We start from the raw sequence: 56,359 nt of genomic DNA on the forward strand, positions 1-56,359 counted from the left end.
GGGTTCGAGCACGAACACGGCTTCCTACGATCCGTCGGGTGGCATCAGCCCGGTCAATCCGACGGCAGGTTGCACTGTGAACTGTGCATCGACACCAGCAACGCCGGTCACTCCCAGCACGCAGGTGCCGGTGGCTCCGACGCTGACGGTTTCGCCGACCACGGTGGGAGGCTATCCGCAGATTTCCGGCACCGGCACGCCGGGCTACACGATCACGGTGAAGGATGGCTCGACGACGCTGTGTACGGCAATCGTCGCGGCCGATCAGACGTGGAGCTGCACGCCAGGCGGCGGCTTGCCGACGCCGGGTCTGCACACGATCAGCGCGACCCAGACCAATCCTGGCAATGGCAATACCGGACCTGCCACAACGACTTCGCTCAACGTGCTCGGAACGACCTTCACGGGTCCGACAGCCACCGGGGCAGGCAACGCCACGGCGACCTTGAGCGGTGGTGGCGCGGGCTGCGGGTTCGATGTGTCGCAGTCGTCCTTCGTCGCGGCTGCGGCGGGTGCGCCGGGCCAGTTGAGCTTCCCGTACGGCAATGTGCACTTCGTGGCCCGGGGCTGTACGGCCAGCAGCTCGATCACGGTCAGCGTCACCTGGCCGGGTCCGGTGACCGGCATGGCGTACTGGAAGTTCGGTCCAGCGTCCGCAGGGGCGGCGGACTCCTGGTATCAGCCTCCGGGTGCGGTGGTGTCGGGCAATACGACCTCGGTGGTGGTCACCGATGGCGGCCAGGGTGATGATGATCGCGCAGCCAATGGCGTGATCGTGGATCCCAGCGGTCCGGCGCGTGTGGGTGCGGCACCGGATGCCACGCCGATTCCTGCGCTCGAACCGCGCATGCTCGCCATGGCCATGCTGCTGATGCTGGCTGCAGGCCTGTGGAATCTGCGCCGCAGACGCGGTTGACACACGGTTGAAGAGGAGCTGAACCATCGCCTGCCGAACCAGTTTCGGCAGGCGATTTCCATTGGGCGCAGGCGTTGCATCCCGGCGGCTCAAGCCTGCCCGTAACCCCAGGCCGCCTTGCGGGCCTATCGCGCGTGCAACACGCCGTAAATGAGAACAATTTAGAATTTCTCGCTGATTGGCGCCTTCCGTCGACAAGTCCCGGCCAACGCCGCCCGGGGCCGATGCACAGGTGCCGCGCACTTTCATCTCTGCCCGCCTGCCTTCCATGCACCGTTCTGTCCTGATGTTCCGTTGCGCACCGCAATGGATTTCCGACCGACGTCGCCTGCTCGCCTGCTCCCCATGACTTTCAAGAAAATCTGGTTCCAGTTGCACTGGTTCGTCGGCATTACGGCCGGTACGGTGCTCATCGTCATCGGGCTGTCGGGCGCGGTGTTCTCGTTCCACGAGGAAATCCTGGGATGGATGAATCCCGGCACTGCCTCCGTGCCCGCGCGCGATGCCGCGCCGCTGGCGCCGCCGCAGATTGCGCAGGCGCTGCGCGAGGCCGGCGAGCAGCGCGTGGTCCAGCGCATCACCGTCTTTGCCGAGCCCGGCCGCTCGGCCCAGGTGGCCTTCAAGCCGCCGGCCGGCCAGCGCCGGGGCCAGACGGTCTTTGTCGATCCCTACACGGGCGCGCAGCTGCCTGAGCAGCACGGCACGGAGTTTTTCGAATGGGTGGAGCGCCTGCACCGCTGGCTGCTGCTGTCGCGCGATGACGGCAAGCCCATCACGGGCACGCTGGCCGGCCTGCTGCTGATGCTGTCGCTGTCGGGGTTGTACCTGCGCTGGCCGCGCCGGCCGCTGTCATGGCGCACCTGGCTGACCTTCGATCCGGCGCTCAAGGGCCGCTCCTTCCTCTGGGGCCTGCACTCGGTGGCGGGCACCTGGGCCCTGGTGGCCTATGTGGTGTTCACCTGCACCGGCATGTACTGGGCCTTTGGCGTGGTGCGCAGCACGGTGGATGGCTGGGCCGGCGTGCCGCCGCGCGTGGCCGCTCCCGCGGCGCCGTCCTCGAAACCCGGTGGCGGCCGGCCTGAGCCGGCTGGCGCGCAGCAGCCCATCGACATCGCGCCCGGCTGGGCCGCCTTCGAGCGCATCGCCCATGGCTGGCAGTTCGCCCAGCTGCGCCTGCCCGAGCGCGCGGGCCAGCCCCTGCAGATCAGCTGGCTGGATGCCGAAGCCTCCCATGAGCGCGCGCGCAACCAGATGGCCCTGCTGCCCGACGGCGCCGTGCAGCGCGACGAGCGCTATGCCGACCTGCCCACGGGCCGCCGCGCCGTGGGTGCCATCTACCCGCTGCACATGGGCACCTATTTCGGCATGCCGGGGCGCATCTTCATGGCGCTGGCCTCGCTGATCATGCCCCTGTTCGCCATCACGGGCTGGATGCTCTACCTGGACCGCCGCCGCAAGGCGCGCGCACTGGCCAAGGAGCGCCAGGCGCTGATGAAGGAGCCGCCACCGTGCACGCCTGCGGGCCAGGACACCGTGCTGGTCGCCTTTGCCAGCCAGGCTGGCCGCGCCGAGCGCCTGGCCGTGGCCACCGTGGCCGCGCTGCGCGGCGCAGGCATGGCGGCCAGCCTGCAATCCGTGGCGGCGCTGGATGCCGAGCAACTGCGCCACCACCGGCGCGTGCTCTTCGTGGCCAGCACTTTCGGCGAAGGTGACCCGCCTGATGCCGCGCGCCGCTTTGCCCGCCTGCTGGGCGCGGCCTCGGGCTCGGCCCTTCCGCACCTGCAATATGGCCTGCTGGCGTTGGGTGACAGGCAGTACGCGGCCTTCTGCGGCTTTGGCCATGCGCTGGACCACCAGCTGCGCCGCCTGGGCGCGCAGCCCGTGTTTCCGCTGATCGAGATGGATGGCGAGCAACCCCAGGCCTGGAATGCCTGGCAGCAGGCGCTGGCTGGGCATTTCGGGGCCTTGCCGCCTGCATCGGATGCGCTGCCTGTGTCCGCTGCAGGCCCGCTGGCCGATGCCACGGCCTTTGCCGCATGGCCGCTGCAGGGGCGCAGCCTGTGCAATGCGGGCAGCCAGGGCGCCGGTCTCTACATGCTGGAACTGTCGCCGCCCGAAGGCGTGGCCCCGCTGTGGCGGGCTGGTGCGCTGGCCGAGGTGCTGCCACGCCATGGCGCAGCCACCGTGCAGGCTTGGTTGGCCGCCCAGGAATGCGACGGCTCGGCCCCCGTGCAATGGCGCCAGCAGAGCTGCACGCTGGGTGAGGCGCTGGCCGCCAGCGTGCTGCCGGCCCCGGGCGATATCGCCCCCGGCACCGCGCCCCAGGCCGTGGCCGATGCGCTGCGGCCCCTGCTGCCGCGCAGCTACTCGGTCGCCTCGCTGCCGCAGGACGGCCATGTGCGGCTGGTGGTGCGCCAGGCACGCCATGACGGCGGCCTGGGCGTGGCGTCGGGCTGGCTGACGGCGCATGCGGTCCAGGGCACATCCGTGGCCATGAGACTGGTGGAAAACCGCGCCTTCGAGCCGCGTGAAGAGGCAGATGCCGAGCCCGATGCGCCGGCCATCTTCATCGGCAACGGCTCCGGCTATGCCGGCCTGCGCGGCCACCTGCTGGCGCGCATGCACGCAGGCCGCCACCGCAACTGGCTGCTGTTCGGCGAACGCCAGCGGGCCCATGACGGGTACTGTGAGGCCGAGGTCTCCGGCTGGCTGGCCGCAGGCAAGCTGCAGCGCGCCGACTTCATCTACTCCCGCGACCAGGCCCGGCGCCGCTACGTGCAGGACGCCCTGCGCGAAGCCGCCGAACCCTTGCGCGACTGGATCGCCGACGGCGCCGTGCTCTACGTCTGCGGCAGCGCCGACGGCATGGCCGCAGGCGTTGATGCCGCGCTGGCCGACATCCTGGGCGCTACCGCCGTCGAAGACCTGATCGTCGAAGGCCGTTACCGCAGGGATGTGTACTGAGGTGAAGCGCCGCGTCTCAAGGCACAGCGCATAAAAACCGGCGCGGCCCAAGTCAGGGACACCGAGGAAGGGCCTACGCCGGCCGCGCCGCCCCGCACCGAGGGTGTCGTCCCCCTCCCCGCGAAGCGGGTAGAGAGGCGCCGTGCCACGGGGGGAAGGCGCGTAAGCGCCTCAGGGGGTGATGTACTTCTCTTTCCCGAGATTGAGCATCAACCGGTTCGCCCAGCCGAACAGCGCGGCCGAATGCAGCATGTCCAGGATTTCCTGGTCGGTGAGGCCGGCATCGCGCAGCGGCTGCAGCTGGGCTGCGCCAAAGCTGCCCGGTGCGCGCGTCAGGGCCAGCGAGGACTGGATGATGGCGCGTTCGCGCGCATTGGTGCCGGCCGTGTCCGGGTCATCGAACATCTGGGCCATGACATCGTTGCGCTTGGCCAGCTGCTCGAAGCGCTGGGCGTGGACCGATGCGCAGTACACGCAACCGTTGGAGCGCGAGACGGCCGTGGCCGCCACCTCGCGCTCGGCGCGCGACAGGCCGCCGGGTGCATACATGATGGCGTTGAAGGCCTGCGAGCGCTCCGACAGCACGCGCGGCTGGCGGGCCAGCAGCAGGTAGAAGTCCGACGTGCGCGCCTTGGGGTGGCTCAGGTCCAGCACGGCCTGCTGCTCGGCCGTGGCCGTGGCGGGGTCGAGCACGGGCAGCCAGGACGTCCAGTCCAGCGTTTCGCTGGTGTAGCCGTTGCGGCGCAGCGGCTCGCCCGGTGGCGGCAGGTTGGCGGGGTGCACGAAGGGTGCGGCGGCGGCTTCGGCAGCCGGTGCGCTGGCCTGGCCGCCCAGCGCGTCCATGGCCTGCACGCCCGCGAACAGGCGCAATTGGTAGGCGATGAAACCCACCAGCTGGGCCACCAGCACGGTGTCGTCGATGGACAGGCCGGACTCGGGCATGGCCAGCAGGGCGGCGCGGTCGCTTTCGGCGGGGTGCAGGGCCAGGGTGCGCACGAAGTGCAGGGCCGCATCCAGGCGCGCATTGCCGGTCTGGGCGCCGGGCTGGGCCAGCACGGTGCGCAGCGCGGGCGTCAGGGCATCGCCCAGGGACTCGGCACGCTGGCGGTATTCATCGGCCAGGGCCTGCACGCCGCTGACGCGGCATTGCTCGCTGGCCAGCACCAGGCGCTCGGCGCGGGACAGGCTGTCGGCCAGGCCGTCGCCCAGCAGCAGGTCCTCGCAGGCCTGGGTGGCAATGGCTACCTTGTCGCGCTGGCGGCGCGTGGCGAAAACGGGGGACAGGTCGGTCAGGCCGGCCAGGCGGTCGATGGTGTCGTTGGCGGTGGTCATGGGTATCTCAGGTCTTGTCTGCCAGGGCCCGCACGCGGGCTTCGGGGTCGGCGGGCGTCCATTCGCTGCCGTCGAGCTCGGGCTCGGAATAGGACTGCAGCTGGGCGTAGTGGTGTTCCAGGTCCTCGCGGTAGAACAGCGAGGCCAGGCCCTGGGCCAGCTTGCGCGCGCCGTCGCTGATGGCGGGGATATCACCCGACACCGTGCCGTGCGACAGCGCGGCCGGATAGCAAAAGCAGTGCACATGGTCCAGGCCGGGCAGGGCGCCGGGCGTCTTTTCCTGGAACTCGAACAGCGGGCCCAGGTCGGGCGAGTCCGACAGTTCCTGGTCCTCGGCACCCACCTCGGGCACGAAGCGGTCGCTCCAGATGCGCACATGGGGCGCCAGGTCGGCGAACTCGGGGCGCTGGCGCCAGTCGATGGCAAAGCCGGTGGAGACGATCAGGAAGTCCAGCACGAACACGCCGCGCGGCGTGTCCACGCGCAGCCGGTCTCCGTCCTGCTCCACCTTCTGCACGGCGCAGCCCAGGTTGAAGTGGGCATTGGCATGGCGCGAGACGCGCAGCGTGCTGCCGTGCGGAGGTGGCACCTGCTGGACGTTGATGTAGTGGCGTATGCGCCATTTCCAGGCGTCGGGCAGCAGGAACTGGCCGTGCGTGAGGCCGGGCGTGCCCGAGCCCTTGGATTTGTTGATGCGTGGCAGGTCGCTGCGGCGCACCAGCAGGTCCACGCTGGCGGCGCCGTTCTCCAGCGCGGTGGCGGCACTGTCCATCGCCGAGGAGCCCGCACCCACCACGCCCACGTGCAGGCCGGCCAGGCGGCTGTAGTTGAGCACGTCGGAGGAGTGCGCCCAGCGGCTGCGGTCCACGCCCTGCATGAAGGCGGGGATCTGCGGGCCGCCCAGGCCGTCGCGGCCCGTGGCCAGCACCACGCGGCGCGCCAGCCAGGTGCGCGAGGCGCCATCGGCCGTCACATCGACCTCGACCGTGCCGTCGGCCTGCGGGCGGATGGCGGTGACCTGGTGGCCGTTGCGCACGTCGCAGCGCATCACGCGGCGGTACCAGCGCAGGTAGTCCATCCACTGCAGGCGCGGGATCTTGTCCAGCGCGGCCCAGGCTTCGCGGCCCCATTGGGCGATGAACCAGGCGCGGAAGGTCAGCGAGGGCAGGCCCAGCGCGGGGCCGGTCAGCTCCTTGGGCGAGCGCAGGGTTTCCATGCGCGCCGTCGTGGCCCAGGGGCCTTCGAAGTCCAGCGGGGCCTTGTCCAGCAAAACGGCCGCGATGCCCAGCTGGGACAGCGCTGCCGACAGGGCCAGGCCGGCCTGGCCGGCGCCGATGACCAGGACATCGTGCACGGGCTGGCCGTCGCGGGTGGAGGGAGGAATCCAGGCCTTGGCAGGCCAGCCCAGGGCGACGAGGTCGTCGCGCAGGCGTTCTTCAAGGGCAGCCAGGCCCGCAGGGGCCGGGGCTGCCGGTTCGGTCAGGGACATAGACTCACCAGGAACTCACGAGGAAAGGCGCGCCAGCGGGGCAGGGCCTGCGGGCGCGCGCGGCATCAATCGATGCTGATTTTCGCGTCTTTGACCACCTGTGCCCACTTCAGGCGGTCGTTGTGCACGGTTTTCTTGAACTGCTCGGGCGTTTCGATGCGGATGGCATTGCCCTGGGACTCGAAGCGCGCACGCACCTCGGGCAGCTCCAGCACCTCGCGCACGGCCTGGCTGAGCTTGGCCACGATGGCCGGGTCCGTGCCCTTGGGTGCGAAGATGCCGAACCAGATCGAGCTGTCGAAGCCCTTGGTGCCCGTCAGGCCGCTGGAGGCGATGGTGGGCACTTCCTTGATGACTTCCACGGGCTTGGCCGTGGTCACGCCCAGCAGGCGCACCTTGCCGCTCTTGTAGTGGGGCAGCACGGTCTGGACCTGGTTCATGATGCAGCAGGTCTCGCCGCGCAGCACCGAGGTGATGGCCTCGGGGCCGCCCTTGTAGGGCACGTGGACCATGTTCAGGCCCAGGCGCGCATTGAACTCGGCAAAGGCCATGTGCGTGCCCGCGCCGTTGCCCGTGGAGGCGTAGTTGTACTTGCCGGGGTTGGCCTTGATCTCGTCCACGAACTCCTTGAGGTTCTTGACGTTGATCACGTTGGGATTGATGGTCAGCACGTTGGACACATCGATCAGCGGCGCCACCGGCACGAAGTCGGTTTCCACATCGAAGGGCAGCTTCTTGTACAGCGCGGCATTGCTGCCGTGCGTGGCGGCCGTGCCGAAGGCCAGCGTGTAGCCGTCCGGCTTGGCGCGCGCCACGATCTCGCTGGCGATGTTGCCGGCCGCTCCCGACTTGTAGTCAATGATCAGGGGCTGGCCCAGGCGCTGGGACAGCGGCTCCTGCACGCCGCGCGCGATCACGTCCACGCCCGAGCCTGCCGGGAAGCCCAGGATCATGGTCACGGGCTGGTGCGGCCACGAAGCCGCCGAATCGGCTGCCACCGCTGCGGTGGAGCCGAAGACGGCCAGGGCCGCGGCGGCGGCGGGAATCCAGGAGCGGAAAAACGAGGGGCGCATGGTGTGCAGGGAAATCCGGTGAATCAATTCCCATATTTTCCTGAGAACTTAATGAGCCACTTTTATATGCATATGTTGGTATGAAGCCAGTGTGGGCATGGCCGCAGCGCTCAGCAAAAAGCCCGCCGATGGGGCGGGCTTCATGCCGGGCGCAAGCGTCCATCAATGGCGGTAGGGGTTGTTGGGGCGGCGGTCATGGCGGTCCGGCACGCCGTCGCGGTCACGGTCCCAGCGGCCGGGTGCGTAGCCCCAGCGGCCACCCTGCTGCGACCACACGGGCTGGCGGTACACATAGCCGGGACGCGCCTTGACCCAGTGGCCGGCCACCCAGGCATGGCGGTGGCCCTGCGGGCGCCAGTAGCCGGGTGCCCAGACGTAGCCGCGGCGCGGTGCAGGAACCGCCTCGTAGCGCATGGGAGGCGGGGCGCCGAACTGGACCGAGATGGCGGCGCCCGGCGCCGCATAGGTCACGTTGGCCTGGGCCTGCGCGGTGCCTGCCCATCCGGCCATGGCCAGGGTGGCGGCGATCAGCGGTGTGCGAAGGGAAATCATGGCGGCTCCTTGTCCTTGGTTCATCGGGCTAGAGTCCTGGTGAAAGGAATCCATGACTGCATGTTGCAGGTCCATCGTCAATCCCGGGTTGCCGCGCCGCGAAGTCTTGCAATCTTGTGTATCGCCTTGGTGAAGCCTTGTTGCCAGGCGCTGCAGCGCAGGCTGCCGTCCTGCAGCCGCCGTCAGACAGTGCCTCTTCGGAGCGCCGTGAACGCCGTGAATTCCCAGCTGCGCATGGCCAGCACCAGGGTGTAGCCCTCGCGCTGGCCCGGCGGCAGGCGCTGGTCCTGCAGGTGCTGCTGGGAAAAGTCATGGGCCAGCCGCTGTATGCGTTCCACGAAGCTGGGCGCCAGATGCCGGCCGATGGAGCCGTGCACCATCAGCATGCCCTCACCGGGCTGGTCGAAGCCGCCGCCGAAATAGTCGAGCACGGCGTTCTCGCGGAAGTACTCCATCACCGGCCCGCGCGCGCGCCAGCGGAAGGTCTTGGCCAGGCGCAGCCGGTAGCGGTTGCCGGGGCGCAGCTCGATGATGCCGATGCGGTCCAGCTGGGCCAGGTAGCGGATGCCTTCGGCCTCGGTCATGCGGTAGGTGGCTACGATCTGCTCCAGCGTCCATTGGCTGAGCACGCAGATGGCCATCAGCAGCAGCTTGCGGTCGGCGACCACGGCGTTCTCCTGCTCGGGCGTCATCTCCTGCAGCAGCGGCTGGCTGTCGGCCACGCGGCGCGCCAGGTCGGCGAAGTCCAGGCTCAGCGCGCGGCAGATGGCATCGATGCGCGACAGCGGCATGTCGCCCTTGGCCAGCATGCGCTTGACGCTGGACTCGGCCATGCCCAGGGCGCGCGCCAGGTCGGCATAGGTCATCTGGGCGGCCTTGAGTTCCTTCTTGAGGGCGATGACGAGGTCGGCAGTGGTGCTCATGGGTAGCGATTATCGATACCCGAGGTGCTGGTTTGCGCGGTGGGTGCAGAAAAACGATGCTGAAAGGGCCGATGGCTCGCCACACTCCGCCTCACTTTTCACGAGGAGCAACACATGCCATCCGTATCGATTTCACCGGCCGCCGCCCTGCGCGCGCTGTACTGGGGCGCTGCCCTGCTGCTGCTGGCCGCCTGGCTTGGCCCCGCCGTGCCGCAGCCGCAGGACTTTCACGCGTTTGCCGACCAGCGCGCCTGGGGGGCGCTGCCCCATGCGCTGGATGTGCTCAGCAACCTGGGCTTTGCCTGGGCCGCCGTGGCGGGCGCGCGCCTGCTGCTGGACCGGCGCAGCCAGGCGCTGGCGCCGGCCCTGCGCTGGCTGGCCGCGCTGTTCTTCACGGGGCTGGCATGTTCGGCCATAGGTTCGTCCGTCTACCACTGGGCACCCCACGATGCCACCCTGGCTGGCGACCGGCTGGGCATGTCCATGGCCTTTGCCGGCATGCTGGGGCTGGCGCTGCAATCGCGCATTGCCGACCGCGTGGCCGTGCGCGCCGCGGTGGCCATGCTGGTCGCCGCCGTGGCCTCGGTGCTGGTCTGGCTGCACGGCGGCAACCTGCTGCCCTGGGCGCTGGTGCAGGGCGGCGGCATGCTGGCGGTGCTGGGCCTGGCCTGCGTGGCGCCGCGCCATGGCGCGCTGGCGCTGCGCCTGGGCGTGGTGATTGCCTGGTATGGCGCGGCCAAGCTGCTGGAGTGGGGCGATGCGGCCGTCTTCGAGGCCACGGCCGGGCTGGTGTCCGGCCACAGCCTCAAGCATGTGGTGGCGGCGGCCGCCGCCCTGCCCGTGATCGCCGCGCTGCGTGCGGCCGGCACGGCGCGCATGGCCAGTACGGGCACAATGTGCGCCGATGCGTGCGGCCACGGCGGCGCCACCAACCGTTGAGGGAAGACAAGATGTTCCAGCAAGAGACCGGCAGCCCGTCTGCCCCCACCGCAACGGCCGGCGCCGTGCCATCGGCCGCGCACGAGCACCCCAACCAGTTCGCCCTGCTGGGCCAGCGGCGCTTTGCGCCGTTCTTCTGGACGCAGTTCTCGGGGGCGGCCAACGACAACCTGTTCAAGTTCGCGCTCACCGTGATGGTGACCTACCAGCTCAGCGTCTCCTGGCTGCCTTCGGCCATGGCGGGGCTGGTGATCGGGGCGCTGTTCATCCTGCCGTTCCTGCTGTTCTCGGCCACCTCGGGCCAGCTGACGGACAAGTGGGACAAGACCCGCATGTTCCGCCTGGTCAAGAACCTGGAGATCGCCATCATGGCGCTGGCCGCCTGGGGCTTCATCCAGGCCAATGTGCCGCTGCTGCTGGGCTGCGTCTTCCTGATGGGCCTGCACTCCACGCTGTTCGGCCCCGTGAAATTCGCCTACCTGCCCCAGGTGCTCAGCGAGCGCGAGCTGACGGGCGGCAACGGCATGGTGGAGATGGGCACCTTCGTGGCCATCTTGCTGGGCAACGTGGCAGGCGGCCTGCTGGTGGCCGTGCCCGAGGTGGGCCATATGCAGGTGGCCGTGGCCTGCCTGGCGCTGGCGGTGATCGGGCGGATCTTTGCGCAGTTCATCCCCAATGCACCGGCCACCGACCCGCACCTGGTCATCAACTGGAACCCCTTCACCGAAACCTGGCGCAACCTGCAGCTGGCCCGCGAGCAGCCCGCCGTGTTCCGCTCGCTGCTGGGCATCAGCTGGATGTGGTTCTTCGGCGCCGTGTTCCTGGCCCAGTTCCCCAGCTTTGCCAAGGAGGTGCTGCATGGCGACGAGCATGTGGCCTCGCTGCTGCTGGTGGTGTTCTCTGTGGGTATCGGCACGGGCTCGCTGCTGTGCGAGGTGTTCAGCCGCCGCCATGTGGAGATCGGCCTGGTGCCGCTGGGCGCCATCGGCATGAGCGTGTTCGCCGTGGACCTGTTCTTTGCCTCGCGCGCGCTGCCGGCTTCCGAGCTGATGGGCGTGGGCGCCTTCTTTGCCCAGCCCGCGCACTGGCGTGTGATGGCCGACCTGGGCATGCTGGCCCTGTCGGCCGGCATCTACAGCGTGCCCATGTACGCGCTGATCCAGATGCGCAGCCAGCCCACGCACCGCGCGCGCATCATCGCTGCCAACAACATCCTCAACGCGCTGTTCATGATCGCCTCCAGCGTGCTGGCCGGCGCGCTGCTGGCGGCGGGCTTCAGCATTCCCCAGGTATTCCTGATCACGGGCATTGCCAATGCCGTGGTGGCGGCCTACATCTTCTTGCTGGTGCCCGAGTACCTGCTGCGCTTCGTGGCCTGGGTGGCCTCGCGCTTCGTGTACCGCTTCAAGGTGCAGGGCGACGAGCACATTCCGGCCACCGGCGCGGCCATCCTGGCCTGCAACCATGTGAGCTTTGTCGATGCCGTGCTGCTCATGGCCGCCAGCCCCCGGCCCATCTACTTTCTGATGGACCACCGCATCTTCCGCGTGCCCGTGCTGGGCTGGCTGTTCCGCCTGGCCAAGGCCATTCCGGTCGCGCCCCAGAAGGAAGATCCCGCCACCTACGAGGCTGCGTTCGAGCGCGCCGCCCAGGTGCTGCGCGAGGGTGATCTGCTGGCCATCTTCCCCGAGGGCGGCATCACGCGCGACGGGCAGTTGCAGGAGTTCCGGGGCGGCATCATGAAGATCATCGAGCGCGCCCAGGCCGATGGCCTGCAGGTGCCCGTGGTCCCCATGGCGCTGACCAATCTCTGGGGCTCGTACTTCAGCCGCATCGAGCAGGGCGGCGCCATGGTCCGGCCCTTCCGCCGTGGCCTGTTCAACCGCGTGGGCCTGAACGTGGGCCAGCCCATGGCCCAGGCCGAGGTGCAGCCCGCGCTGCTGCGCGAGCGCGTGCTGCGACTGCTGGCGGCTTAAGAGGGGTTCTGTTCCTCTACCGTGAAGCTCAGGCCGGCATTGGCCTTGAGCCTGGAGATGAGCGCGTTGCCCATGGCAGGCGCCGTGGTCCAGATGCCGCCGGGCGTGTCCGGGGCGTCCTGCAGCAGGCAGACGGCGGCCTCGGTGATCATCTTGGACGTGGAGCCGTAGCCCGGATCGCGGTCGCCCTTGACGCCCACGCGCAGGCTGTGGCCGGCCGTGTCGGTGCCGATGAACAGCACGTCGTAGAAGCCCGATTCACGCTCTTCGCGCGACGGCCCCTCGCCAGGCTTGGGGCCGTCGTCCGCGCCCAGCGACTTGTCGGCCGCCACGGCGTTGGCCAGGGCCTCGCCCTTTTCGCCCGCACCTGTGACCATCATCTCGTCGTAGACAAAGTCGGCGCCATAGGCATGGCCCAGCAGAAAGTTGGAGCGGTGCACGTTGCGCGTGTTGATGGCCGCCATCACGAAGGGCGCCACCCACAGGCCCAGCACCTCGTCCACCATGGGCTTGCTGCCGGACGGTTGGCGCGGGCCCTCGAAGCCCGGCGTGAGCGAGAACGGATTGCGCAGCAGCTCCAGCACGCCCGGCTGGGCGGCCGCCGCCGCCATGGTGGCCTTGAGGCTGGCCGCCGTGCCGCCCGAGAACGTGCCCTTCATCTTGCGCACCCGGCCCCGCACGCGCTGGGCGGGCTGGCCGAAGCGGGCCTGCATCTCTCGCTGCAGCATGAACACGCCCAGGTCGAAGGGAATGGAATCGAAGCCGCAGGAGAACACGATGCGCGCGCCGCTGGCCCGGGCTGCGGCCTCGTGTGCATCGATCATCTGGCGCATCCACGCTGGCTCGCCGCACAGGTCCACATAGTCCACGCCGGCGCTGGCGCAGGCGGCCACGAGTTCGTTTCCGTAGAGCTGGTAGGGGCCGACCGTGGTCAGCACCAGGCGGGTCTGCTCCATCAGCGCCTGCAGGCTTGCGGGATTGCCGGTGTCGGTCACCACCAGCGGGGTATCGGCGGGCGCGCCCAGCTCGTCGCGCACGGCCGCTAGCTTGGCGGCATTGCGCCCGCCCATGGCCCAGCGCAGGCCGCTGCCTGCGGGGTAGCGCCTGAGCAGGTACTCCACCACCAGCCGGCCCGTGAAGCCGGTGGCGCCGTGGACGACGAGGTCAAAGAGTTTGGTCATGGGAGATCTCCATCAATCAGCGTGGCGAACGTGCGATTGCCCGCTGCACTGCAGCCGGGGTGGGCGCATTGTCTGTGGCGCGCCGCAGGGTTCCTGTCGCCCAGGTGCCGTGCCCGATGGTCTGTGTGCTGGTGTCACATGCAGGAACTTTTTGGGGCGTAAACAACAGTCAAAAACTTGAAAAGTACCGTTTGAAGATACTCGATGGCCTGTGTCTGGCCACTGTTACGGTTGAATGCAGACACGCAAGTTACGTCTGGGCACCATGCGTCCCGTGTTCAACCAATGCCCTTGAGGGGCACCGCGGCAAATGTCCTCTTCTCCCATCGTCGTTCAGCGTGATACCCGGGCCTGGCAACTGCAGGTGTGGGTGTCGTTCGGCATTGCGGTCTCGCTGTGCGCCATCGGCCTGGCATGGCTGCCCGGCGAGCAGCTGGAGCAGGCCTTCATGGTGATGGGCTATGTGTTCTGCCTCTCGGCCGCCTTCGTGCTGGCCAAGTTCGTGCGGGACAACGAGGGCGGCCGCAGCGGCGCAGGCGACACGCCCATGTGGAAGCTGGTGGTCTGGGGCGGCTTTGCCGTGTCCATGGCGCTGACCGGCTGGGGGCTGGTGAGCATGGACATCAACGTGACCTACAAGGCCTTCCTGGGCGTGAGCTGGCTCTACCTCATCACCACCGCCTTCACGCTGGCCAAGATGCTGCGTGACCGCCACGAGGCCGACCTGGCGCAGGCCCGCATGCATGGCCGTCGCGAGGCCGCGCAACCGGCCGACGCCGAGTGATGTCCACCCCTTCCCCGCATTTCCAGGAGTCCAAGCAATGATGGTCAACCAATCCGTTTTCGCGCGCCTGCCGCGTGCCCTGCTGGCCGCTGGTGCGCTGTGCGCAGCCCTGGCCATGGCGCCTGCCCATGCGCAAAGCGAGGCCTCCGTGGCGCTGTCCATGCTGCCCGTGGCCTCCGTGGTGGGTACGGCTTCGGTGGCTTCGACGGCCGCTGGCGCCGTGGTGGCCTTGCCGGCCGCGCTGTCGGTGGGCGGCGCGGTGCTGACCGTGAAGGCGGTGCAGGCCTCGGCCACGGGCACGGTCTATCTGCTCGAGCGTGCCTCCGATGGCGCCCAGGCCAGCGTGGAAGTGGTGGGGCGGGGCGCCTCCGCCTCGGCCTATGCCGTGGGCACGGTGCTGACCTGCAGCGTGATCGGCGCAGGCGTTGTCATCTCGGCGGCCGGCAAGGTGCTGGCCTTCATTCCCAACGAGATGGGCAAGGCCCTGCTGCACAACGAACGCCTGTGATGTCTGCCATGAAACCGCCTCTTTTCCCTTCCGCTGTGGCCCGTTCCGCCTGCCTGGTGCTGCTGCTGGCCGCCGCGCTGGGCACGGCCCATGCAGGGCGCAGCTGCGAGGACAAGCCCCTCACCCCCCAGTCCCTGCAAAAGGGGCTGGACCTGGCCCAGCGCACATCCCAGGCGCTGGATGCCGAATATGCGAAGAACGGCACCCGCGTCGTGCTGCTGGCGCGCGTGGGCCAGGACCTGAGCAAGTACGACCTGCACTATTCCCACTATGGCTGGGCCTACAGGACCCCCGAGGGCCCCTGGCGCGTGGCGCACAAGCTCAACGAATGCGGCACGGCCGGCGGCCATGTCTACCGCCAGGGCCTGGGCGAGTTTTTCCTGGACGACCTGTGGCGCTACGAGGCCGGCGTTCAGGTGCCCACGCCCGCCGTGCAGCAGGCGCTGTGGACCTTTCTGACCCAGCCCCAGACCGTGCTGCGCCTGCAGCACGAGCCCTACAGCATGGTCAGCTATGCCTGGGGCCAGCGCTACCAGCAGTCCAACCAGTGGGCCACCGAAACCCTGGCCGCCGCCATGGAGCCGGCCACGGTGCAGCGGCGCGAGCAGGCCCAGGCCTGGCTGCAGTTCAAGGGCTACGAGCCCGGCGTGCTGGTGATTCGCGCGCTGTCGCGGCTGGGCGGGCGCGTGACGGCTGCCAACATCGCCTTCGACGACCATCCCAACGACAAGCGCTATGCCAGCCGCATAGAGACCGTGACCGTGGAATCGGTGACGCAGTGGCTGCAGCGCAGCCAGCTGGCGGGTCCGGTGCGCGTGCTGCCCTGAGCCGGACCGGCTCTTCCTTCGCCTGCGGTCTTCCCTCGGCCGCAGGCCACTGAAACAGGAGTTTCCCCATGAGCAAGGCACTGCGTCTGCCCGAGAAATGGTTCCGCCGAGGCCTGTGGCTGGTGGCGGTGGTGTTCGCGTCCTTCCTCATCGGCCTGGGCGGCCTGGTGGTGGGCGACCTGCCCCAGGTCGAGTCGCCGCGCACGGTGGAGGACTTCATCGCGCCCGCTGCGGCCGAGCCCGTCAAGGCCGAGATCAAGGCCGCCGATGCCGATCACGACAAGGCGGAGACGGCGCTGCAGAACGCGCGCCTCAAGTACCAGGCCACGCAGGCGCGCTACCGCTCGGCGCGCGAGACCTTCGACAACTGGGTGGCCACGCGCCGCGCCACGGCCCGGCCCGAGCAGGACAGCGAGCTGCTGTCGCGCACTCAGGCGCTGGATGCCATCAAGCAGGAAGAGAACACCGCACGCGCCTCCGTGGAGCGGCTGCAGGACGCCAGCCTGCAGGCACGCCAGCGCCTGGACGCGGCCAACCGCCAATGGGACGGTCTGCGCGACGGTGCCATGGAGGCCTGGCGCAAGGAGATGCGCGCCATCGAGCTGCGCGTCTTCCTCTACCGCCTGGCGCTGACCCTGCCCCTGCTGCTGGTGGCCGGCTGGCTGTTCGCCAAACAGCGCAAGAGCACCTGGTGGCCCTTTGTCTGGGGCTTCATCTTCTTTGCGCTGTTCGCCTTCTTCGTCGAACTCGTGCCCTACCTGCCCGACTACGGCGGCTACGTGCGCTATGTGGTCGGTATCGTGGTGACGGTGCTGCTGGGGCGCGCGGCCATTCTGGGCCTGAACCGCTACCTGGAGCGGCAAAAGCAGCAGGAGTCACTGCCCGAGACGCAGCGGCGCCAGGAACTGGGCTACGACGTGGCCCTGGCCCGCCTGGCCAAGGGCGTATGCCCGGGCTGCGAGCGCCCCGTGGACCTGAAGGACGGCGCCATCGATTTCTGCCCCCACTGCGGCATAGGCCTGTTCGACCGCTGCGGCAGCTGCAATACCCGCAAGAGCGCCTTTGTGCACTATTGCCACAGCTGCGGCACGCAGGCCGATGGCAACCGCAGGAAGCCGGGAGCCGTGCTGCCTTCCACGTCTGCTGCGCCTGCCGTGGCTCCCCTGCCTCCCGTGCAGGAGGCCGGGCCGGCACCGGGTTGAGTCTGGCTGGGCCCGCCTGACCCCCGCCTGAAGTGGCCCTGGCGACGGCTGTGGCGGTGTCGGCCGGGGCCGGCAAGACCCTTGAAGCTGCGCGGGGTTGTGGTACACCATGGCTTGCGCGCTCGGCCGGGGCGCAGATGTCTTCAGCGAGGATGCCATGTCACGCCAGCTGCCGTATCCCCCACAACACACGCCAGCGCAGCCCGCCCACCCACCGGCCGGCGCGTCCGCCCATCTTCTTCCCCTGGCGGCCTGGGCCGTGGGGGCTGCCCTGCTGGCCGGCCATGTGCTGGCCGGCCCTTCTTCATGGAAAGCCTGGGCGGCCTACGCCGCGCTCTCGGCCCTGGCCGGCATGGCCTGGGTCTGGCGCTGCCATGCTGCCGGCCTGCCGCTGACCCGGACGCTGCGCGGCCACGGCTGGATACAGGCCACGATGGCCTTGCTGCTGGCGGCCTGGCAGCCATCGCTGGCCTGGGCCTCTGCCCTGCTGTGGCTGGCCGCCATCGCCTGGCTGCCCTGGGATGGCGAGCGCGAGCAGGCGCTGCACTTGCCCGCAGGCCAGATCGTGCTGCTGTGCGCCATGCTGGCCATGCTCTGCGCCGTGGTGGTGGCCAGGCCCATGCCGCAGATGGCACCCGGCTCGGTCGCCGTGCGCATTCTGTGGCTGGCCAGCGTGCTGCTGCCGCTGGCCGTGCATGCGCTGGCCCTGTGGCAGGCACTGAGCCGCATGCAGCGCCAGTACACCGAGGAACTGGCGCAGCTGTCCAGCTACTGCGGCCAGCTGGCCGACGATGTGCAGCAGCTGCAGACCCGCGTGGGCTCGCTGCAATTGCCCACGGGGCGCGACACGCTGACCGGCGTGGCCAATTACTCGCGATTGATGGATGCCGTCGATGGCCTGCGCGAGCGCCATGCGCGCAAGCCTGAACCGTTTTGCGTGGTGCTGCTGGAGCTGGACCCCTGGGTGGAGCGTGCGGGCGTGCACCCGCCGCACAAGGGACCATCGCTGCAGGACCGGGTGCTGCTCATGCTCAGCGGCCTGCTTGTCACCCACCTGCGCACGGTGGACGGCATAGGCCGCTACCGCGATGACACCTTCATGCTGGTGATGCCGGATACCGCCTCCGTCCAGGCCGTCTGGGCGCTGCAGCGCGTGCGCGAGGGCGTGCGCCAGCAGCACTGGAGCGAAAAGCCCATCCCCGACCCCGACAAGGACCCGCTGACGCTGACCCTGGCCGTGGCGGAGTTCCAGGCGGGCGAAACCTCGGAGCGGCTGGTGCAGCGTGCCGAAGCGGCCCTCGCACATGGCCGCGCCTGCGGGCGCAACCAGATCGTGGTGGCCGAGGACGTGCGGCCGCCACGTACCTCCTAGGCGAGAAGGATGCAATCCCCGGGATTTCCCGGATGCGGTCACAATGGGCGCCCATGAGGGCCGCCGGCCCGCCGCGCTTCTTCGCATGCCCGTGCTTTCCTCCATTTCTCGGAATTTCCCGGACCGTCTCCTGTGGGGGCCGAAGCCGGCGTCGCCGTTGGTGGACGAGGCGCTGCACCTGGAGCGCTGGAAGCGCCGCACCTGGCAACTGCACATCTCCGTGCTGGTCAGCCATATCTATGCGCTGCTGCTGTTTCTGGGTCATGCCTGGGCCGGCTATGCGCCCTGGGCCGTGGTGCTGGGCTATGGCCTGTGGGTGGCGGCGGGCATGGGCTTCATCACCTGGGCCTATGCCAGCGACTGGTGTCACAGGCTGCGCGATCCCGGCATGTTCCTCACGCACCAGCTGGTGTCCATCATCGGCGTGCTGGGCATGGTCATGGCAGCCCCTGCGCTGGCGTTCCAGTCCATGGTGATGCTGATCGCCTTCAGCGCCGACGGTTTCCTGGCGCGCAGCCGCACGAGCTTCTGGCTGACCTGGATCGGCACGCTCATCGCCGTGGCGGCCATCATTCTCTGGCGGGGGCCGCTGATGCGCATGACCACGGACACGGCTGCAGGCCAGTTGCTGGCCTTCGGCGTGGTGCTCGGTGCCGTGGTGCGCTGCAGCGTGCAGGCCACCTTCTTTCGCAGCATGCAGTACCGGCTGGGCATCGCCAATGACAAGCTGGCCACGGCGCTGGCGCAGATCGAGGCCCTGCTGCGCCATGACGACCTGACCGGCGTCAGCAACCGCCGGGGCGTGATCGAGCGGCTGCACGAGGTGCGCACCGCCGCCCACGACCGTGGCACGGTGCTGTGCGTGGCGCTGCTGGACATAGACCACTTCAAGCGCATCAACGACAGCTTTGGCCATGAGGGCGGCGACCGCGTGCTGCGCGCCTTCGGAACGCTGCTGAAGTCGCAGCTGCGCGGTGCCGATGGCGTGGGCCGCTATGGCGGTGAGGAATTCCTGCTGGTGCTGCCCGACACCGACCTGGCCCAGGCCAGCGAGCTGCTGGAGCGCCTGCGCCTGCGCATTGCCGAAGCCCCGTGGACGCAGACCCTGGGCGAGGGCGCCCGCGTCACCTGCACGCTGGGCGCCGCGCAGTACCGCGCGGGCGAGTCGGTGGAGGCGACCATTGCACGTGCCGATGCGGCGCTTTACCGTGGCAAGGCCCAGGGCCGCAACTGCACCGTGCTGGAGCCGCAGCAGGCCCCGCAGGCCTTGAGCGGCGCCCCGGCCCCCCGGACTGATGCCGGAATGCCTGACCGCTTGTGAGTGCAGCTCACGACGGGTGACAGAAAACATCGTTATTCATGCGCACCGATCGTCCATAGCATCGGCATCCATGCTCGGAATGGACAAGGGTGCAAATATGAACCAATGGTTCGCTGAAATCGCCGGCAACGGGCCCGAGGGCGCTGGCATCGTGGTGTCTGCGCAAGGCTGGGATAGGCATCTGCAGTCCGGCCCCCGCCAGTTGCAGGCCGGCCCGCTCCGTGCCGAACTGGCCGACGGCGGCCTGCGCAATGTCCGCTATGGCGGCGTCGACATCCTGCGCTCCATGGCCTTTGTGGCGCGCGACGGACAAGGTGACCGCTGTGTGCATGGAGCGGGCGAACTGAGCCTGCGCGAGCGGGCCGGCCGCTTCGAGGCCTTCTACGAAACGGTGGTGGACTGCGAGGAGCTGAGCCTGGCCTGGCGCGTGCGCATCGTGGGTTCGGCGCGCGGACTGAGCTTCACGTGCTGGGCGCGTGCCCAGGGGGATGTCGACGGCGGCCTGCAGCGGGGCATGCGCGCCGGGCGGGCAGGCCTGGAACTGGTGTATCCGCTCAAGGTCCTGGCTGGCCGGCCCGTGCATGTCCAGCATGTCGATGGCAGTGCCGAAACCACCGTGCTGCCCGAGCCCGATGCGCTGCAGCGCCTGTCGCAGCTGTCTGGCATCGCCCATGAGCCCGCACCGGGCCTGCAGGTGGACTGCCGCCTGGAAGGCGCCGAGTTCGAGATGCTGGGCCAGCGCTGTGGCGGCAAGGCCTTTTTCCGGCTGCAGCCGCGCGCGTTGTCTCCTTCGCCCTCCTACCCGTTGACCCGGGGCCGGACCCTGGTGCAGATGGCCGACCTCTTGTTTGTCTCGCCCGGCGCCCTGCAGTAGCACCGCAAGCAGCGCCTGGCCGGGCCTGGCCGGGTCAGCCTGTGCCTTGCAGGCGGGCGGCCTGCACCGTGGCCTCCAGCAGCTTTCTCTCCCTCTCCAGGTGGGCAATGAACTGGGCTTGCTCCATGGCCATGGGCTTGAAGCCGGCCTCGGCGAGCTTGCGCACCAGATCCGGCTCGGCCAGCACGGCTGCGGTCTCGCGGGCCAGGCGCTCGGCAATGCGGGCATCGGTGCGGGCCGGCAGCAGCAGGCCCTGCCAGGCCTCGACATCAAAGGACTGCCAGACCGGCGTTTCCTGCAGACTGGGAGTCTGCGGCAAGGTGGCGGCGCGCAGGCGCGAGGTCACGCCCAGGCCGCGCAGCTTGCCTTCGCGTACAAAGGACTGGACCAGGGCCACGGGCAGCACGGCCAGGTCGATCTGCCCGCCCGCCAGCTCGGTCAGCGCCTGCGGGCCGGATTTGTAGGGCACATGCGTCCAAGACAGGCCGGCCTGCTGCTGGAGCATTTCTGCGGTCAGGTGCAGGCTGGTGCCCACGCCATCGGTGCCCACGGTCAGCCGGCCCGGCTGCTGGCGCGATAGCTGCACGAGCTCGGCCGCCGTGGTGGCTGGCAGGTCGGGGCGGCCTGCCAGCACGAAGGCCGAAGAGGCCACGGGCGCCACGGGCAGCAGTTCCCTGAGGCCGTCATACCGGAAGCGCTCTGGCGACACCAGCGGCGCAATGAGCACGCAGCTGGCCACGCCGAACAGCGCGGTATGACCGTCCGGCCTGGCCTTGATCACCCGCTGGGTGGCGATGGTGCCCGAGGCGCCCACGGTGTTTTCTATGACCACGGGCTGGCGCAGCCGCTCCGCCAGGCGCGGCATGACCAGGCGCGCGGCCACGTCCACGCTGCCGCCCGGCGAAAAGGGCACGACCACGGTCAGCGGCTGGCTGGGCCAGGCGTCGGCCCCAGCCGTGGACGCACGGGCTGCCGGTGACAGCCAGGGCGCGCCCAGCATCCAGGCCGCCAGTTGCCTGCGGTTGAGGCTCATGACAGCCTCCCGGCGGCACCCAGCCAGGGCAGCTGGTCCGCGTGGTAGCGCCAGGTCTGGAACACGCTGTTGAGCCGTCCGGGGCCGGTGCGGCGTGCTGCGGCATCGGGGTACTCGGCGAACCAGGGCAGGATGTATTCCCAGACCACCTCCCCCGCAGGCGTGACCTCGAAGAGCCGGCCCGTGGCCGATTCGGTGATGTGGGTGTTGCCGTTCCACAGGCGCTGGGCATTGCCCATGAAGGCGGTGTAGAAGGCGTTGACCATCTCGTCCTGGTAGCTCCAGACCACGCGGTGGTCGGCAGGATCGATCTCCACCACGCGCGAGAAGGCCACGTGGGCGCCTTCGCGGAAGTTGCCGTTGTCGAAGGCCAGGATGTGGCCGTTGTCCAGCGCCACGGGCGCATGCTGGTGCGAGACCACCGAGGGTGGAATGTGCAGCGTCACCGCGCCGCTGGCCTTGTCCACGGCGATGATGCCGGAGGTGGTGCGCAGGCTCATGAGCACGCTGCCGTCGGCCCTCACGCCCAGGCCGTTGACCAGCGGCCAGTGGTAGCGGCCAAAGCCCGGGTGGATGGGGAAGTCCTGGGGCGCCAGGTGCTCCCAGGCCTTCCATTCCCAGACCAGGCGGCCGCTGCGGTCCACTTCGCGGATCACGTCGCCGTACATCACCTCGCCGGGCCCGTGCGCGGTGCCGCCGGGCACGCGTTCGGCAAAGCCCGCAGGCACGGGCGCGCAGGCGGCGTAGAGCAGATGGCCGTTGGGCAGCCACTGCGCGTCATGGTGGTGGTCCGGGTCCTCGTGGCGCCAGACGATCTCGCCCTGCGGCGTGACCTCGTAGAAATCGCCGCCATGCCACATGGACCACGGCGCATAGCGGTCTGGCGAGCGGGGGTGGTTGCCGTTGTAGCCCAGGTTGCCGTTCGGCAGGACCACGGCGTGCCGGCCCGCGCGCACGGGCAGCTTCCATTCATGGGCCACGCGGCCTTCGATGTCCACCAGGTAGACATGGCCGTCGGCCGTCTGCGGCGCGATCAGGGTGTAGCCGCCGGCCGAGAGGGCGGGGTCGTGGGCGATGAGTCCGACGCCGCGGCGGCGCTGGGTGACTTGGTCTACGGTGCTTGCCATGGGCTGCTTTCAAAGGAGGCCGGGAATGAGCGCCACTCTAGGCAGTCGCAAGCGTCAGGAATAGCTGTTTGTTTTGGATGAGGTGTCAGATAAAAATTTACACTCTGCGCCATGCCCGCAATCTCCCAGGCCTTTCGCTGTTTTGACGAGGTGGCGCGCCGTGGCTCGGTGCGCAAGGCCGCCGTCACGCTGCACCTGACGGCTGCCGCCGTGAACCAGCAAATCCTCAATCTGGAGGCCCAGGTCGGCGTGCCGCTGTTCGACCGCCTGCCGCGCGGCATGCAGCTGACAACGGCCGGGGAGCTGATGCTGGCGGCCGTGCGGCGCAGCCAGCGTGACTTCGACAACGCACTGGCCCAGGTGGAGGACCTGCGCGCCCTGCGCCGGGGCCATGTGCGCGTGGGCGTGTCCCATGCCACGGCCGAGTACCTGCTGCCCCTGGTGATCGCCAGCCTGCACGGGCGCTATCCGGGCATCACCTTCAGCGTGCGTTCGGGCACGGGCGAGGAATTGCTGCGCGGCGTGGCGCAGGGAGAGATCGATGTGGCCTATTGCCTGCGCCGCCCGCCGCCGCCCGGCGTGCAGGAGGTGCGCGCCTGGCCCCAGCCGCTGGGCGCGGTGATGGCCCCCGGTCATCCGCTGGCCACCGAGCCGCGCCTGCTGCGCCTGCGCGATTGTGTGGACTATCCGCTGATCCTGATGGCGCCGGGCATGGAGTTGCGCAGCATGCTGGAGCAGATGGACAGCGCGGCCCTGCACCAGCAGCGGCCGCTGGTGGAGACCAGCTCCGTGCCCATGGTGCGGCGCCTGGTGGCCGGCAGCACGGCCCTGGGATTCCTGGTGCCCGACAACGTGGCCGAGGATGTGGCGGCCGGCCGCCTGCTCTGGCGGCCCCTGCATGACGCAGGTGCGCAGTTGCCCGGCTGCCTGTACCAGCGCATCGGCTACACCAAGGCAGCCGCCATGCGGCTGTTTCTGGACGAGCTGGAGCGCGTGGCCGACGAGATGCGCGCCGGCTTCGAGACCGGCGTGTCCTGGTCGCTCAAGGACCTGGCGACCTGAGCGATCTGAGCGACTCGAGTATTCGGCTGAGGGGCGTCAGACGCCCCGGGCGCGCTCGGCCTTGAAGCGTGCGCGCATTTCAGTGAAGTTGCCCGCCTCCAGCGCATTGCGCACTTCCTGCATCAGGTTCAGGTAGTAGTGCAGGTTGTGGATGGTGGTGAGCATGGGGCCCAGCATCTCGCCGCAGCGGTCCAGGTGGTGCAGGTAGGCGCGCGAGAAGCCGTCGCGTCCGCCTTGCTCCCAGCTCACGCCGCTGGTGCCTGCGCAGGCATGGCAGGTGCAGCTGGGGTCCAGCGGCTGGTGGTCGGTCTTGTGGCGTGCGTTGCGGATCTTCAGGTCGCCATAGCGCGTGAAGATGGTGCCGTTGCGCGCATTGCGCGTGGGCATGACGCAGTCGAACATGTCCACGCCGTCGGCCACGCCCTGCACCAGGTCCTCGGGCGTGCCCACGCCCATCAGGTAGCGCGGCTTGTGGGCCGGCAGCCGGTGGGGCGTGTGGGCCATGATGGCCAGCATCTCGTCCTTGGGCTCGCCCACCGAGACGCCGCCCACGGCGTAGCCGGGGAAGTCCATCTCGACCAGGGCCTGCAGCGATTCCTCGCGCAGGTTCTCGTACATGCCGCCCTGCACGATGCCGAACAGCGCATTGGGGTTGCCCAGGCGCTGGAACTCGTCGCTGGAGCGCTTGGCCCAGCGGCGGCTCATCTCCATGCTCTTGCGTGCCTCGGCCTCGGTGGTCTTGTGGCCGTTGGTCTCGTAGGGCGTGCATTCGTCCAGCTGCATGACGATGTCCGAGTTCAGCACGGTCTGGATCTGCATGCTGACTTCGGGCGACATGAACAGCTTGTCGCCGTTGACCGGGCTGGCGAAGTGCACGCCTTCCTCGGTGATCTTGCGCATGGCCCCCAGGCTCCAGACCTGGAATCCGCCCGAGTCGGTGAGGATGGGCTTGTCCCACTTCTCGAAGCCGTGCAGGCCGCCGAAGCTCTGCATGATGTCCAGCCCCGGGCGCATCCACAGGTGGAAGGTGTTGCCCAGGATGATCTGCGCGCCCATCTCCTGCAGGCTGCGCGGCATCACGCCCTTGACGGTGCCATAGGTGCCCACGGGCATGAAGATGGGTGTCTGCACCACGCCGTGGTTGAGCGTGAGCTGGCCGCGGCGCGCGTGGCTGGAGGGATCGGTCTTGAGCAGGTCGAATTGCAGCATAGCCCTCCATTGTCCCAGATGGCCGCATGTGCGTGTCGGACGCTCCGTGACTGTCCCCGGAGCCCGTCTGGCTTAGCCGGCCCGCGTCTACACTGGGGTGGTTGCGATTCGCCAGCTACAAAAAAGGAGGTCCGCATGCTGAAGATCATGATTGCCGTCGATGGGTCCGAGCCCTCGCTGGATGCCGTGCACCACGCCATCTCCCTGGTGCGCCAGGGCCTGCAGGCGCATTTCGTGCTGGCCCATGTGCAGCAGGAAGCCTCGCTGTTCGAGCTGGCCACGCAGGACTCGGACATGATTGCCGCCGCCAGCGTGGACGCCGGCATGCACCTGGTGGCGCCGGCCGTGGCCCTGGTGCGGGCGGCCGGCATTTCCTACGAGGTGGAGATCGGCCTGGGCGAGCCCGCCGCCGCGCTGGCCGACATTGCCGAGAGCACGGGCTGCGAGCAGATCATCATCGGCGCACTGGGCCAGGGCGGCCTGCGGCGCGTGCTGATCGGCTCGGTCTCGCGCGAGGTGGCACGCAACAGCCGGCTGCCCGTGACCATCGTCAAGCATGCCGAGCCGCACGATGAAGAAGGGGAAGAGGACCTGGGTCCCGAGTGAGGTGGTGCCGGGCGCGCGCGGGCTTTCAGGCGGCCCGCCGTTGCTGGCCCTGATGGGACTGGTGCCGGCCTGCATGGGCGCCGTAAGCCCCGTAGGCGCCGTGGGCACCATGAGCGTGCGCATGCGCGTGGGGTTGCAGCTTGCCGTGCGGCAGGCTGGCCAGGCGCTGGAACATGCGGCGGCAGTAGCCGCGTATGCCCAGGCATTTGTTGATCTCATCCACCGGCAGGGGCCCGGAGACCACGACGATGCTGTCGGCCTGGTCCCAGTCGCCGGCCGCGCGCAGCCGCCTGCGCGTGCACAGGGCCCAGGCATGGATGCGCGTGGGCGAGCCATGCTCATGGACCTGGCCCGTGACCAGGTCGAAGGCAATGGCCACCAGCTCGGTCCTGAGCCGGCAGCGGCGCTCGCCCGTGATGGCACTGGGCGTCTCGCGCATGTCGTACAGGCAGTAACTGCCGGCCTTGAGCTGGTATTGCAAATCCATGGCGGACCTCCGCGGTTCGTTCTGGGGCGGGTTCCGGGCCTGCCTGCAAAGGCCCGGGGCATCGGCACATTCTGACGCATGGCCCCGGCCGCTGGCAATGCAGCCAGCGGGACGGGGCTTCCCCGCGAAGGGCAAGCGGCAAAGCGTGCCCGGCGAGGGCCGGTCTTCTAGAAGTCCAGAAGACTGAAGCCCACGCTGAGCACGGTGCGCCTGTAGTTGTAATCGATCAGGCTGTCACCGTATCCGCTGAAAAGCTGGACATGCAGGCGCAAATTGCTCTTGCCACCGTTCCATCCTTCGCCTAGGGTGCGCAGCCATTCGACGCGGCCCGAGCCTCGGCCCTGGCCCAGCGAGCCGCGCGCAGTGAAGCCCAGATAGTTCTGCGCATTGACGTTCCAGCCCAGTTTCACCTCGCCCCGGCCTATGTAGTCCTGGATGCGCGGGTTGTCGTCGTGCTCGGCGCTTTCGCGGATGCGCTGCCAGGCCTTGGCGTGCAGCTGCCAGCGGTTGTCCAGCTCGAAGCCGGTCATCAGATACCAGCGGTTCCAGCTGCGCGACAGCGGATCGCTCTGGCCGTTGGACTGGTGCACCAGGCCCACGCCGCTGTAGCGCCAGCGCCAGCCGAAGGGCAGCCGGGCATCGGTGGGGTAGACGTAGAAGATCTCGGGCTCGTGGTCCGTGTTGCGGAAGGGCCGCGAGATGGCGGGGCTGAACAGCTGCCAGTACGACTGCTGGGTGTAGCCGACCCACAGCGAGTCCTTGCCCGCCGAGGTGCTGCTGGTCAGCAGGCCCTGGGCGACCTTGGTGCGCACGGACAGCTGCACGCGCATTTCCTCGGTCTTGTAGGGCTGCGACTGCGCAGGGTCCTTGCCGGGCGTGGTGGGCTGCCGGTTGACATGGTCGGCCGTCACCACGGACACGGACATGGGCCGGTAGCCGCGGAAGCTGAAGGTGCCGCAGTCGCTGCCCGGTTCCAGCTCGAAGTAGCGCGACAGCTCGCTGTAGCGCGGGTCGCGGCAGCCGCCGTTGGTGGGGGTGGTGGGCAGCGCCAGGCCCTGGCCGCTGTCGGCCGTCACCACGGGGGCGGGCGTGGGCAGGGCGCCAGGATCGGCTGCGGCGCTGGCGGCCGGGGCACTCCAGCCGGTGGCCGGCGGCGCGGTCAGCGGTTGCTGCTGCTGAGCCCAGGTGTCGAAGCAGGCCAGGCGAGACTGGTTGTCCGTGGTGGCGGCGCACTGGCGCCAGGCGTCCTCGGACAGGGGGCGGGGCGCGGTCTGCGCCTGGGCGCCGAGCCAGGGCGTGGCGCCCAGTCCCATGGCCAGGGCCCACTGCAGGGGTGTCGGCGTGCGGCTTGGGCGCTTGCGGCGATCCAGGTGTGTAGGAGTCGTCATGGCTTGGGTCCCGTGATGGAAGGAGCGAAGAGTAAGGGGTAATTGAGTGAAGAGGGAGCAGGGGGCTCGTGTGCAGGCTCGGGGGCCGGTCACGGCGCGAGCTTGCGCAGCACGAAGGGCCGGGGCGCCGCATCGTCGCCTTCGATGAAGTTGCCGCGGATCTCGCGGGCGCAGCTGCCTTCGACGACATCGCCCAGCCAGGTGGCGGTGATGCGCTTGCCGTCGGCGCTTTCTTCCAGCGTGATGTGGTCATCGGCCACGTCGCCGACCATGGGGCGGGTGTCTGTGCCGCGCGCGATCGTGCCCTTGACGTTGCCCTTCCACTGGGGGTGCGGTCCCAACTGCAGGCGCACGGGCTGGGACTGGCCTTCGACGGTTCCCGTCCATTCGCCCTGCAGCTGGCTGTCCTTCATCTCCTCGTCGCCGGGGCATGGGGCGTGTGGCAGGGCGGCGGCAGCGCGGGCGGCCTTGGGCGCGGCCTGGAGGGCGGGCCGGGTGGTGGTCTGCAGGTCCGTGCTGGAGCAGGCGGTGGTCACGGCCACCAGCGCCAGGCTGAGAACGGGGCGGTAAAAACGCATGCGGTGTCTTTCTGGAATCAGGAGTCGGCGGGCGTGGACTGCTGCGCCTTGAGGGCGAACTCGGCGCGCAGCTGGCGCAGCTTCTCGCGCGGGTCCTCGCGCGAGGTGGCGGCGTCCAGGCCCATTTCCTTGATGAAGCGGCTGGGCAGGGTGGAGACCATCTCGCGCCCTTTCTTGCGGCGCTTGGTCCAGCTCACGGCCAGCGAGCGCCGGGCGCGCGTGATGCCCACGTACATGAGGCGGCGCTCTTCCTGCAGGCGCTGGGCGGTTTCGTCGCTGACCTTCTGCTGGCGGCCGTTGTCGTCGTCGAGCTTGAAGGGCAGCATGCCCTCGGTCACGCCCACCAGCATCACATGCGGCCATTCCAGGCCCTTGGAGGCGTGCAGGGTGGACAGGATGACCATGTCCTGCTCCTTCTCGCGCTCGCTGATGGTGGACAGCAGGGCGATGTTGCGCGCCACTTCCAGCAGGCTCTTGACCTCGGTGTGCGTGGTCGTGCCCGCCGCGTCCTCGATCTGGCCGCCGGCGCGCTGGGACATCCAGTCGCAGAATTCCAGCACGTTGCTCCAGCGCGCGGCGGCGACCGATTCGCTGTCCTCGCTGTCGTAGAGGTACTGCTCGTAGCCGATCTCCTTGAGCCAGTCGAGCATGAAGCCGCGCGACTGCTCGGCGCCCAGCGTGTGGCGGGCGCGGTATTCGAGGTCGTTGATGTAGCGGCCGAACTCCAGCAGGCTGTCATGCGCCTTCTTGGGCAGGGCCGCTTCCAGCATGTGCGCGAACAGGGCGCCGAACATGCTGAGCTTGTGCTGCGAGGAAAACTCGCCCAGCTTGCCCAGCGTGGTGTGGCCTATGCCGCGCCTGGGCGTGCCGATGGCGCGCAGGAAGGCGGGGTCGTCGTCGTTGTTGATCCACAGCCGGAACCAGGCGCACAGGTCCTTGATCTCGGCGCGGTCGAAGAAGCTGGTGCCGCCCGAGACCTTGTAGGGAATGCTGGCCTTGCGCAAGGCCTTCTCGAAGGGCTTGGCCTGGTGGTTGGCTCGGTAGAGGATGGCGAAATCCTTCCAGTCCGGCGGCGGGTTGCTGGCCGCGCGCAGGCTCTGGATGCGGGCGACAGCGCGCTCGGCCTCGTGCTCCTCGGTGTCGCAGTCCACGATGCGCACGGGCTCGCCCTCGCCCAGCTCCGAGAACAGCGTCTTCGGATAGAGCTTGGGGTTGGGCTGGATGACGTTGTTGGCCGCGCGCAGGATGGCCGAGGTGGAGCGGTAGTTCTGCTCCAGCTTGATCACCTTGAGCTGCGGGAACTCCACCGGCAGCTTCTTGAGGTTGTCCAGCGTGGCGCCGCGCCAGCCGTAGATGCTCTGGTCGTCGTCGCCCACGGCGGTGAAGTGGGCGCGGCTGCCCACCAGCATCTTGAGCAGCTCGTACTGCGTGGCGTTGGTGTCCTGGTATTCGTCCACCAGCACATGGCCCAGCAGGCGCTGCCATTTCTCGCGCACCTCGATGTGGTTCTTGAGCAGGCGCATGGGCATGCCGATCAGGTCGTCGAAATCCACGCTCTGGTAGGCGGTCAGGCGCTCTTCGTAGCGCTGCATGATCAGCGCCGTGCTGCGCTCGTTGTCGTCCTGGGCCATGGCCAGGGCCTTGCGGCTGTCCCAGCCGGCGTTCTTCCAGTTGCTGATGGTCCACTGCCACTGGCGCGCCGTCGCCAGGTCGGTGGTGCCGCCCGAGCAGTCCTTGAGGATGCCCGTCACGTCGTCGGCGTCCAGGATGCTGAACTGGGGCTTGAGGCCCAGCACATGGCCGTCCTCGCGCACCATGCGCACGCCCAGGGCGTGGAAGGTGCACACCAGCACGTCCTTGGCCTGGCGGCCGATGAGGCCGGCCGCGCGCTCGCGCATTTCGGCTGCGGCCTTGTTGGTGAAGGTGATGGCCGCGATGCGGCGCGGCGCCATGCCCATCTCGATCAGGCGCCCGATCTTGTGCGTGATCACGCGTGTCTTGCCCGAGCCCGCGCCGGCCAGGACCAGGCAGGGGCCTTCGGTGTAGTGGACGGCCTGGAGCTGGGCCAGATTGAGTCCTGCGGACATGGGTGCGTTGCGCGGGGAAAGGCGTGAAAGTGAGGGAAGCGGGAGCATACCGCTTCGGGGATCGAGGCTATCAGGCCATGTGTAAGCACCCTTGGAATTCGGCGACAAATCTCGCGGCCACTCTGGTCCGTACTGTGGCGGCGTTGGTCTAAATAGAAAAGTTCACATTAAATCAAGTGAGTAATGTGTAAAAACTATCCAAAATATCAGTCTTCGCCGATGTTCTGTCACGGGCGAATCTGGTTTGTCCATTTCAGTTCCTATCCGGTGAGGTGTCAAAGATGGCTCGCACTACAGACGAGATCGGCCTGGCTGCCGAGCTGTGGTCTCCTCTGCTCAAGCAGCGTTTCGAGGCATTGTTCGCCGTGGCGTCCCGCAAGTCGCTGCGCGGCTGGCGGCAGGTGCCCCTGGTCAGCGCCCAGGTGCTGGTCGTCGATGGCAACATGCCCGCGCCCGAGGCTGCAGGGTGGATGCCCTGCGTGGTCTACGTGGGTGGAGTGCCCCAGGGACAGCACCTGGAGCGCACGCAGCAGCGACTGGCCACCTATCTGGACATGAATTTCACGCTGTCCGACCTGATCGACATGCTGGACCGGGCGGCCGTCTTCCTCATGGACTGGACGGTGCGCCAGCAGGTGGCGACGTCGCATACGCTGGCGCGGGCGCTGGACGATCTGCAGCAGCAGGGCGTGGACTGCCGCTACCGCTTCCAGCTCAAGGCCTGGGTGGCGCTGCCCGCGCCGTGGAACAACTCCGAATGTCTGCGTGCCCTGGCCATGCTGTGCCGTGGCCCCATGGAGGTGGCCCTGCTGTGCGAGCACAGCGGCATGCAGGCTCGCGCCGTGGCCGAACTGCTGCGCCATCCCCGGCTGCGCAGCCTGCTGGAGTGCAGCCTGCGGCCCGCGCGCGAAGACGATCTCCCGCCGCTGCGCCGCAGCCGCGCACAGGCGCCCGACGCGGTGGCCGGCCTGCCGCGCCAGTGGGTGCAAAAGCTGGCCGGATGGATCCGGCGCGGAGGAGTGGCATGAGCCTGTGGATGAACGCGCAGCCTGCTGCCGGGTTGGTACGGGTGAGCCTGGTGGGCCCCATGGGCATAGGCAAGACCACGGCGCTGCGCAGCCTGTGCGGCGCGTTGATGGCGGCGGCGGATGTGCCCAATCTGGACCGGGCCTCCCATTCCAAGGAGTTCACCACGGTGGGTGCCGAGTTCGGCGAGATCGACCTGGGCGGTGGAGAGCGGCTGCAGCTGGTGGGCAGCCCGGGGCAGGAACGCTTCGACTTCGTGCGCCGCTGGGTGCTCAATGCCTCGGTGGGCGTGCTGCTGATGGTGGATGTCTGCGACGCCCGCGCACCGGACTACGCGGCACAGTGCCTGGCCGAGATCGCCTCCCTGGAATCCGGGCCCCTGGTGGTGGTGGTCAGTTGCCGTGATGCCAGCGAGCAACAGCAGGAAGCATTCAGCAGCGCCTTGGCGGACAGAGGTCACGGTATAGTGCCTGTCATCCAGGCGGACCCCCGTGACCGGCAGCAGTTGCTGGATGCGCTGGGGGTGCTCGTTTCCTTGCTTTCCTTGCAAAGTCAGGTATGAAGACACCAACGCTTCCCCGGATTCCTCCCTCTCTGATCGAAGCTGGCAGCGATGTGCTCCACCGCGTGGTGGCGCCCCTGGAGGGCGTGCACATCGCCTTGCTGTGCACGCCTGACGGCTTCGAGATCACCTCCCTGCGGGTCAGGAGCGAACTGCCGACGGAGCGCCTGTCGGCCATGGCGGGCTCGCTCATGGCCATGGCCAGGGCCGTGGCCACCGAGATAGGCCACAAGTCCTGCCGGCGGCTGACCTTCGAGACCGAGCTGGGCACCGTCCTCTTCCAGGCCGTGGCCGGCAACCAGCCGGCCATCCTGTGCATGGTGGTCGATCAAAGCGCCCTGCTGGGCCGCGCGCTGTGGGCGGCGGGCGAAGTGGCCTCCGAACTGTCCCGTTCCTGATCCGCGGCATCCGCTGCAGAAGTTTGGTTTTCTTCCCCCGAGGAGCGGGCGCGGTGGTCCATCGCACAGCCTGCCCTTGCTATTTGAAAAGGTGGCATATGGCTTCGATACATGATTCTCTGAACGGCCTGCTGGGCATCGATGGCGCCCTGTGCGCGGCCCTGGTGGACAGCACCAGCGGCATGCTCATGGGCAGCGTGGGCTCCGGCCTCGACATGGAGCTGGCCGCTGCCGGCAACACGGAGGTGGTGCGCGCCAAGCTCAAGACCATGCGCATGCTCAAGCTCGATGACGCCATCGACGACATCCTGATCACCCTGACGCACCAGTACCACATCATCCGGCCCGTGGCCGCCCATGAAGGCGTGTTCTTCTACCTGGTGCTGGACAAGAGCCGCTCCAATCTGGCGCTGGCCCGCCGCAAGGTGCAGGACGTCGAGAAGGACCTGGCGCTGTAAGCGCACGCGCTTGTTGCGCTCACGCCCGACCTGCCGGATGCGGATTCCGGCAGGTTTTTTTTCGTCCGGCGTCCGCGCGGTGACACGGGCGCGCGGCAGCGGCACCGGCTTGCTGCCAGAATCGCCGCGTGCTGTCCGTCCTGCTGATCACCTTCCCCTTCTTCGCGCTTGTGGCCTGCGGCTTTGCGGCTACCTGGCGTGGCGTGCTGCCGCAGGCGGCGATACCGGGGCTCAACGCATTCGTGCTGTATTTCGCGCTGCCCTGCATGCTGTTCCGCTTTGGCGCGCAGACGCCGATTGCCCAGCTGCTGGATGTGGGCGTCTCCGTGGTCTACCTGCTGTGCGCGCTGCTGATGGTGGGCGCCACCGTGGCGCTGACCGTGCGGCGCGTGGGCTGGAACGATGCGGCCTTTGGCGCGCTGGTGGCGGCCTTTCCCAACACCGGCTTCATGGGAGTGCCCATGCTGGTGGCGCTGCTGGGCGAGCGTGCGGCGGGCCCGGTCATCGTCACCATGGCCATCGACATGGTGGTGACCACCTCGCTGTGCATTGCGCTGTCGCGCCTGGGGCTGCCGGGCGGGCATGGCGTGTCCGTGGCGTTGCGCAGGGCGTTTGCCGGCATGGCCGCCAATCCCATGCCCTGGGCCATCGTGCTGGGTGGCGTGGCCTCGGGGGCAGGCTGGACGCTGCCCGGCCCCATCGACCGCACCGTGGCCATGCTGGCGGGCGCGGCCTCGCCCGTGGCGCTGTTCACCATTGGCGCCGTGCTGGCGCGCTCGCAGATGAACAGCCACGAGCGCGTGGCCGCGCGCGACTACGTGCCCATTGCGCTGGCCAAGCTGCTGGTCCACCCGCTGCTGGTCTGGGCCGTGGCCCGTGCGGCCATGGCGCTGGGCCTGCCGCTCGGTGAAGAGGCCTTTGTGGCGCTGGTGCTGCTGGCTGCGCTGCCCAGCGCCAGCAATGTCTCGCTTCTGACCGAGCGCTTCGGGGCGCACGGCGGGCGCGTGGCCCGCATCATCCTGGTGTCCACGGTGCTGGCCTTCCTGAGCTTCTCGGGCGCCGTGGCGCTGATGACCTGAGCGGGCCCCGGGCACACCTGAGCGGCAGGCCCGGGCCGCACGGGCATGCTGGTGCTCACTACAATCCCGCCCATGTTTTTTCACCACCTCGACGGGATCGCATGAAATCCTCCCCCTCTGCCCCGGCAGGCGTTCCCACGGGCGCGGCCCTGCTCTGGATGGTGACGCTGGCCTGCCTGCTCTGGGCCCTGGTGTCCTGGCTGGCCAATGGCAATCTGGACGGCTACCACGACATGCTGGAGAACTATGCCTGGGCCCAGCCGCTGCAGCTGGGCACGCACAAGCATCCCCCGTTCTTCGCCTGGGTGGTCGGCCTGTGGTTCATGGTGTTCCCGCAGAACGACGGCTTTTATCGCCTGCTGTCCTATGCCAATGTGGGCGTAGGCATCTGGGGCGTCTACGTGCTGGGCAGGCGCCTGGGGCTGGCGCGCCTGGCGCCGCTGGGCGCGGCCCTGTTGCTGTGGTGCTTTCCGTATACGACGCTGGCCGGCAAGTTCAACGCCAACAGCCAGCTGCTGTCCCTGTGGCCCTGGGCGGCGGCCCTGCTGCTGGCCAGCTGGCAGGAAAAGGGGGCGCGCGGCGTGGCCTTCAGCGTGGCGCTGGGCGTGGTCTCGGCCGCCTGCATGCTCAGCAAGTACTACAGCGGCGTGTTCCTGGCCGGTTTCCTGCTGCCCATCTTCCTGGTGCGTGAAGGGCGCCAGTGGCTGCTCACTCCTCGGCCCTACGTGGCGCTGGCAGCCTTTGGCCTGGCGCTGGCGCCGCATGTGGCCTGGATTGCCCACCACCAGTGGGTGACGCTGGGCTATGCCATGGACCAGGGCGGCGGTCAGGTGGTGTGGGGCTATGTGCTGCGCTTTGCGCTGGCGCCCATCTTCTACTGGCTGCCGGCCTGGCTGGCCGTGTGCCTGGTGTATGGCTTCATGCAGGCCCGCCAGCAAGGCGGCGGCTGGCTGCGCTGGAGTGCGCGTTTCCTGCGCCGCAGCTGGTGCTGGCAGGGGCGCGGCGACACGCTGTTCTGGCTGGCCCTCATGCCCTGGCTTGCGACGCTGGGCTTTGGCGCCACCGGCGTGGTGGAGCTGTCCACGCCCTGGGCCATCCCCATCGGCTATGCCTTTGTGCTGCTGTGGCTGCGCAACCTGGACGCCGAGGCGCCTGCCGTGACGCAGGCCGCCCTGGCCGCGCTGCGCCGCGCCTGGTGGCCGAGCATGGCCGTGGTGCTGGTGATCGGGCTGGCCGTGGGCTGGGGCAATGCACGCAAGAGCGGCTCCGACTACTACCGCCCCGCGGCCGATGCGGCGCAGGCCATCGTGCTGTCCTGGAACCAGCGCCACCCGCAGCAGCCGCTGCAGTGGGTGGGCGGCGACTGGGCGGAAAACGCCATGCTGTCTTTCTATGCCCAGCCGCATCTGCGCACCATTCCCGGCCTGCCCGACAGCGAATATGCGCGCGTGCTGGCGCTGCCGGACTGGCGCCAGCAGCCCGGGCTGCTGCTGTGCCCGCGCGGCCCGGTGGCCAGCGAGCCCGGCCCGACCGCGAAATCGCGCGACTGCGAGCAGCAGGCGCAGGCCTGGCTGGCGAAGCTGGGCCTGCCGCAGGAGGCGCGTGTGCTCACGGTGCAACGCTCGGGCTGGCGTTTTCCTCGGCCCAGTCCCTATGCCTATGCGGTTTTTGACGTGTTGCCGCGCGCGGGCAGCCAGCCCGCTGACAATGCTGGCCTATGACCGAATTGCATGCTGACATTGCTCCGGCCGCTCCCAAGGGGATGCTGCCGCGCCCCCCGCTGCGGCTGAGCTGCGTGGTGCCAGCCCACAATGAAGAGGGCAACCTGGAGGCGTTCCTGCGCGCCCTGGACGCGACGGTGCGCACGCTGACGCCCGACTACGAGCTGATCGTCGTCAACGACGGCAGCCGTGACGCCACGCACGAGATCGCGCTGCGCATGGCCCAGGAACTGCCCGTGCGCTATCTGGCGCTGTCGCGCAACTTCGGCAAGGAGGCGGCGCTGTCGGCCGGCATAGACCATGCGCGCGGCAACGCCGTGGTGCTGATCGACGCCGACTTCCAGCATCCGCTGGAGATGCTGCCCCAGATGTGCGAGCTGTGGCAGTCCGGCTACGACATGGTCTATGGCGTGATCGCCGACCGGGGCGCCGAAAGCGGCGCCAAGCGCGTGGGCACCAACCTGTTCTACCGGCTCATGAATGCCGGCAACCTGGTGAAGATCCCGCCCAATGCCGGCGACTTCCGCTGGCTGGACCGCTGCGTGGCCGACGCGCTCAAGGCCCTGCCGGAGAGCCACCGCTTCATGAAGGGCCTGTACGCCTGGGTGGGCTTCAAGGCCGCGGCGCTGCCGTTCGTGCCGGCCGACCGCACGGCCGGTGCGTCCAGCTTCAATTTCCGGCGCCTGGGCTCGCTGGCCCTGCTGGGGCTGACCTCGTTCACCACCTTGCCGCTGCGCGTGTGGAGCGTGGTGGGCGGGATCATCTCGCTGGCGGCCCTGCTCTACGGCCTGTGGATCACCATGGAGACGCTGATCTTCGGCAACCCGCTGGACGGCTGGCCCACGCTGGCGGCCAGCATCATGCTGTTCTCGGGCGTGCAGCTGATGTCCATCGGCATCCTGGGCGAGTACATCGGCCGGATCTACGACGAGGTCAAGCGCCGCCCCACCTACCTGCTAGCGCGCGACGAAGACCGCAGCCCGCTGGCGCCACGGGACTAGCCATGCACGACGTGATCGCACAGCTGCGCCGCCTGCCGCAGGCGCTGCAGTTCGTGCTGGTAGGGGGCTGCGCGGCCGCCACGCACCTGGCCGTGGTCGCCCTGCTGGTGCAACGGGTGGGCATGGCGCCGCTGCATGCCAACGTGCTGGCCTTTCTCGTGGCCTTCGTGGTCAGCTACAACGGCCATGCGCTGTTCACCTTCGTGCAGGCCGGGGCGCAAGGCTGGGCCGTGGCCGGCAAGTACTTCGCCGTCGCCTGCGCCTCCTTCGTGGCCAACGAGCTGCTGTACTGGGTGGCCCTGCACTGGCTGCACTGGCACTATTTCTGGAGCCTGGCCCTGGTGCTGGTGCTGGTGGCGGTGGGCACCTTCGTCTTCGCCAAGTTCTGGGCCTTTGCGGCCCCCGGCCGCAAGGAATCCTCATGAACACCGTACCTGCCAGAAACAACGGGGAGAAGGCCTCGGCCAGAACCGTCGTCCTGTGCGCCGACGACTATGCGCTGCACCCCCTGGTCGATGAAGCCGTGGAGCAGCTCACCCTGCAGGGCCGGCTGTCGGCCACCAGCTGCATGACCACCTCGCCGCAATGGAGGCAGGCCGCCAGGCGCCTGCCCGCGCTGCGCCCGCGCCTGTCGCTGGGCCTGCACTTCAACCTGACCGAAGGCCACGGCCTGCAGCCCGCCGCCGGCATCGGTGCCGTGATCGCGCGCGCCTATGCCGGCGCACTCGGCGGCGCCGCCATGCGCGACGCCTGGCGCCGCCAGCTCGACGCCTTCGAGGACGCGCTGGGCATGGCCCCCGACTTCATCGACGGCCACCAGCACGTGCACCAGCTCCCCGGCGTGCGCGCCGCGCTGGTGCAGGAATTGCGCCAGCGCTATGGCGACAACGCCGACGACCTGCCCTGGGTCCGCTCCACCACCCCGGCCGGCCAGCTCTGGCGCGACCCCAAGGCCGCCATCATCGCCCTGCTGGGCGGCTGGACCACCACCCGCCGCCTGCGCCGCCAGGGCGTGCCGCTCAACCACGGCTTCGGCGGCGTCTACGCCTTCGACCAGCCCACGCCCGAAGGCTATGGCCGCCACATGGCCCAATGGCTGGCCCAGCTGCAGCCCGGCAGCCTCATGATGTGCCACCCCGCCACCGCCCCCGTCCAGGGCGACGCCATAGGCGCCCAGCGCGCCGTCGAATACGCCTACCTGCGCTCCGACGCCTTCGCCCAGGCCCTCGAACAGGCGCACTGCCACATCGCCCAAGGCCCCCTGACCCCGCTGTTTACATCGAACTAAGAAGCGGCAATAGAAAAAGCCCGGCCAAAAATGGACCGGGCCATGTGGGCGCAGCGCAAAAAACCGGCGAGGCCCAAAGCAAGGGACAGCAAGCAAGGGCCGCCCCGCAGCGAGGCTGTCGTCCCCCTCCCCCGCGAAGCGGGTAGAGAGGGGGAAGGCGCGCCAGCGCCTCAGGGGGTGCTATCAGTACTCCCAGAAGATGCGCTGCAACTGCTTCGTGTCCTGCGTCTTGGTCAGGGCCACCGCGGCCAGCAGGCGCGCCTTCTGCGGGTTCAGGTCATGGGCGACGACCCAGTCGTACTTGTCATCGGGCTGCTCGGCATTGCGCAGCACGAAGCCGGCCGGCACGCGCGAGCTGCGCACCACGATCACGCCCTTTTGGCGCAGTTCATTGAGCTTGGGCACGATGCGGTCGGCCACCGAGCCATTGCCCGTGCCTGCATGCACGATGGCCTTGACGCCGGCCTTGCCCAGCGCGTCGATGGCCGTGGCGGGCACGTTGCCGTAGCCATAGACGATGTCCACTGCGGGCAGGTCGGTGATCTGCTCGATGTTGAACTCGCTGCCCCTGGTGTGGCGCTTGACGGGGGCGCGGAACCAGTAGGTCTTGCCCTCGACCACCATGCCCAGCGGGCCCCACTGGCTGGCGAAGGCATTGGTCTTGATGTTGGTGAGCTTGGCGACATCGCGCGCGGAGTCGATGTTGTCGTTCATGCTGACCAGCACGCCCTTGCCCGCCGAGTCCTTGGACGCGGCCGTAGCCACGGCGCCCAGCAGGTTCAGCGCGCCGTCGGCCGAGATGGCCGTGCCGGGGCGCATGGAGCCGACCATGACGATGGGCTTGTCGGTGGGCACCACCAGGTTCAGGAAGTAGCCGGTTTCCTCCAGCGTGTCCGTGCCGTGGGTGACGACGATGCCGTCCACGCCGGGCTGCTTGGCCAGCTCGTTGACGCGGCGGGCCAGCGTCAGCAGTTCCTTGTTGGTGAAGCTCTCGGAGGCGATCTGGAAGACCTGCTCGCCGGACACGTTGGCGATGTTGCTCAGCTCGGGCAGGCCGGCCAGCAGCTTGTCCACGGGCACCTTGGCGGCCGTGTAGGTGGCGCTGTTGACGGCGCTGGCGCCCGCGCCGGCAATGGTGCCGCCCGTGGCCAGGACGACCACGTTGGGCTTGCCGGCCTGTGCGGTGGGAGCGGGTGCAGGGGCGGCGGCCGTGGCGGGCGCTGCGGCTGCGGGGGCCTGGCTGGCGCCGGGCTGGGACGCGCAGCCTGCCAGCGCAAGCGCGACGGCCATCAAGGTCATACGGAAGGGGGTGAACGGCATGTATCGCTCCTGGAAAGGCATTGAATGATCCAGCCTTGTGGGCTGAATGCGGCACGATGCAATAAACATGCCCCGCCTGCATCAGCGCAAATCCCGATGGGAGCCGCGCGGCGAATGCGCTAAAAGCGCTTCCGAAAAAGGAGCGGTGAACGCTTTGCGGGATTGCGCCCGAGGCCTGAAAGGCTTGAGGTTTTTTGGGGCCGTTCCAGAGGCCGTGCCACGCTCAGATGGCCAGCGGGTCCACGTCCACCAGCCAGCGCACCAGGGCGCGGTGCCCGGGCTGTGCCCTGATCCAGTGCAGGTGCGTCTGCCAGGCCCAGAGAAAGCGCAGCAGGGCGGGCCGCTGGGCCGACTCGATCAGCATCTGCGCGCGCTCCACATTGGCCACGCGCTGCACGGACATGGGAATGGGCGGGTAGAGAAACACATCGTCCACATGGGGCAGGCCGGCCTGGCGGGCGGCCTCGGCCGCAGCGGCCAGGAAGGCCTGGGCGGCTTCCTGGGTGCGCGCATCGGCCCGCACGATGGCCTGGAAGGCGAAGGGCGGCATGCCCGCATCGCGCCGCTCGCGCAACTGGCGCGCGGCGAAGGCCGGATAGTCGTGCGAGCGCAGCGCGGTGTAGACGGGGTGGGACGGGTCGTGCGTCTGTATCCACATCTCCGGGTGGCTGCCCTGGGCGGCCACGTAGTGCGCGTCGCGCCCTGCGCGGCCGGCGGCCTGCATCAGCAGGCTGAACAGGCGCTCGGGCGCTCGGTAGTCGCTGGAGAAAAGAGCGCTGTCGGGCTGCACGGCGGCCACCAGGGTGATGCGCCGGAAGTCATGGCCCTTGGCCACCATCTGGGTGCCCACCAGCACGTCGATGTCGCCCGCATGCACCTGGGCCAGTTGCTCCTCCAGCGCTCCCTTGGCGCGCGTGGTGTCGGCGTCGATGCGCGCCACGCGGGCGGGCTCGCGGTCGGGGCGCTGCACATTGCGCAGCAGGCGGGCCAGTTCTTCCTCCAGCTGCTCCGTGCCCTTGCCCAGCGGCAGGATGTCGGGATTGCCGCAGCCGGGGCAGGCCATGGGCACGCGCTGGGTGTAGCCGCAGTGGTGGCAGCGCAGGGTGCGGTCGGCCTTGTGGAAGACCTGGTGGGCGCTGCAGTGCGGGCAGTCGCTTTTCCAGCCGCAGTCGGCGCAGAACAGCACGGGCGCGAAGCCGCGGCGGTTGAGCAGCACCAGGCTTTGCTCGCCGCGCTGCACGCGCTCGGTGATGGCATCGATCAGCGGCGGCGAGAACACGGCCTTGCGCGGCTGCTGGCCCATGTCCACCAGGCGCACGCGCGGCAGGGCGGCCGCGCCGATGCGGCTGGGCATGTGCAGGCGCAGGTAGCGGCCGCCCTGCGGCTCGTCGGCATTGGGCGGGCGGCTGGCGTGCCAGCTCTCCAGCGACGGCGTGGCACTGCCCAGGATGACCTTGGCGCCGGTATCGCGCGCGCGCCAGATGGCCAGGTCGCGCGCCGAGTAGCGTGCGCCTTCCTGCTGCTTGTAGCTGGCGTCGTGCTCCTCGTCCACCACGATCAGCGACAGGCCCGGCAGGCTGGCGAAGACCGACATGCGCGTGCCCAGCACGATGCGCGCCACGCCGGTGTGCGCGGCCAGCCAGCTCTTGAGCCGCTGGGGGTTGGTCATTGCGCTGTGCATGCTGACCACGCAGGCGGCGCCGTACTGCGGCGCGAAGCGCTCCGTGAAGCGCTGCTCCAGCTGGGGCGTGAGGTTGATCTCGGGCACCATCACCAGCACCTGGGCGCCGGGGTCGGCGTCCAGTGCGGCCTGGGTGGCTCTCAGATAGACCTCGGTCTTGCCGCTGCCCGTGCTGCCGAAGAGCAGAAAGGGGCCGGGATGGGCGGCGATCTGCGTGAAGACGTCGGCCTGCTCGGCGCTGAGGACGATGGGGGGAATGTCTGCGGCGGCCGGGGCCGGTGCAGGCGCAGTGCCAGGCGCCTGTTCTGCCTTTGCAGCCTTGGCCGCTCTCTTCGCCGCAGCCTTGGTCGGCCTGAGCCGGCGCGCCAGCTGCTCGGCCGTCATCTCGCGCAGTTGCGGGGGCAGGGCCGTCACGGCGATTTCGCCCACGCTGCGCTGGTAGTAGTAGGCGGCGAAGGCCACCAGCCGGCGCCAGGCGGCCGGCAGCGGCGCAATGCCCTGCAGCACGGCGGCGATGGGGCGCAGCTCCACGCCTTCGGGCATGGCGGGGGGGGGCGTCCCAGACCACGCCCAGCAGGTCCCGGCGACCCAGGGGCACGCGCACCAGGGTGCCCGCCTCCAGGGGCTGGTCGCAGGTGTAGCTCAGCAGTTCGCCCACGGCGCTGTGCGCCGGCGTCTGGACGGCGACATGGACGGTGTGGGCGGGGAGGGACATGCGAATGCGGGGAAAGCGGGGCCTGAAAACGCGGGCGCCGCACGGCAGGGCCTGCGGCAACCAAGCCGCCAAGCATAAGCCTTTGGCGCTGCCCGGAGCCTGGGTGCGGCGTTCTACACCAGACGCCCCGGCCGGTGACTGCGGGTTTCTGGGTATATCGTCAATTTCTGTGGATAACTTTGTGGGGATTATTCGGATCTATGGGCATGCCCCTGCTTATCCGGCCTTGCCAATCGGTGCAAGCTGAAAATGTTGCTATCAAAAAAATTATTCAAAAACAATGGCTTATATCGATATGTCGCCGGCGTGCAGGCGCGGATGACAACTGCAACTCCTAGGGCCTCGCTCGGATTTTTCTGTGCATAAGATGGTCTGTGGCCATCTTGTGCAGCAAGCGGCTGTCGGGTACCCGGCTTGTGGACAGCGGGGCCTTGCCGGGCCGTTGGCGGCCCCGGCAGGGGCCGGCGCTGCGCTGGCGTCCGGCCCTGGGGTTCGGGAGAAGCGGGGGCGGGTAGGCGGCTCGCTCAGCGCTGGCGCAGGGCGCGCGAATGGCTGTGCACGGTCTCCACCAGGGCCGCCACATGCTCGGGCGGCGTGAACTGGCTGATGCCGTGGCCCAGGTTGAAGATGTGCGTGGGGCCCGTGGTGGTCCTGTCGGTGTGCGGGGCGCCGAAGCTGTCGAGCACGGCGCGCGCCTGCTCGGCCACGCGCTCGGGCGGTGCGAACAGCACATTGGGGTCGATGTTGCCCTGCAGCGCCTTGCCGGGTCCGCCCACCTCGCCACCGACGATGGCGCGGGCGCGGGCCAGGTTGGCCGTCCAGTCCAGGCCCAGCACCTCGCAGTCCAGGTCCTTCATGTCGGGCAGCCAGATGCCGCCGCCCTTGGTGAAGACGATGCGCGGCACGTCCTGCCCATCGACGCCCGTGCGCTTGAGTCCGGCCAGCACGCGCTTCGTGTAGGCCAGGCTGAATTCCTGGAAGGCGCCATCGGCCAGCACGCCGCCCCAGCTGTCGAACACCATCACGGCCTGGGCGCCCGCATCGATCTGGGCGTTGAGGTAGGCGGCCACGCTGTCGGCGTTGATGGCCAGGATGCGGTGCATCAGGTCGGGGCGTGCATACATCAGGCTCTTGACCAGGCGGTAGTCGTCGCTGCCCTTGCCCTCGACCATGTAGCAGGCCAGGGTCCAGGGGCTGCCCGAGAAGCCGATCAGCGGCACGCGGCCATCGAGCGCGCGGCGGATGCTGGTCACGGCGTCGAACACGTAGCGCAGCTTGTCCATGTCGGGCACGGCCAGCTCGGCCACGGCGGCCTCGTCGCGCACCACCTTGGCAAAGCGCGGGCCTTCGCCTTCGGCAAAGGACAGGCCCAGGCCCATGGCGTCGGGCACGGTCAGGATGTCGGAGAACAGGATGGCCGCGTCCAGCGGGAAGCGCTCCAGAGGCTGCAGCGTGACCTCGGTGGCGTAGTCCACGTTGGTGGCCAGGCCCATGAAGCTGCCGGCCCGGGCGCGCGTGGCCTTGTATTCGGGGAGATAGCGGCCCGCCTGGCGCATCAGCCACAGCGGCGTGTAGTCGGTGGCCTGGCGCCGGCAGGCGCGCAGGAAGGTGTCGTTGGTCAGGGGGGCGAAGCTCATGGTGGGCGATTGTCGCCGAGTCGGCTTCGCCAGGCTGTCGCGATGCCCGAGCGGCGCAGGGCGTCTTGCCTCGGGTTAACCCTGGTCAATATCGGCGGCAACGGGCGTTTTGAGGCCGCTACATTGTGCGGCGTGCGTTCCGCACGGGAATCCGTCCATGCAAGGAGAGAGTTTGCGATGCAGCGAAGAACCCTGACCCAGATCCTGGCCCTGGCACCGGCTGTTTCGGCCGCCAGCTGGCTGGCTGGAAGTGCCACGGCGGCCGAGCCGCTGTTTCCGGGCAAGGCGCCGCTGCGCATCGTCGTGGGCTACCCGCCCGGTGGCGCCACCGACCGCGTGGCGCGCATCGTGGCCGACAAGCTGCAGGCGCGCGTGGGCTCGCCCGTGGTGGTGGAGAACAAGCCCGGCGCGGGCGGCCGCCTGTCGGCCCAGTATGTGAAGAACGCGCCGGCCTCCCAGCCCGCGCTGCTGCTGGCCAACCCGGCCGTGATGCTGGTGGCGCCCCTGGTGTTCCCTGACTCGGGCTACGACCCCGACAAGGACTTCCGCCCGGTCAGCGAGGTCAATCGCTACGAATTCGGCGTGGCCGTGGCCAGTGCCGTGCCCGTCAGGCAGCTGTCGCACCTGCTGGCCTGGCTGCGTGCCAATCCGCAGCAGGCCAACGTGGGCGTGCCGGCCACGGGCAGCCTGCCGCACTTCTTCTCGCTGATGCTGGGCGAGGCCGCCAAGGTCCGGACCGAAACCGTGGGCTACAAGGGCTCGGCCCCGCTGCTGACCGACCTGGTGGGCGGCCAGGTGCCGCTGGCCATCGACACCTTCGACGTGCTGCTGCCCCAGCACGAGGCCGGCAAGATCCGCGTGCTGGCCGTGTCGGGCGAGCGCCGCAGCACCATGGCGCCGGACATTCCCACGCTCAAGGAATCGGGCCTGAACCTGTCGGGCATGGGCTGGAACACCTTGTTCGCGCCGCAGAGCATGGCGCCCGACGTTGCCGAGCGCCTGTCGCGCATGGTGCAGGAGATCATGAAGGAGCCCGACACGCGCCAGAAATTCGAGGCCAGCCGGCTGACCCCGGTCTCCAGCAGCAGCGCGCAGACGGCCGAGATGCTCAAGGCCTACCGCGCGCAGTGGACGCCGGTGGTGCAGCGCTCGGGTTTCAAGCCCTGAACCTTCAAGAAAAATGGCCCGTGCGGGCCTTTTTTCATCGCCGGGCCGCCCCAAGATGAAAAACGCCCCCTCGGGGGGCAGCGGACCTTGGGCAGCAAGGGCAGCGTGGGGGTCATTTTTCATGGGGCCTAGGGGTTTCCTCGGTGCCTGGGCGCTTGTGGTGGAAAGGGTCTGGCGACTAACATTTACCGACCATTCGGTAAATTATGTTTGATCTGCCGCATAAAGACGGCAGACAGGCCACGGAGACTTCCATGCCCCCATCGCTGGTTCTGGTTGAGCAGCAAGACGCCGTCCGCACCCTGGTGCTCAATCGCCCCGACGCGCTCAACAGCTTCAACGCGCAACTGCACGAGCAGCTGCTTTCGGCCCTGGAGCAGGCCGCCGGCGATGCCACGGTTCGCTGCGTGGTGCTCACGGGCGCGGGGCGCGGCTTTTGCGCGGGCCAGGACCTGTCCGACCCCGAGGCCGCGCCCGACCAGAACCTGGGCGACCTGATCGAGCGCCGCTACCAGCCGCTGTGCCTGCGGCTCAAGTCCATGCCCGTGCCCGTGGTGGCCGCCGTCAATGGCGTGGCCGCCGGTGCGGGCGCCAATATCGCGCTGGCCTGCGACCTGGTGCTGGCCGCGCGCTCGGCCAGCTTCATCCAGGCCTTTGCCAAGATCGGCCTGGTGCCCGACTGCGGCGGCACCTGGCTGCTGCCGCGCCTGGTGGGCCGTGCGCGTGCCCTGGGCCTTGCGCTGCTGGGCGACAAGCTGCCTGCGGCCGAGGCCGAACGCATCGGCCTGATCTGGCGCTGCGTGGAAGATGCCGATTTGCGCAGCGAGGCCCAGGCCCTGGCCCAGCGCCTGGCCGCCATGCCCGTGCGGGCCCTGGCGCGCACGCGGGAGGCCATGGACTCGGCCCAACTGCTGGACTACGAGCATGCGCTCACGCGCGAGGCGCGCCAGCAGGGCCAGCTGGGCGCGGCCCACGACTACCAGGAGGGCGTGGCCGCCTTCCTGGGCAAGCGGGCTGCCGTGTTCTCGGACCGTTGAGGAGCGGCGCCATGCAAGACACCCATACCCCGGACGAAGCCGCACAGCGCCTGGCCGAACAGGTGCGCGACGGCATGCTGGCGCGCGACCGCGCCGCGCAAGGCCTGGGCCTGCGCATCACGGACATCGCCCCCGGCGCGGCGCGCATGGAAATGGCCGTGCGCGACGACATGCTCAACGGCTTTGATATCTGCCACGGCGGCTTCATCACGGCGCTGGCCGACACGGCCTTTGCCTATGCCTGCAATGCGCGCAACGAGATGACGGTGGCCTCGGGCCTGAGCGTGGACTTCGTCGCGCCCGGCCGGCCCGGCGACGTGCTCACGGCCCAGGCCCGCGAAATCTCGCGCGCAGGCCGCACCGGCGTCTATGACGTGCAGGTCACCAACCAGCGCCAGGAAGTGATCGCGCTGTTCCGTGGCCGCTCGCACAGCTTCAAGGGCCGGCCCACCGTGCCCGGCCTGACAGAGCCCACCTGAAGAGGTCCGCCATGTCCCTGCAGCGCCCCGCCCCCGGCGAACTCGACCCCATCGAAACCGCCAGCCGCGACGAGATCGCCTCGCTGCAGCTGCTGCGCCTGCGCTGGTCGCTGCAGCATGCCTACGACAACGTGCCGCACTACCGCCGCGCCTTCGACGAAAAGGGCGTGCATCCGTCCGATCTGCGCACGCTGTCCGACCTGGCCCGCTTTCCCTTCACCACCAAGAAGGACCTGCGCGAGAACTACCCGTTCGGCATGTTCGCCGTGCCGCGCCAGAAGGTGGCGCGCGTGCATGCCTCCTCGGGCACCACAGGCAAGCCCACGGTCGTGGGCTACACGTTGAATGACATCGACAACTGGGCCAACCTGGTGGCGCGCTCCATCCGCGCGGCGGGCGGGCGGCCCGGCGACATGGTGCATGTGGCCTATGGCTACGGCCTGTTCACGGGCGGCCTGGGGGCGCACTACGGCGCCGAGCGCGCGGGCTGCACCGTGGTGCCCATGTCGGGCGGGCAGACCGAAAAGCAGGTGCAGCTGATCCAGGATTTCCGGCCCGACATCATCATGGTCACGCCCAGCTACATGCAGGTGATCGTGGAGGAGATGCAGCGCCAGGGCCTGGACCCGCGCGCAAGCTCCTTGAAGATCGGCATCTTCGGCGCCGAGCCCTGGACCGAGGCCATGCGCCGCGAGATCGAGGGCAAGGCGGGGCTGGATGCCGTGGACATCTACGGCCTGTCCGAAGTCATGGGCCCAGGCGTGGCCAGCGAATGCGTGGAGAGCAAGGACGGGCCGGTGATCTGGGAAGACCATTTCTACCCCGAGATCATCGACCCGGACACGGGCGAGGTGCTGCCCGACGGCAGCGAGGGCGAGCTGGTCTTCACGTCGTTGAGCAAAGAAGCCATGCCCATCGTGCGCTACCGCACGCGGGATTTGACCCGGCTGCTTGCGCCGACCTCGCGCAGCTTCCGGCGCATGGGCAAGATCGTGGGGCGCAGCGACGACATGCTCATCATCCGCGGCGTGAACCTGTTTCCCACGCAGATCGAGGAGATCGTGCTGCAGAACGCCCAGCTGTCGGGCCAGTACCAGCTGGTGGTCACGCGCGACGGCAACCTGGACCGGCTGGCCGTGCGCTGCGAGATGCAGCCGGGCACGCAGGGCGACACCGAGGCGCTGGCACTGTGGGTGCAGCAGCGCATCAAGACCCTGGTCGGCGTGAGCGCCGAGGTCGAGGTGCTGCGACCCGATTCCATAGAGCGCACCCTGGTGGGCAAGGCCCGCCGCGTGATCGACCACCGCAGCCGCTGAGCGCGCACAGGAGTCCCATGGCCCGAGGCCGATCTTCCGGATACGACGACCAGCGCGAACTGATCCTGGGCCATGCCGCCGCGCTGTTCGCGCGCAGCGGCTACCCCGGCACTTCGATGAACGAGGTGGCCCAGGCCTGCGGCCTGTCCAAGCCCACCATCTACCACTACTTCCGCGACAAGTACGCGCTGCTGGTGGACATCACCGATGGCCACATGACGCGGCTGCAGGCCCTGGTGGACGAGGTGCAGTCCATGGGCCTGCCGCCCGAGCCGCGGCTGCGCATGCTTATCGAGCGCTTCGTGCAGGAATACGCCCATGCCCGCCATGCCCACCGCGTGCTGACCGAGGACGTGCGCTTCCTGCAGGACGACGACCGCCAGCGCGTGCTGGGCAAGGAGCGCGCCGTGGTCGAGACCTTTGCCCAGGCGGTGGCCCAGCTGCGGCCGGACGCCGATGGCGCGGGCCTGTCCAAGGCGCTGGCCATGCTGCTGTTCGGGATGATGAACTGGATGTTCACCTGGCTGCGGCCCGATGGCTCGCTGGACCACGAGGCCATGGCCCCCGTGGTGGCCGACCTGTTCCTCGGAGGCCTGCCGGCCGTGCAGACCCCAGGCAAACCCGGGCATCAAACCGCTGGCAAAAAAATAGTTACCACGGTAAATTGTGGCGCCTGAAGGTGCCACGCCCCATCCAACACAAGGAGACAGACATGAAGCGTTTGACGAAACTGGGCCTGCTGGCCGCGACCCTGGCCACGGTCTGGGGATCGGCCCTGGCCGACATCAATGTGGGCGTGGTGGTCTCGGCCACCGGACCGGCGGCCTCCCTGGGCATTCCCGAAAAGAACACCGTGGCGCTGATGCCGCGCACGGTGGCGGGCCAGAAGGTCAACTACATCATCCTGGACGACGCCTCCGACACCACGGCGGCCGTGGCCAACACGCGCAAACTGATCAGTGAGAGCAAGGTCGATGTCATCCTGGGCTCCAGCATCACGCCCAACTCGCTGGCCATGGTGGACGTGGTCTCCGAGGCCAAGACGCCCATGATCACGCTGGCGGCCTCGGCCAAGATCGTCGAGCCCATGGATGCCAAGAAGTTCTGGGTCTTCAAGACGCCCCAGCACGACGCCATGATGGCCGCCGCCATCGGCGAGCACATGGCCAAGGCCGGCATCAAGACCGTGGGCTACATCGGCTTCAACGACGCCTACGGTGAAAGCTGGCTGCAGGAGTTCCGCAAGGTGGCCGAGGCCAAGGGCATCAAGCTCACCGCCACCGAGGCCTATTCGCGCAGCGATACCTCGGTCACGGGCCAGACGCTCAAGCTCATGTCCGCCAAGCCCGATGCGGTGCTGATCGCAGGCTCGGGCACGCCGGCCGCGCTGCCGCAGAAATCGCTCAAGGAGCGCGGCTACCAGGGCAAGATCTACCAGACCCACGGCGTGGCCAATGCCGACTTCCTGCGCGTGGGCGGCAAGGATGTGGAAGGCACGCTGCTGCCCGCCGGCCCCGTGCTGGTGGCCCACCAGCTGCCCGACAGCAATCCGGTCAAGAAGTCTGCCGTCTCCTATGTGGAGGCCTACGAGGCCGCCAACGGCAAGGGCACGGCATCGACCTTTGGCGCGCATTCCTGGGATGCGGGCCGCGTGCTCGAAGCGGCGATTCCCGCCGCGCTCAAGAAGGCCCAGCCCGGCACGGCCGAGTTCCGCGCCGCCCTGCGCGATGCGCTGGAGCAGACCAAGGACGTGGCCGGCGCCCACGGCATCTTCAACATGACGCCCACCGACCACCTGGGCCTGGACCAGCGCGCGGCCGTCATGGTCAAGATCGAGAACGGCACCTGGAAGTACCAGCCCTGAACCTGCGGGCCTGAGGCCGCAGCGGCTGCCGCACCTGGCGGCGGCCGCTGTGGCGCTCGGCCGCGCCTGCTCGAAAGTCGATCATGGATCTGCAAATCGCCCTGCTGCTGGGGCAGGACGGCATCGTCAACGGCGCCGTCTACGGCCTGATGGCGCTGGCCCTGGTGCTGGTGTTCTCGGTCACCCGCATCATCTTCATTCCGCAGGGCGAGTTCGTCGCCTTCGGCGCGCTCACCCTGGCCATGATGCAGGCCGGCCGCGTGCCCACCACGCTGTGGCTGCTGCTGGCCCTGGCCGCCGCCGTGCTGGTGGTGGACCTGCTGCGCTGGCGCGCGGGCAGCCAGGTGAGCTGGCCCGCCACCTTCCTGTGGTGCCTGGCGCTGCCGGCCATTGCCGTGGCCCTGGCCTGGGGGCTGCGCCCGTCCTCGCTGATGTTGCAGGCGCTGGCCACCCTGGTGCTGATCACGCCCATGGGGCCGCTGCTGTACCGCCTGGCCTACCGGCCGCTGGCCCATGCCTCGGTGCTGATGCTGCTCATCGTCTCGGTGGCCATGCACGGCGTGCTGGTCGGCCTGGGGCTGCTGTTCTTCGGTGCCGAAGGCTCGCGCACCCCCGCGTTTTCCGAGGCGCAGCTGCGCCTGGGCGACATCACGATCTCGGGCCAGTCCCTGGTGGTGGTGGGCGTGACCCTGGTGCTGGTGGCCCTGCTGTTCGTGTTCTTCGAGCGCTCCATGATCGGCAAGGCGCTGCGCGCCACGGCCATCAACCGCGTGGGTGCGCGCCTCATGGGCATTCCCACGGCCATGGCCGGCGACGTGAGCTTTGCGCTGGCCGCGCTGATCGGCGCCATCTCCGGCCTGCTGATCGCGCCGCTGACCACGGTGTACTACGACACCGGCTTTCTGATCGGCCTCAAGGGCTTCGTGGCCGCCATCGTGGGCGGGCTGGCCAGCTACCCGCTGGCCCTGGCCGGCGCGCTGCTGGTCGGGCTGCTGGAGGCCTTCTCGTCGTTCTGGGCCAGTGCCTACAAGGAGGTGCTGGTGTTCACGCTGATCATCCCGGTGCTGTGGTGGCGATCGCGCAATAGCCACCATGTGGAGGAAGAAGAATGAGCGCCCCCGTTTCCTCGCAGGCCACGGCGCCTGCCAAGGCCGCCTCGGGCGGCATCAGCACGCGCGTGCTCACGGTGGCCGCCATTGCGCTGCTGGCCGCGTCCTGGGGCTTTCTGCCTGATTTCACCGTCGTCATCCTCAGCTACATCGGCCTGTTCGCCATGGTGGCCGCAGGCCTGGTGATGCTGACCGGCGTGGGCGGCATGACCTCGTTCGGCCAGGCGGCCTTCGTGGGCATCGGCGCCTATGCCACGGCCTGGGTCTGCACGGCGCCTGCCTCGGTGGCGGCGCTGGGCGGGCTGGTGGGCGCGGCGGGCCTGCCCTGGGTGGGCCTGGCGCTGGGCCTGCTCATCACCTTCGTCGTGGCCTGGCTGCTGGGCGCGGTCACGGTCAAGCTGCAGGGCCACTACCTGCCGCTGTGCACCATCGCCTGGGGGCTGAGCCTGTACTACCTGTTCGGCAACATGGAGTTCCTGGGCGGGCAGACCGGCATCACGGGCATTGCGCCGCTGGTGATCGGTGGCGTCTCGCTGGCCTCGCCGCGCGCCATGGGCGTGGTGATCTGGGCCGTGCTGCTGGTGGCGCTGTGGCTGCTGCACAACCTGCTGGACTCGCGCGAGGGCCGGGCCATCCGCGCGCTGCGCGGCGGCCGCGTCATGGCCGAGTCCATGGGCATCGACACGGCGCACTACCGCGTCAAGCTCTTCGTGCTGGCAGCCCTGCTGGCCACGCTGTCGGGCTGGCTCTACGCCCACATGCAGCGCTTCGTGAGCCCGGCGCCCTTCAACCTCAACGTGGGCATCGAGTACCTGTTCATGGCCGTGGTCGGCGGCGCCGGCCACCTGTGGGGCGCGGTGCTGGGCGCCACGCTGATCACCCTGGTCAAGCAAAAGCTGCAGGACATATTGCCGGCCCTGCTGGGCACCAGCGGCAACTTCGAGGTCATCGTCTTCGGCCTGCTGATGGTGCTGGTGCTGCAGCGCTTTGCAGAAGGCCTGTGGCCCACGCTGCAGGCGCTCACGGCACGCTGGGTGCGCCGGCCCGTGTCCGATCTGAAGCTGGCGGACGCGGCGCCGCTGGCGCAGCGCGCGCTGCCCGCTACGGGCCAGGTGCTGCTGGCGGCCGAGCATGTGACCAAGCGCTTCGGCGGCCTGGTGGCCAACAACGATGTGGCCATGACGCTCAAGGCCGGCGAGGTGCATGCGCTGATCGGCCCCAACGGCGCGGGCAAGAGCACCTTCTTCAACATGATCTCGGGCGTGGACTCGCCCACCGAGGGCCAGGTCCGCTTCATGGACCAGGCCATGAACGATGCGCCCTCGCGCCGCTTCGCCGCCCTGGGCCTGGGCCGCACCTTCCAGCATGTGCGCCTGCTGGGCCAGCGCAGCGTGCTGGAGAACGTGGCCGTGGGCGCGCACCGGCGTGCGCACCGGGGCTGGCTGGCCTCCATGCTGCGCCTGGACCGGGCCGAGGAGGCCTCGGTGCTGGCCGAGGCGCGCCGCCAGATCGAGCGCTGCGGCCTGGGCGCCTTCGCCGATGTGCCGGCCGCCTCGCTGGCCCTGGGCCAGCAGCGCATCGTGGAGATCGCACGCGCCCTGGCCGGCCAGCCTGCGGCCCTGCTGCTGGACGAGCCGGCCGCCGGCCTGCGCCACCTGGAAAAACAGGCCCTGGCCGACCTGCTGCGCCAGCTGCGCGCCGAGGGGCTGGGCATTCTCGTCGTGGAGCACGACATGGAGTTCGTCATGAATCTTGCGGACCGCATCACGGTGCTGGAGTTCGGCACCGTGATCGCCGAAGGCACGCCGGCCCAGATCCAGGTCAACCAGCGCGTGCTGGATGCCTACCTGGGCGGCGACGACGACGAGGCAACCGGAGAGACGGCATGAGCGACACCCTTTTGCAGCTCAAGGGCCTGAGCGTGTCCTACGGTCCCGTGGAGGCCGTGCACCAGGTGGATCTGGATGTGCGCAGCGGCGAGATCGTCACCGTCATCGGCCCCAACGGCGCGGGCAAGACCACGCTGCTGTCGGCCGCCATGGGCCTGCTGCCCTCGCGCGGCGAGATCCATCTGGACGGCAAGCGCATCGCACGCCCCGGCGTCGAGGTCATGGTGGCCAACGGCGTCGCCCTGGTGCCCGAAAAGCGCGAGCTGTTCGGCGAGATGTCGGTGGAGGACAATCTGCTGCTGGGCGGCTTCTCGCGCTGGCGCCGGGGCCTGCGCGACCAGGCGCAGCGCATGGACGAGGTCTTTGCCATCTTCCCGCGCCTGAGGGAGCGGCGCCCGCAGATGGCCTCCACCCTGTCGGGCGGCGAGCGCCAGATGCTGGCCATCGGCCGCGCGCTGATGGCGCGCCCGCGCCTGCTGCTGCTGGACGAGCCCTCGCTGGGCCTGGCGCCGCTGATCGTGCGCGAGGTGCTGCAGGTCGTGGCCGGCCTGCGCGACCACGGCGTCTCGGTGCTGCTGGTCGAGCAGAACGCGCGCGCCGCCCTCAAGGTGGCCGACCGTGCCTACGTGCTGGAGATGGGCGCCGAGGCCCTCAGCGGCGCGGCCAGGGAGCTGCTGCACGACCGGCGCATCATCGATACCTATCTGGGGATGGGGCGCAGTGCGGAGGCGGCCTGAGTTAAAGGGGTCTCGCCTCTAGTCAAGGTCCCAGAACCCCAAACGCCCCAATTGAGCTGCCAGTGACAAGCGCAATGCCCGCCAGTTTGCCATCGCACTGATATGTTGTTCCTGCGCTTTGGCATAGGTCTCCATGGCGTTCAGAACTTCGGTCATGCTGCCTACACCAGACTGATAACGGCCTTGCACGATGTCCATAGCCTGCTTGGATTGATTGACAAGGTCTGAGGTGTGTACAAGGTTTTCTGCTTCCGTGCGGAGACCGTTGTGTTGAGTCCAGACATCCACTGACAATCGCAAGCGCGCAACCTCTGCCTCTTCAGCATAAGTGGCTGCCTGAGCCTTAGCCGCCCGGATCTGATAAGTCTGCTCGAATCCGGAAAACAATGGAATGCTCAGTTGCAGACCTATATTCATATCCTTGCGCCGACTGCCGCGACCATGCACGGAGGAATCAGTGACCCCAAAACTGCTGGTCAGAGCAATCTTTGGCATAGCCATCGCGCTGGCTTCTTGTATTGCAGCTTGGGCGGCTTTTGTGCGAGCGTCGACCGCAACAAGGCGGGGATGCTGCTGGCCCGCAAGGCGGATGAGTTCGTCGACCTCAATAATGAAGTCCAATGAAGGCAAAGCTTCGACATGCTCATCTAGGCGTACGAGAGTATGCGCAGGCAGACCCATGCGAAGCGCCATAGTGCCCAAAGAACTGGACAGCGCGCCTCTTTCCTGGGATACATGCAAACTGGCCTGAGTGTAGGCCGTCTTGGCTCGCAAGCGATCGGACAGGGCTGCCGCGCCGGCTTTGTACTTCTCTGCTGCGGCAATATAAGTGTCTTTGGCCAAATCCATTACCTGCTGAGCAGCAGCAAGCCGCTGGTTGCTTGCCTGCGCCGCAAAATACAACTGAGCGGCACCTAGAAATGCATTCTGGATGGCCGCGTTCTGATCGGCGTTAGCTGCTGACAGCAATTGATGAGCAGAAGCCAGTGCCGCGTCCCGGCGTCCAAAATCGAATAGAACCCAACTCAGGCTGAAGTTGCCCGTACTGTTGTTGCTGTGTATCGCTTCCGCATAGCCATCGTAGCTGCGGTTTGCTGAGCGGCTCAGCCGTGCATCCAGACGCGGTAAATATTCGGACTTGCGCAAACCTAGTTGGGCTGCTCGCATTCGGGCTGTTGACCAAGCTTGCCGAATGGCCGGGTCCTGGCACAGGATTCGTGTGATTGCTTCATGCACGGTCAGCTGTTCCGGCAATTTGCCGATAGGGCAGATGCCCACTCTTGCTGCTGAGGCCATTGGTGGAGATATTGCGAGGCCTTCCGTGGAGAACGCATCATATGAAGACATGGCGTACACAGAATTGAGCAGCACTACACCGGCAACGAAGACAAGAAGGCGTAGCTGGTGCACAGTCACTCCCCCTGCTGGTGCCTGCGCTGTATTGCTCGTACTCGCACATCGTTGATCACCCTGCCATGGCCCAATTCGATGACTCTGTCTGCGCAGGCAATTGTCTCTGGACGGTGGGCAATCACGATCCGAGTGATATCGAGTGCTTGGATCGCGGCGTTGACCTGCCGTTCGGCTGCCACGTCGAGATGGCTGGTTGCCTCATCGAGGAACAGAATTCGGGGCTTCTTGTACAGCGCGCGCGCCAGCAGTATTCGCTGTTTTTGTCCGCCGGAAAGCACTGTGCCCATGTCTCCAACCAAGGTGTTGTAGCCCATGGGCATTTGTTCGATGTCGCCATGGATTCCTGCGGTGCGCGCGCACTGTCGCATCCATTGCGCGTCTGGTTGAGGATCGAAGAAGCAGATATTCTCTGCAAGGCTTCCCGCAAAAAGCGCGTCGTCTTGCATCACGCAACCGGATAGGCTCCGAAGCACAGATAGGTTCTGTCCGTCGAGCTCATGGCCAGCGATGCGAATGCTCCCTCTTGCTGCTGGCAGCATACCCAACAGCACCTTGAACAACGTACTTTTGCCACAGCCTGATGGACCAATGATTGCCACGGCTTCGCCTGCAGCGATGCTGAAGTTAACGTCATCCAGGATCCAGGGTTCTTGGTCCCCATAGCGATAACCCACAGCTCGAACTTCAATATCTGCCCGATTGTTGCGTTCCTCGGTGACGAGTGCGCAAGCCTCTTCTTCGGGGGGGTGAAGAACAATATCGGCCAGCCTCTCGCTATGTAGCTGCAACATGCGCAGCTCGAAGAGTTGATCAATCAGGCTGCCGACTCGACTGCCGAACTGAGACTTGTAGGAATAGAAGGCCATCAACATGCCTACGCTGAATTGTCCATCCATCACCATGGTTGCGCCTAGCCAAACGACCAGCAGGTTCTCGGCACCAAATAGCAATGCGTTGGCTTGCCCATAAAAAAGTTGTAGCTTCTGAGACTTCAGGCCCGCGTTGATCTGCTCCACGAAGAGGCCCAGCCATATCGACCTTCGCATATCAAGCTTCTGAAATAGCTTCAATGCCTGAATACCTCGCACTGATTCGAGGAAGTGGCTTTGCTGGCGGGCCCCATGAGCGATCTGTTCCTCGGTGGCGTTTCGCAGCGGGTAGTACCATGCCCAGCGAATCATTCCATAGAGCACTATGGTGCAGAAGACCACGGCCGCCAACCGGGGGCTGTATATAAGCATCAACACCAAGGTGGAAAGTGCCATCATCCCATCAAGAATGATCGAGAAAAAGCTTGCGGTGAGGGTTTGCTGTATCTGATCGACGGATCCAAATCGTGAGACTACATCACCAAGGTGGCGCTTCTCGAAGAACTGATTGGGCAGGCGCAGCATATGGCTGAACACGTTGCTCCGCCATTGCAGGCTGAATAGCGTGCCCAGGTATATAAGTGCCCAGGCCCGGGCGGTGCTAATAAAAACCTGTATCAGCAAGACAATCGAAAAACCCAGAATCAGGGTGGCCAGCAGATGTCGATCGTCACCGACAATCGCATTGTCTATGGTCCATTGAAGCAGGAACGGACTGATGAGCGCGATCATCTGCAGTGCCACGCCCATCACTAACACTTGCAGCAGTGAGCGGCGTAATCCGCTGATTTCCCCTATCAAACTAAGTAGCTTGACCTTTGGCTTTTCTTTCTTTTGCTCGAAATCTTTATTCGGCCAAAGTTCCAGAGCAACTCCAGTGAATTTATGCGACAACTCTTCGAGGCTGACTTGGCGAGCTCCGATTGAAGGATCGTGTATTACCGCGCCTCGGGCGCTAACGGATTTCAACACCACAAAATGATCGATATTCCAATGCAGTACACAAGGCACGATCAGTTTTGAAAGCTCATTCAGTTCCAAGCGCACAGCCCGGGTGCCCAAGCGAAAGCGATGCGCAGCCTGAACCACGTGGGCAAGGCTCATTCCCTTAAGTGAAATGCTGACCCGCTGGCGCATTTCCCTTAAATTTACGTTGTGTCCATGATAGCTTGTGATCATTGCCAGACAAGTCAGACCGCACTCAGCGGCTTCTGTCTGCAAGATAATCGGCAAGTGCTTTCCGAAGCGCAGTGCTAGCGTATCTAAAGAAATCATGGTTATTTTGGGAATTTTCCTGAAATGCTGTAAATCGGCTCCAGAATCCACTCGTAGAGACGGCGAGACTCTTGAAGAATATCTGCTTCAAGCAGCATGCCGCTCTGAAGTTCTTGCGCCTTCCCATACGCGGTGACGGCTTGACTATCAAGTTCTACTCGTAGCCGATACAGTGGCTCCGCTACTTCGCCAGAACCTGGGAGCAGGTTGACAGTACTGGAAAAATCGAAAGGTGAAAGGCTCGTGCGAGAGATGGAAGCCAACCTACCCCGGTGGATTCCGAATTTTTGATATGGATAGGCTTGGTAGCGAATATTAACGGGGTCGCCTAGTTTTATAAAACCAATGGCTTTACTTGGTGCATAGAGCTCTGCCACAAGGTATGAGTCCGTTGGAACAATAAGCATCAGGAGCAGGCGTGCATCAATGCTATGGCCAACTTCAGCGAATACCGCGGTTGCCGTGCCTGCCTCTGGTGCGGTAATGACGAAGGCTCGCTTCGCTTCGC

At 67.9% G+C, this 56,359-nt stretch carries 49 protein-coding genes and 1 pseudogene (1 of these 50 cut by a window edge); 31 read left to right on the top strand and 19 right to left on the bottom strand.

From position 1 onward, the window contains the following. Nucleotides 1-916 (top strand): choice-of-anchor U domain-containing protein (locus tag IAE24_RS16335; RefSeq protein ID WP_325100540.1); only part of this gene is annotated, 916 nt, incomplete at its 5' end. 345 nt (nucleotides 917-1,261) lie between these two features. Next, a complete protein-coding gene (locus IAE24_RS16340; protein ID WP_199962004.1) occupies nucleotides 1,262-3,880 on the top strand; it encodes a PepSY domain-containing protein in 2,619 nt (872 codons plus the stop codon). Between the two features lie 171 nt (nucleotides 3,881-4,051). On the opposite strand, the gene IAE24_RS16345 is transcribed toward IAE24_RS16340, so the two are convergent. The 5 genes from IAE24_RS16345 to IAE24_RS16365 form a co-directional block, all read right to left on the bottom strand. After that, entirely contained in the window at nucleotides 4,052-5,212 is a 1,161-nt protein-coding gene (locus tag IAE24_RS16345; protein ID WP_099732442.1) for a CMD domain-containing protein, read from the bottom strand. A 7-nt stretch (nucleotides 5,213-5,219) separates the two neighbouring features. Further along, nucleotides 5,220-6,701 (bottom strand): SidA/IucD/PvdA family monooxygenase, encoded by a 1,482-nt coding sequence (locus IAE24_RS16350; protein WP_199962005.1) that lies wholly within the window; start codon nucleotides 6,699-6,701, stop codon nucleotides 5,220-5,222. 65 nt (nucleotides 6,702-6,766) lie between these two features. Beyond that, complete coding sequence (locus IAE24_RS16355; protein ID WP_034368821.1) at nucleotides 6,767-7,774, bottom strand: Bug family tripartite tricarboxylate transporter substrate binding protein; 1,008 nt, start codon at nucleotides 7,772-7,774, stop codon at nucleotides 6,767-6,769. Between the two features lie 162 nt (nucleotides 7,775-7,936). Further along, nucleotides 7,937-8,326, bottom strand: coding sequence for a YXWGXW repeat-containing protein (locus IAE24_RS16360; protein WP_199962006.1), 390 nt, complete (start codon nucleotides 8,324-8,326; stop codon nucleotides 7,937-7,939). Between the two features lie 182 nt (nucleotides 8,327-8,508). After that, nucleotides 8,509-9,249, bottom strand: a complete 741-nt coding sequence (locus tag IAE24_RS16365; RefSeq protein WP_012202467.1) for a helix-turn-helix domain-containing protein — start codon at nucleotides 9,247-9,249, stop codon at nucleotides 8,509-8,511. Between the two features lie 114 nt (nucleotides 9,250-9,363). Between IAE24_RS16365 and IAE24_RS16370 the strand changes: the two genes are divergently transcribed. Next, on the top strand, nucleotides 9,364-10,188 hold the full coding sequence (locus IAE24_RS16370) for a hypothetical protein (protein WP_071953756.1): 825 nt from the start codon (nucleotides 9,364-9,366) through the stop codon (nucleotides 10,186-10,188). Between the two features lie 11 nt (nucleotides 10,189-10,199). Continuing rightward, the gene (locus tag IAE24_RS16375; RefSeq protein WP_199962008.1) at nucleotides 10,200-12,164 is read left to right on the top strand and encodes an MFS transporter; all 1,965 of its coding nucleotides are present in this window, start codon (nucleotides 10,200-10,202) and stop codon (nucleotides 12,162-12,164) included. Here IAE24_RS16375 and IAE24_RS16380 read toward each other — a convergent pair. Then, a complete protein-coding gene (locus tag IAE24_RS16380) occupies nucleotides 12,161-13,345 on the bottom strand; it encodes a saccharopine dehydrogenase family protein (protein ID WP_199962010.1) in 1,185 nt (394 codons plus the stop codon). The two genes, IAE24_RS16375 and IAE24_RS16380, sit on opposite strands and share 4 nt — an antisense overlap. Before the next feature lie 310 nt (nucleotides 13,346-13,655). Between IAE24_RS16380 and IAE24_RS16385 the strand changes: the two genes are divergently transcribed. The 7 genes from IAE24_RS16385 to IAE24_RS16415 all read left to right on the top strand — a co-directional run bounded on the left by IAE24_RS16385 (nucleotide 13,656) and on the right by IAE24_RS16415 (nucleotide 20,233). Further along, entirely contained in the window at nucleotides 13,656-14,129 is a 474-nt protein-coding gene (locus IAE24_RS16385; RefSeq protein ID WP_012202471.1) for a YiaA/YiaB family inner membrane protein, read from the top strand. A 37-nt stretch (nucleotides 14,130-14,166) separates the two neighbouring features. Further along, entirely contained in the window at nucleotides 14,167-14,637 is a 471-nt protein-coding gene (locus tag IAE24_RS16390; RefSeq protein WP_013800299.1) for a hypothetical protein, read from the top strand. Nucleotides 14,638-14,645: 8 nt separating this feature from the next. Further along, entirely contained in the window at nucleotides 14,646-15,464 is an 819-nt protein-coding gene (locus IAE24_RS16395; RefSeq protein ID WP_199962012.1) for a DUF2145 domain-containing protein, read from the top strand. Nucleotides 15,465-15,532: 68 nt separating this feature from the next. Continuing rightward, nucleotides 15,533-16,666 (top strand): zinc ribbon domain-containing protein, encoded by a 1,134-nt coding sequence (locus tag IAE24_RS16400; RefSeq protein ID WP_013800301.1) that lies wholly within the window; start codon nucleotides 15,533-15,535, stop codon nucleotides 16,664-16,666. Nucleotides 16,667-16,823: 157 nt separating this feature from the next. Then, nucleotides 16,824-18,038 (top strand): GGDEF domain-containing protein, encoded by a 1,215-nt coding sequence (locus IAE24_RS16405; RefSeq protein ID WP_065347391.1) that lies wholly within the window; start codon nucleotides 16,824-16,826, stop codon nucleotides 18,036-18,038. A gap of 160 nt (nucleotides 18,039-18,198) precedes the next feature. Further along, nucleotides 18,199-19,359, top strand: a complete 1,161-nt coding sequence (locus IAE24_RS16410) for a GGDEF domain-containing protein (protein WP_325100541.1) — start codon at nucleotides 18,199-18,201, stop codon at nucleotides 19,357-19,359. Nucleotides 19,360-19,456: 97 nt separating this feature from the next. Next, nucleotides 19,457-20,233: a hypothetical protein gene (locus IAE24_RS16415; RefSeq protein WP_232240440.1), complete on the top strand. Its 777-nt coding sequence runs from the start codon at nucleotides 19,457-19,459 to the stop codon at nucleotides 20,231-20,233. Nucleotides 20,234-20,267: 34 nt separating this feature from the next. Here the strand turns inward: IAE24_RS16415 and IAE24_RS16420 are convergent, their stop codons facing one another. Together IAE24_RS16420 and IAE24_RS16425 are read right to left on the bottom strand one after the other, a co-directional pair. Beyond that, on the bottom strand, nucleotides 20,268-21,266 hold the full coding sequence (locus IAE24_RS16420) for a Bug family tripartite tricarboxylate transporter substrate binding protein (protein ID WP_199962015.1): 999 nt from the start codon (nucleotides 21,264-21,266) through the stop codon (nucleotides 20,268-20,270). Then, nucleotides 21,263-22,393 (bottom strand): aryl-sulfate sulfotransferase, encoded by a 1,131-nt coding sequence (locus IAE24_RS16425; protein WP_199962017.1) that lies wholly within the window; start codon nucleotides 22,391-22,393, stop codon nucleotides 21,263-21,265. The genes IAE24_RS16420 and IAE24_RS16425 overlap by 4 nt, the downstream gene beginning before the upstream one ends. 111 nt (nucleotides 22,394-22,504) lie before the next feature. Here IAE24_RS16425 and IAE24_RS16430 point away from each other — a divergent pair, with 111 nt between their 5' ends. Continuing rightward, entirely contained in the window at nucleotides 22,505-23,455 is a 951-nt protein-coding gene (locus IAE24_RS16430) for a LysR family transcriptional regulator (RefSeq protein WP_012202480.1), read from the top strand. A gap of 36 nt (nucleotides 23,456-23,491) precedes the next feature. On the opposite strand, the gene tgt is transcribed toward IAE24_RS16430, so the two are convergent. Then, complete coding sequence (gene tgt / locus IAE24_RS16435; protein ID WP_012202481.1) at nucleotides 23,492-24,664, bottom strand: tRNA guanosine(34) transglycosylase Tgt; 1,173 nt, start codon at nucleotides 24,662-24,664, stop codon at nucleotides 23,492-23,494. 135 nt (nucleotides 24,665-24,799) lie between these two features. Between tgt and IAE24_RS16440 the strand changes: the two genes are divergently transcribed. Continuing rightward, complete coding sequence (locus IAE24_RS16440) at nucleotides 24,800-25,270, top strand: universal stress protein (RefSeq protein WP_034397960.1); 471 nt, start codon at nucleotides 24,800-24,802, stop codon at nucleotides 25,268-25,270. A 25-nt stretch (nucleotides 25,271-25,295) separates the two neighbouring features. On the opposite strand, the gene IAE24_RS16445 is transcribed toward IAE24_RS16440, so the two are convergent. The 4 genes from IAE24_RS16445 to IAE24_RS16460 form a co-directional block, all read right to left on the bottom strand. After that, complete coding sequence (locus tag IAE24_RS16445) at nucleotides 25,296-25,757, bottom strand: hypothetical protein (protein WP_016454505.1); 462 nt, start codon at nucleotides 25,755-25,757, stop codon at nucleotides 25,296-25,298. A gap of 167 nt (nucleotides 25,758-25,924) precedes the next feature. Then, entirely contained in the window at nucleotides 25,925-27,145 is a 1,221-nt protein-coding gene (locus IAE24_RS16450; protein ID WP_199962019.1) for a phospholipase A, read from the bottom strand. An 89-nt stretch (nucleotides 27,146-27,234) separates the two neighbouring features. Continuing rightward, complete coding sequence (locus IAE24_RS16455; RefSeq protein WP_199962021.1) at nucleotides 27,235-27,723, bottom strand: hypothetical protein; 489 nt, start codon at nucleotides 27,721-27,723, stop codon at nucleotides 27,235-27,237. A 17-nt stretch (nucleotides 27,724-27,740) separates the two neighbouring features. Beyond that, complete coding sequence (locus IAE24_RS16460; protein ID WP_013800309.1) at nucleotides 27,741-29,810, bottom strand: ATP-dependent helicase; 2,070 nt, start codon at nucleotides 29,808-29,810, stop codon at nucleotides 27,741-27,743. 281 nt (nucleotides 29,811-30,091) lie between these two features. On the opposite strand from IAE24_RS16460, the gene IAE24_RS16465 reads away from it, so the two are divergent. From IAE24_RS16465 to IAE24_RS16505, 9 genes are all read left to right on the top strand, one after another. Then, entirely contained in the window at nucleotides 30,092-30,838 is a 747-nt protein-coding gene (locus IAE24_RS16465; RefSeq protein WP_063327661.1) for a hypothetical protein, read from the top strand. Further along, the gene (locus IAE24_RS16470; protein WP_013800311.1) at nucleotides 30,835-31,398 is read left to right on the top strand and encodes a GTP-binding protein; all 564 of its coding nucleotides are present in this window, start codon (nucleotides 30,835-30,837) and stop codon (nucleotides 31,396-31,398) included. Before IAE24_RS16465 ends, IAE24_RS16470 begins: the two co-directional genes overlap by 4 nt. Next, nucleotides 31,395-31,796: a roadblock/LC7 domain-containing protein gene (locus tag IAE24_RS16475; protein ID WP_012202489.1), complete on the top strand. Its 402-nt coding sequence runs from the start codon at nucleotides 31,395-31,397 to the stop codon at nucleotides 31,794-31,796. The genes IAE24_RS16470 and IAE24_RS16475 overlap by 4 nt, the downstream gene beginning before the upstream one ends. Nucleotides 31,797-31,894: 98 nt before the next feature. Then, nucleotides 31,895-32,254, top strand: a complete 360-nt coding sequence (locus IAE24_RS16480) for a hypothetical protein (protein ID WP_012202490.1) — start codon at nucleotides 31,895-31,897, stop codon at nucleotides 32,252-32,254. A gap of 128 nt (nucleotides 32,255-32,382) precedes the next feature. Further along, a complete protein-coding gene (locus IAE24_RS16485) occupies nucleotides 32,383-33,333 on the top strand; it encodes an AEC family transporter (protein WP_099751704.1) in 951 nt (316 codons plus the stop codon). Between the two features lie 101 nt (nucleotides 33,334-33,434). Further along, nucleotides 33,435-35,054 (top strand): glycosyltransferase family 39 protein, encoded by a 1,620-nt coding sequence (locus IAE24_RS16490; RefSeq protein ID WP_199962022.1) that lies wholly within the window; start codon nucleotides 33,435-33,437, stop codon nucleotides 35,052-35,054. Then, nucleotides 35,051-36,055, top strand: coding sequence for a glycosyltransferase family 2 protein (locus IAE24_RS16495; protein WP_012202493.1), 1,005 nt, complete (start codon nucleotides 35,051-35,053; stop codon nucleotides 36,053-36,055). The genes IAE24_RS16490 and IAE24_RS16495 overlap by 4 nt, the downstream gene beginning before the upstream one ends. Nucleotides 36,056-36,057: 2 nt before the next feature. Beyond that, a complete protein-coding gene (locus IAE24_RS16500; RefSeq protein WP_012202494.1) occupies nucleotides 36,058-36,480 on the top strand; it encodes a GtrA family protein in 423 nt (140 codons plus the stop codon). After that, nucleotides 36,477-37,343 (top strand): ChbG/HpnK family deacetylase, encoded by an 867-nt coding sequence (locus tag IAE24_RS16505; RefSeq protein ID WP_199962023.1) that lies wholly within the window; start codon nucleotides 36,477-36,479, stop codon nucleotides 37,341-37,343. The genes IAE24_RS16500 and IAE24_RS16505 overlap by 4 nt, the downstream gene beginning before the upstream one ends. A gap of 183 nt (nucleotides 37,344-37,526) precedes the next feature. Here the strand turns inward: IAE24_RS16505 and IAE24_RS16510 are convergent, their stop codons facing one another. The 3 genes and pseudogenes from IAE24_RS16510 to hemE all read right to left on the bottom strand — a co-directional run bounded on the left by IAE24_RS16510 (nucleotide 37,527) and on the right by hemE (nucleotide 42,696). Further along, nucleotides 37,527-38,663, bottom strand: a complete 1,137-nt coding sequence (locus IAE24_RS16510; protein WP_013800315.1) for an asparaginase — start codon at nucleotides 38,661-38,663, stop codon at nucleotides 37,527-37,529. Between the two features lie 223 nt (nucleotides 38,664-38,886). Continuing rightward, nucleotides 38,887-41,059 (bottom strand): annotated as a pseudogene (priA, locus tag IAE24_RS16515) (replication restart helicase PriA). Nucleotides 41,060-41,583: 524 nt separating this feature from the next. Further along, nucleotides 41,584-42,696, bottom strand: a complete 1,113-nt coding sequence (hemE, locus tag IAE24_RS16520; protein WP_043824322.1) for a uroporphyrinogen decarboxylase — start codon at nucleotides 42,694-42,696, stop codon at nucleotides 41,584-41,586. 177 nt (nucleotides 42,697-42,873) lie between these two features. Here hemE and IAE24_RS16525 point away from each other — a divergent pair, with 177 nt between their 5' ends. From IAE24_RS16525 to IAE24_RS16565, 9 genes are all read left to right on the top strand, one after another. Continuing rightward, a complete protein-coding gene (locus tag IAE24_RS16525) occupies nucleotides 42,874-43,863 on the top strand; it encodes a tripartite tricarboxylate transporter substrate-binding protein (protein WP_063327655.1) in 990 nt (329 codons plus the stop codon). 254 nt (nucleotides 43,864-44,117) lie between these two features. Next, nucleotides 44,118-44,900, top strand: a complete 783-nt coding sequence (locus tag IAE24_RS16530; protein ID WP_012202500.1) for an enoyl-CoA hydratase-related protein — start codon at nucleotides 44,118-44,120, stop codon at nucleotides 44,898-44,900. 11 nt (nucleotides 44,901-44,911) lie between these two features. Then, nucleotides 44,912-45,379, top strand: a complete 468-nt coding sequence (paaI, locus tag IAE24_RS16535) for a hydroxyphenylacetyl-CoA thioesterase PaaI (protein ID WP_013800320.1) — start codon at nucleotides 44,912-44,914, stop codon at nucleotides 45,377-45,379. Nucleotides 45,380-45,390: 11 nt separating this feature from the next. Then, nucleotides 45,391-46,695 (top strand): phenylacetate--CoA ligase PaaK, encoded by a 1,305-nt coding sequence (gene paaK / locus IAE24_RS16540; protein ID WP_063327654.1) that lies wholly within the window; start codon nucleotides 45,391-45,393, stop codon nucleotides 46,693-46,695. Between the two features lie 17 nt (nucleotides 46,696-46,712). Further along, a complete protein-coding gene (locus tag IAE24_RS16545; RefSeq protein WP_063327653.1) occupies nucleotides 46,713-47,372 on the top strand; it encodes a TetR/AcrR family transcriptional regulator in 660 nt (219 codons plus the stop codon). 35 nt (nucleotides 47,373-47,407) lie between these two features. Next, the gene (locus IAE24_RS16550) at nucleotides 47,408-48,559 is read left to right on the top strand and encodes an ABC transporter substrate-binding protein (RefSeq protein WP_013800322.1); all 1,152 of its coding nucleotides are present in this window, start codon (nucleotides 47,408-47,410) and stop codon (nucleotides 48,557-48,559) included. Between the two features lie 83 nt (nucleotides 48,560-48,642). Further along, nucleotides 48,643-49,671, top strand: coding sequence for a branched-chain amino acid ABC transporter permease (locus tag IAE24_RS16555; RefSeq protein WP_012202505.1), 1,029 nt, complete (start codon nucleotides 48,643-48,645; stop codon nucleotides 49,669-49,671). Continuing rightward, the gene (locus IAE24_RS16560; protein ID WP_199961724.1) at nucleotides 49,668-51,557 is read left to right on the top strand and encodes a branched-chain amino acid ABC transporter ATP-binding protein/permease; all 1,890 of its coding nucleotides are present in this window, start codon (nucleotides 49,668-49,670) and stop codon (nucleotides 51,555-51,557) included. Before IAE24_RS16555 ends, IAE24_RS16560 begins: the two co-directional genes overlap by 4 nt. Further along, entirely contained in the window at nucleotides 51,554-52,294 is a 741-nt protein-coding gene (locus IAE24_RS16565) for an ABC transporter ATP-binding protein (protein WP_199961725.1), read from the top strand. The genes IAE24_RS16560 and IAE24_RS16565 overlap by 4 nt, the downstream gene beginning before the upstream one ends. An 18-nt stretch (nucleotides 52,295-52,312) precedes the next feature. On the opposite strand, the gene IAE24_RS16570 is transcribed toward IAE24_RS16565, so the two are convergent. The 3 genes in view from IAE24_RS16570 to IAE24_RS16580 are tightly spaced (at most 2 nt apart) and all read right to left on the bottom strand, a layout consistent with a single transcriptional unit that may run on beyond the window. Then, nucleotides 52,313-53,704, bottom strand: a complete 1,392-nt coding sequence (locus tag IAE24_RS16570) for a TolC family protein (RefSeq protein ID WP_199140111.1) — start codon at nucleotides 53,702-53,704, stop codon at nucleotides 52,313-52,315. Nucleotides 53,705-53,706: 2 nt separating this feature from the next. Then, on the bottom strand, nucleotides 53,707-55,851 hold the full coding sequence (locus IAE24_RS16575; RefSeq protein WP_199961726.1) for a peptidase domain-containing ABC transporter: 2,145 nt from the start codon (nucleotides 55,849-55,851) through the stop codon (nucleotides 53,707-53,709). A gap of 2 nt (nucleotides 55,852-55,853) precedes the next feature. Next, nucleotides 55,854-56,359: the end of an HlyD family secretion protein gene (locus IAE24_RS16580; protein ID WP_233626326.1), read on the bottom strand. Its footprint extends 718 nt past the window's final position; the window shows 506 of its 1,224 coding nt (coding positions 719-1,224); its start codon lies beyond the right edge, outside the window; it ends in the stop codon at nucleotides 55,854-55,856.

Origin of the sequence: Delftia sp. S65, assembly GCF_016516495.1 — a bacterium.
In the GTDB taxonomy this organism is placed as follows: domain Bacteria; phylum Pseudomonadota; class Gammaproteobacteria; order Burkholderiales; family Burkholderiaceae_C; genus Comamonas; species Comamonas acidovorans.

Excerpts from the sequence above, each read along its gene's own strand:
- tgt (WP_012202481.1), bottom strand. The coding sequence starts at position 24,664 with ATGCTGCAATTCGACCTGCTCAAGACCGATCCCTCCAGCCACGCGCGC.
- IAE24_RS16510 (WP_013800315.1), bottom strand. The coding sequence starts at position 38,663 with ATGCCGTTCACCCCCTTCCGTATGACCTTGATGGCCGTCGCGCTTGCG.
- IAE24_RS16505 (WP_199962023.1), top strand. The coding sequence starts at position 36,477 with ATGAACACCGTACCTGCCAGAAACAACGGGGAGAAGGCCTCGGCCAGA.
- IAE24_RS16425 (WP_199962017.1), bottom strand. The coding sequence starts at position 22,393 with ATGGCAAGCACCGTAGACCAAGTCACCCAGCGCCGCCGCGGCGTCGGA.
- IAE24_RS16400 (WP_013800301.1), top strand. The coding sequence starts at position 15,533 with ATGAGCAAGGCACTGCGTCTGCCCGAGAAATGGTTCCGCCGAGGCCTG.
- IAE24_RS16345 (WP_099732442.1), bottom strand. The coding sequence starts at position 5,212 with ATGACCACCGCCAACGACACCATCGACCGCCTGGCCGGCCTGACCGAC.
- IAE24_RS16550 (WP_013800322.1), top strand. The coding sequence starts at position 47,408 with ATGAAGCGTTTGACGAAACTGGGCCTGCTGGCCGCGACCCTGGCCACG.
- paaK (WP_063327654.1), top strand. The coding sequence starts at position 45,391 with ATGTCCCTGCAGCGCCCCGCCCCCGGCGAACTCGACCCCATCGAAACC.
- IAE24_RS16360 (WP_199962006.1), bottom strand. The coding sequence starts at position 8,326 with ATGATTTCCCTTCGCACACCGCTGATCGCCGCCACCCTGGCCATGGCC.
- IAE24_RS16545 (WP_063327653.1), top strand. The coding sequence starts at position 46,713 with ATGGCCCGAGGCCGATCTTCCGGATACGACGACCAGCGCGAACTGATC.
- IAE24_RS16560 (WP_199961724.1), top strand. The coding sequence starts at position 49,668 with ATGAGCGCCCCCGTTTCCTCGCAGGCCACGGCGCCTGCCAAGGCCGCC.
- IAE24_RS16575 (WP_199961726.1), bottom strand. The coding sequence starts at position 55,851 with ATGATTTCTTTAGATACGCTAGCACTGCGCTTCGGAAAGCACTTGCCG.
- IAE24_RS16365 (WP_012202467.1), bottom strand. The coding sequence starts at position 9,249 with ATGAGCACCACTGCCGACCTCGTCATCGCCCTCAAGAAGGAACTCAAG.
- IAE24_RS16495 (WP_012202493.1), top strand. The coding sequence starts at position 35,051 with ATGACCGAATTGCATGCTGACATTGCTCCGGCCGCTCCCAAGGGGATG.
- IAE24_RS16415 (WP_232240440.1), top strand. The coding sequence starts at position 19,457 with ATGAACCAATGGTTCGCTGAAATCGCCGGCAACGGGCCCGAGGGCGCT.
- IAE24_RS16385 (WP_012202471.1), top strand. The coding sequence starts at position 13,656 with ATGTCCTCTTCTCCCATCGTCGTTCAGCGTGATACCCGGGCCTGGCAA.
- IAE24_RS16525 (WP_063327655.1), top strand. The coding sequence starts at position 42,874 with ATGCAGCGAAGAACCCTGACCCAGATCCTGGCCCTGGCACCGGCTGTT.
- IAE24_RS16460 (WP_013800309.1), bottom strand. The coding sequence starts at position 29,810 with ATGTCCGCAGGACTCAATCTGGCCCAGCTCCAGGCCGTCCACTACACC.
- IAE24_RS16380 (WP_199962010.1), bottom strand. The coding sequence starts at position 13,345 with ATGACCAAACTCTTTGACCTCGTCGTCCACGGCGCCACCGGCTTCACG.
- IAE24_RS16340 (WP_199962004.1), top strand. The coding sequence starts at position 1,262 with ATGACTTTCAAGAAAATCTGGTTCCAGTTGCACTGGTTCGTCGGCATT.
- IAE24_RS16445 (WP_016454505.1), bottom strand. The coding sequence starts at position 25,757 with ATGGATTTGCAATACCAGCTCAAGGCCGGCAGTTACTGCCTGTACGAC.
- IAE24_RS16420 (WP_199962015.1), bottom strand. The coding sequence starts at position 21,266 with ATGAGCCTCAACCGCAGGCAACTGGCGGCCTGGATGCTGGGCGCGCCC.
- IAE24_RS16375 (WP_199962008.1), top strand. The coding sequence starts at position 10,200 with ATGTTCCAGCAAGAGACCGGCAGCCCGTCTGCCCCCACCGCAACGGCC.
- IAE24_RS16440 (WP_034397960.1), top strand. The coding sequence starts at position 24,800 with ATGCTGAAGATCATGATTGCCGTCGATGGGTCCGAGCCCTCGCTGGAT.
- IAE24_RS16350 (WP_199962005.1), bottom strand. The coding sequence starts at position 6,701 with ATGTCCCTGACCGAACCGGCAGCCCCGGCCCCTGCGGGCCTGGCTGCC.
- IAE24_RS16500 (WP_012202494.1), top strand. The coding sequence starts at position 36,058 with ATGCACGACGTGATCGCACAGCTGCGCCGCCTGCCGCAGGCGCTGCAG.
- IAE24_RS16470 (WP_013800311.1), top strand. The coding sequence starts at position 30,835 with ATGAGCCTGTGGATGAACGCGCAGCCTGCTGCCGGGTTGGTACGGGTG.
- IAE24_RS16475 (WP_012202489.1), top strand. The coding sequence starts at position 31,395 with ATGAAGACACCAACGCTTCCCCGGATTCCTCCCTCTCTGATCGAAGCT.
- IAE24_RS16355 (WP_034368821.1), bottom strand. The coding sequence starts at position 7,774 with ATGCGCCCCTCGTTTTTCCGCTCCTGGATTCCCGCCGCCGCCGCGGCC.
- IAE24_RS16530 (WP_012202500.1), top strand. The coding sequence starts at position 44,118 with ATGCCCCCATCGCTGGTTCTGGTTGAGCAGCAAGACGCCGTCCGCACC.
- hemE (WP_043824322.1), bottom strand. The coding sequence starts at position 42,696 with ATGAGCTTCGCCCCCCTGACCAACGACACCTTCCTGCGCGCCTGCCGG.
- IAE24_RS16450 (WP_199962019.1), bottom strand. The coding sequence starts at position 27,145 with ATGACGACTCCTACACACCTGGATCGCCGCAAGCGCCCAAGCCGCACG.
- IAE24_RS16555 (WP_012202505.1), top strand. The coding sequence starts at position 48,643 with ATGGATCTGCAAATCGCCCTGCTGCTGGGGCAGGACGGCATCGTCAAC.
- IAE24_RS16390 (WP_013800299.1), top strand. The coding sequence starts at position 14,167 with ATGATGGTCAACCAATCCGTTTTCGCGCGCCTGCCGCGTGCCCTGCTG.
- IAE24_RS16465 (WP_063327661.1), top strand. The coding sequence starts at position 30,092 with ATGGCTCGCACTACAGACGAGATCGGCCTGGCTGCCGAGCTGTGGTCT.
- IAE24_RS16395 (WP_199962012.1), top strand. The coding sequence starts at position 14,646 with ATGAAACCGCCTCTTTTCCCTTCCGCTGTGGCCCGTTCCGCCTGCCTG.
- IAE24_RS16480 (WP_012202490.1), top strand. The coding sequence starts at position 31,895 with ATGGCTTCGATACATGATTCTCTGAACGGCCTGCTGGGCATCGATGGC.
- IAE24_RS16490 (WP_199962022.1), top strand. The coding sequence starts at position 33,435 with ATGAAATCCTCCCCCTCTGCCCCGGCAGGCGTTCCCACGGGCGCGGCC.
- paaI (WP_013800320.1), top strand. The coding sequence starts at position 44,912 with ATGCAAGACACCCATACCCCGGACGAAGCCGCACAGCGCCTGGCCGAA.
- IAE24_RS16455 (WP_199962021.1), bottom strand. The coding sequence starts at position 27,723 with ATGCGTTTTTACCGCCCCGTTCTCAGCCTGGCGCTGGTGGCCGTGACC.
- IAE24_RS16565 (WP_199961725.1), top strand. The coding sequence starts at position 51,554 with ATGAGCGACACCCTTTTGCAGCTCAAGGGCCTGAGCGTGTCCTACGGT.
- IAE24_RS16370 (WP_071953756.1), top strand. The coding sequence starts at position 9,364 with ATGCCATCCGTATCGATTTCACCGGCCGCCGCCCTGCGCGCGCTGTAC.
- IAE24_RS16405 (WP_065347391.1), top strand. The coding sequence starts at position 16,824 with ATGTCACGCCAGCTGCCGTATCCCCCACAACACACGCCAGCGCAGCCC.
- IAE24_RS16430 (WP_012202480.1), top strand. The coding sequence starts at position 22,505 with ATGCCCGCAATCTCCCAGGCCTTTCGCTGTTTTGACGAGGTGGCGCGC.